At 62.9% G+C, this 56,246-nt stretch carries 43 protein-coding genes; 20 read left to right on the top strand and 23 right to left on the bottom strand.

Annotated features, from left to right (window positions below; translation table 11 throughout):
• Positions 1 to 94 precede the first annotated feature (94 nt).
• The gene (locus tag N5D53_RS20865; protein ID WP_104887291.1) at positions 95 to 1,711 is read right to left on the bottom strand and encodes a methyl-accepting chemotaxis protein; all 1,617 of its coding nucleotides are present in this window, start codon (positions 1,709 to 1,711) and stop codon (positions 95 to 97) included.
• Between the two features lie 171 nt (positions 1,712 to 1,882).
• Positions 1,883 to 3,646 (bottom strand): ABC transporter transmembrane domain-containing protein, encoded by a 1,764-nt coding sequence (locus tag N5D53_RS20860; protein WP_266025056.1) that lies wholly within the window; start codon positions 3,644 to 3,646, stop codon positions 1,883 to 1,885.
• 210 nt (positions 3,647 to 3,856) lie between these two features.
• On the opposite strand from N5D53_RS20860, the gene N5D53_RS20855 reads away from it, so the two are divergent.
• Positions 3,857 to 4,030 (top strand): PA1571 family protein, encoded by a 174-nt coding sequence (locus tag N5D53_RS20855; protein WP_003248731.1) that lies wholly within the window; start codon positions 3,857 to 3,859, stop codon positions 4,028 to 4,030.
• A 114-nt stretch (positions 4,031 to 4,144) separates the two neighbouring features.
• On the opposite strand, the gene pdxB is transcribed toward N5D53_RS20855, so the two are convergent.
• The 3 genes from pdxB to rlmM all read right to left on the bottom strand — a co-directional run bounded on the left by pdxB (position 4,145) and on the right by rlmM (position 7,469).
• Entirely contained in the window at positions 4,145 to 5,287 is a 1,143-nt protein-coding gene (gene pdxB / locus N5D53_RS20850) for a 4-phosphoerythronate dehydrogenase PdxB (protein ID WP_064492324.1), read from the bottom strand.
• 60 nt (positions 5,288 to 5,347) lie between these two features.
• Complete coding sequence (gene tusA, locus N5D53_RS20845; protein WP_003248727.1) at positions 5,348 to 5,590, bottom strand: sulfurtransferase TusA; 243 nt, start codon at positions 5,588 to 5,590, stop codon at positions 5,348 to 5,350.
• Between the two features lie 814 nt (positions 5,591 to 6,404).
• Entirely contained in the window at positions 6,405 to 7,469 is a 1,065-nt protein-coding gene (rlmM, locus tag N5D53_RS20840) for a 23S rRNA (cytidine(2498)-2'-O)-methyltransferase RlmM (protein WP_004577178.1), read from the bottom strand.
• A 224-nt stretch (positions 7,470 to 7,693) separates the two neighbouring features.
• Here rlmM and acnA point away from each other — a divergent pair, with 224 nt between their 5' ends.
• Positions 7,694 to 10,435: an aconitate hydratase AcnA gene (gene acnA, locus N5D53_RS20835; RefSeq protein ID WP_010953110.1), complete on the top strand. Its 2,742-nt coding sequence runs from the start codon at positions 7,694 to 7,696 to the stop codon at positions 10,433 to 10,435.
• 141 nt (positions 10,436 to 10,576) lie between these two features.
• Positions 10,577 to 12,142: a PAS domain-containing methyl-accepting chemotaxis protein gene (locus N5D53_RS20830; protein ID WP_064491416.1), complete on the top strand. Its 1,566-nt coding sequence runs from the start codon at positions 10,577 to 10,579 to the stop codon at positions 12,140 to 12,142.
• Positions 12,143 to 12,582: 440 nt separating this feature from the next.
• On the opposite strand, the gene N5D53_RS20825 is transcribed toward N5D53_RS20830, so the two are convergent.
• From N5D53_RS20825 to N5D53_RS20805, 5 genes are all read right to left on the bottom strand, one after another.
• The gene (locus N5D53_RS20825) at positions 12,583 to 13,467 is read right to left on the bottom strand and encodes a pseudouridine synthase (protein WP_014591800.1); all 885 of its coding nucleotides are present in this window, start codon (positions 13,465 to 13,467) and stop codon (positions 12,583 to 12,585) included.
• A gap of 51 nt (positions 13,468 to 13,518) precedes the next feature.
• On the bottom strand, positions 13,519 to 13,827 hold the full coding sequence (locus tag N5D53_RS20820) for a hypothetical protein (RefSeq protein ID WP_014591801.1): 309 nt from the start codon (positions 13,825 to 13,827) through the stop codon (positions 13,519 to 13,521).
• 65 nt (positions 13,828 to 13,892) lie between these two features.
• The gene (locus N5D53_RS20815; RefSeq protein ID WP_279840729.1) at positions 13,893 to 14,324 is read right to left on the bottom strand and encodes a D-Ala-D-Ala carboxypeptidase family metallohydrolase; all 432 of its coding nucleotides are present in this window, start codon (positions 14,322 to 14,324) and stop codon (positions 13,893 to 13,895) included.
• A 108-nt stretch (positions 14,325 to 14,432) separates the two neighbouring features.
• Positions 14,433 to 14,672, bottom strand: a complete 240-nt coding sequence (locus tag N5D53_RS20810) for a glutaredoxin family protein (RefSeq protein WP_010953106.1) — start codon at positions 14,670 to 14,672, stop codon at positions 14,433 to 14,435.
• 73 nt (positions 14,673 to 14,745) lie between these two features.
• Positions 14,746 to 15,954, bottom strand: coding sequence for an ammonium transporter (locus N5D53_RS20805; protein ID WP_010953105.1), 1,209 nt, complete (start codon positions 15,952 to 15,954; stop codon positions 14,746 to 14,748).
• A gap of 312 nt (positions 15,955 to 16,266) precedes the next feature.
• Here N5D53_RS20805 and N5D53_RS20800 point away from each other — a divergent pair, with 312 nt between their 5' ends.
• The 8 genes from N5D53_RS20800 to dacB all read left to right on the top strand — a co-directional run bounded on the left by N5D53_RS20800 (position 16,267) and on the right by dacB (position 25,352).
• Complete coding sequence (locus tag N5D53_RS20800; protein ID WP_010953104.1) at positions 16,267 to 16,581, top strand: YqjD family protein; 315 nt, start codon at positions 16,267 to 16,269, stop codon at positions 16,579 to 16,581.
• A 9-nt stretch (positions 16,582 to 16,590) separates the two neighbouring features.
• Positions 16,591 to 16,965, top strand: coding sequence for a phage holin family protein (locus N5D53_RS20795; protein WP_010953103.1), 375 nt, complete (start codon positions 16,591 to 16,593; stop codon positions 16,963 to 16,965).
• A complete protein-coding gene (locus tag N5D53_RS20790) occupies positions 16,962 to 17,291 on the top strand; it encodes a hypothetical protein (protein WP_020192627.1) in 330 nt (109 codons plus the stop codon). The genes N5D53_RS20795 and N5D53_RS20790 overlap by 4 nt, the downstream gene beginning before the upstream one ends.
• A gap of 148 nt (positions 17,292 to 17,439) precedes the next feature.
• Positions 17,440 to 18,771 carry a deoxyguanosinetriphosphate triphosphohydrolase gene (locus tag N5D53_RS20785; protein WP_014753953.1) on the top strand — a complete coding sequence of 444 codons (1,332 nt, stop codon included), beginning with the start codon at positions 17,440 to 17,442 and terminating at the stop codon, positions 18,769 to 18,771.
• Between the two features lie 281 nt (positions 18,772 to 19,052).
• Positions 19,053 to 19,670: a response regulator transcription factor gene (locus tag N5D53_RS20780; protein ID WP_003248700.1), complete on the top strand. Its 618-nt coding sequence runs from the start codon at positions 19,053 to 19,055 to the stop codon at positions 19,668 to 19,670.
• Positions 19,671 to 19,678: 8 nt separating this feature from the next.
• The gene (locus N5D53_RS20775; protein ID WP_129933385.1) at positions 19,679 to 23,311 is read left to right on the top strand and encodes a transporter substrate-binding domain-containing protein; all 3,633 of its coding nucleotides are present in this window, start codon (positions 19,679 to 19,681) and stop codon (positions 23,309 to 23,311) included.
• A 41-nt stretch (positions 23,312 to 23,352) separates the two neighbouring features.
• Positions 23,353 to 23,697, top strand: a complete 345-nt coding sequence (locus tag N5D53_RS20770; protein WP_003248695.1) for a YggL family protein — start codon at positions 23,353 to 23,355, stop codon at positions 23,695 to 23,697.
• A gap of 200 nt (positions 23,698 to 23,897) precedes the next feature.
• Positions 23,898 to 25,352 (top strand): D-alanyl-D-alanine carboxypeptidase/D-alanyl-D-alanine-endopeptidase, encoded by a 1,455-nt coding sequence (gene dacB, locus N5D53_RS20765; RefSeq protein WP_104962220.1) that lies wholly within the window; start codon positions 23,898 to 23,900, stop codon positions 25,350 to 25,352.
• A 130-nt stretch (positions 25,353 to 25,482) separates the two neighbouring features.
• On the opposite strand, the gene N5D53_RS20760 is transcribed toward dacB, so the two are convergent.
• Together N5D53_RS20760 and rlmKL are read right to left on the bottom strand one after the other, a co-directional pair.
• Positions 25,483 to 27,873, bottom strand: a complete 2,391-nt coding sequence (locus tag N5D53_RS20760; RefSeq protein WP_104962221.1) for a diguanylate cyclase — start codon at positions 27,871 to 27,873, stop codon at positions 25,483 to 25,485.
• A 94-nt stretch (positions 27,874 to 27,967) separates the two neighbouring features.
• Positions 27,968 to 30,160 carry a bifunctional 23S rRNA (guanine(2069)-N(7))-methyltransferase RlmK/23S rRNA (guanine(2445)-N(2))-methyltransferase RlmL gene (rlmKL, locus tag N5D53_RS20755; RefSeq protein ID WP_104962222.1) on the bottom strand — a complete coding sequence of 731 codons (2,193 nt, stop codon included), beginning with the start codon at positions 30,158 to 30,160 and terminating at the stop codon, positions 27,968 to 27,970.
• Positions 30,161 to 30,722: 562 nt separating this feature from the next.
• On the opposite strand from rlmKL, the gene N5D53_RS20750 reads away from it, so the two are divergent.
• Entirely contained in the window at positions 30,723 to 30,938 is a 216-nt protein-coding gene (locus N5D53_RS20750) for a ribosome modulation factor (RefSeq protein WP_003248687.1), read from the top strand.
• Between the two features lie 142 nt (positions 30,939 to 31,080).
• On the opposite strand, the gene N5D53_RS20745 is transcribed toward N5D53_RS20750, so the two are convergent.
• Positions 31,081 to 32,103, bottom strand: a complete 1,023-nt coding sequence (locus tag N5D53_RS20745; protein WP_014591812.1) for a quinone-dependent dihydroorotate dehydrogenase — start codon at positions 32,101 to 32,103, stop codon at positions 31,081 to 31,083.
• A 137-nt stretch (positions 32,104 to 32,240) separates the two neighbouring features.
• Between N5D53_RS20745 and N5D53_RS20740 the strand changes: the two genes are divergently transcribed.
• The 5 genes from N5D53_RS20740 (at position 32,241) to cobA (ending at position 37,886) form a co-directional block, all read left to right on the top strand.
• Complete coding sequence (locus tag N5D53_RS20740; RefSeq protein ID WP_104962223.1) at positions 32,241 to 33,455, top strand: CmpA/NrtA family ABC transporter substrate-binding protein; 1,215 nt, start codon at positions 32,241 to 32,243, stop codon at positions 33,453 to 33,455.
• A gap of 11 nt (positions 33,456 to 33,466) precedes the next feature.
• The gene (locus N5D53_RS20735) at positions 33,467 to 34,042 is read left to right on the top strand and encodes an ANTAR domain-containing protein (RefSeq protein ID WP_003248677.1); all 576 of its coding nucleotides are present in this window, start codon (positions 33,467 to 33,469) and stop codon (positions 34,040 to 34,042) included.
• Between the two features lie 184 nt (positions 34,043 to 34,226).
• On the top strand, positions 34,227 to 35,438 hold the full coding sequence (locus N5D53_RS20730) for a nitrate/nitrite transporter (RefSeq protein WP_190870124.1): 1,212 nt from the start codon (positions 34,227 to 34,229) through the stop codon (positions 35,436 to 35,438).
• A gap of 9 nt (positions 35,439 to 35,447) precedes the next feature.
• Positions 35,448 to 37,118, top strand: coding sequence for a bifunctional protein-serine/threonine kinase/phosphatase (locus N5D53_RS20725; RefSeq protein ID WP_190870123.1), 1,671 nt, complete (start codon positions 35,448 to 35,450; stop codon positions 37,116 to 37,118).
• 27 nt (positions 37,119 to 37,145) lie between these two features.
• On the top strand, positions 37,146 to 37,886 hold the full coding sequence (gene cobA / locus N5D53_RS20720) for a uroporphyrinogen-III C-methyltransferase (protein ID WP_279840722.1): 741 nt from the start codon (positions 37,146 to 37,148) through the stop codon (positions 37,884 to 37,886).
• An 86-nt stretch (positions 37,887 to 37,972) separates the two neighbouring features.
• Here cobA and N5D53_RS20715 read toward each other — a convergent pair whose 3' ends face one another.
• From N5D53_RS20715 to ppsA, 8 genes are all read right to left on the bottom strand, one after another.
• A complete protein-coding gene (locus N5D53_RS20715; protein WP_010953090.1) occupies positions 37,973 to 39,007 on the bottom strand; it encodes an OmpA family protein in 1,035 nt (344 codons plus the stop codon).
• A 111-nt stretch (positions 39,008 to 39,118) separates the two neighbouring features.
• On the bottom strand, positions 39,119 to 39,685 hold the full coding sequence (gene sigX / locus N5D53_RS20710; RefSeq protein ID WP_003248665.1) for an RNA polymerase sigma factor SigX: 567 nt from the start codon (positions 39,683 to 39,685) through the stop codon (positions 39,119 to 39,121).
• A 113-nt stretch (positions 39,686 to 39,798) separates the two neighbouring features.
• Positions 39,799 to 40,623, bottom strand: coding sequence for a mechanosensitive ion channel domain-containing protein (locus N5D53_RS20705; RefSeq protein WP_003248659.1), 825 nt, complete (start codon positions 40,621 to 40,623; stop codon positions 39,799 to 39,801).
• A 2-nt stretch (positions 40,624 to 40,625) separates the two neighbouring features.
• The gene (locus N5D53_RS20700; RefSeq protein ID WP_003248657.1) at positions 40,626 to 40,898 is read right to left on the bottom strand and encodes a hypothetical protein; all 273 of its coding nucleotides are present in this window, start codon (positions 40,896 to 40,898) and stop codon (positions 40,626 to 40,628) included.
• 87 nt (positions 40,899 to 40,985) lie between these two features.
• On the bottom strand, positions 40,986 to 41,981 hold the full coding sequence (locus N5D53_RS20695; RefSeq protein ID WP_003248655.1) for a zinc transporter ZntB: 996 nt from the start codon (positions 41,979 to 41,981) through the stop codon (positions 40,986 to 40,988).
• A gap of 27 nt (positions 41,982 to 42,008) precedes the next feature.
• Positions 42,009 to 42,500 carry a ribonuclease E activity regulator RraA gene (gene rraA, locus N5D53_RS20690; protein WP_010953085.1) on the bottom strand — a complete coding sequence of 164 codons (492 nt, stop codon included), beginning with the start codon at positions 42,498 to 42,500 and terminating at the stop codon, positions 42,009 to 42,011.
• Positions 42,501 to 43,159: 659 nt separating this feature from the next.
• A complete protein-coding gene (locus tag N5D53_RS20685; protein ID WP_223843611.1) occupies positions 43,160 to 44,152 on the bottom strand; it encodes an alpha/beta fold hydrolase in 993 nt (330 codons plus the stop codon).
• Positions 44,153 to 44,253: 101 nt separating this feature from the next.
• Positions 44,254 to 46,629: a phosphoenolpyruvate synthase gene (gene ppsA, locus N5D53_RS20680; RefSeq protein ID WP_019752139.1), complete on the bottom strand. Its 2,376-nt coding sequence runs from the start codon at positions 46,627 to 46,629 to the stop codon at positions 44,254 to 44,256.
• Positions 46,630 to 46,820: 191 nt separating this feature from the next.
• On the opposite strand from ppsA, the gene N5D53_RS20675 reads away from it, so the two are divergent.
• A complete protein-coding gene (locus N5D53_RS20675; protein WP_003248634.1) occupies positions 46,821 to 47,639 on the top strand; it encodes a pyruvate, water dikinase regulatory protein in 819 nt (272 codons plus the stop codon).
• Positions 47,640 to 47,893: 254 nt separating this feature from the next.
• Here N5D53_RS20675 and N5D53_RS20670 read toward each other — a convergent pair whose 3' ends face one another.
• On the bottom strand, positions 47,894 to 52,759 hold the full coding sequence (locus N5D53_RS20670; protein WP_104962228.1) for an NAD-glutamate dehydrogenase: 4,866 nt from the start codon (positions 52,757 to 52,759) through the stop codon (positions 47,894 to 47,896).
• Between the two features lie 274 nt (positions 52,760 to 53,033).
• Here N5D53_RS20670 and N5D53_RS20665 point away from each other — a divergent pair, with 274 nt between their 5' ends.
• Positions 53,034 to 53,387, top strand: a complete 354-nt coding sequence (locus tag N5D53_RS20665; protein ID WP_020192899.1) for a hypothetical protein — start codon at positions 53,034 to 53,036, stop codon at positions 53,385 to 53,387.
• A 199-nt stretch (positions 53,388 to 53,586) separates the two neighbouring features.
• Here the strand turns inward: N5D53_RS20665 and N5D53_RS20660 are convergent, their stop codons facing one another.
• On the bottom strand, positions 53,587 to 54,492 hold the full coding sequence (locus tag N5D53_RS20660; protein WP_014591822.1) for a LysR family transcriptional regulator: 906 nt from the start codon (positions 54,490 to 54,492) through the stop codon (positions 53,587 to 53,589).
• Positions 54,493 to 54,615: 123 nt separating this feature from the next.
• Here N5D53_RS20660 and lysA point away from each other — a divergent pair, with 123 nt between their 5' ends.
• Positions 54,616 to 55,848 (top strand): diaminopimelate decarboxylase, encoded by a 1,233-nt coding sequence (lysA, locus tag N5D53_RS20655; RefSeq protein ID WP_104962229.1) that lies wholly within the window; start codon positions 54,616 to 54,618, stop codon positions 55,846 to 55,848.
• Positions 55,849 to 56,246: the final 398 nt, after the last annotated feature.

Here is a 56,246-nt window from a genome sequence, read left to right as displayed (position 1 = left end):
AAGCCCGCCATGTGCGGGCTTTTTGTTGTGTGCGAAAAATACGTCAGTGCGCGGCTTCAGCCTCGATGGGCACCTGCAACTCCTGCAAACCGAGTCAGGCGCTCAGGCGGGAGGTGACTTCGCCCAACTGCCCTGACAAACCATGCAGGCGCTGCCCCGCCTGCTCGGTATGCTGCACCGCTTCCTGGTTGGCCGTGGCAATCCGGGTAATTTCGATCAGGTTGCGCGAGATATCTTCGGCCACGCTGGTCTGCTCCTCGGCCGCTGTGGCGATCTGCCGGTTCATGTCGCGGATCGCCTCCACCGCCTGGGTGATACGTTGCAGCATCTGCCCGGCCTGCTCGACCTGCTCAGCCCCTTCCTGGCTACGTTGCTGGCCACTTTCGATGGCCTTGACCGCCTCCACAGCCCCCGACTGTACCGCCTCGATGATCTGGTGAATTTCTGCAATCGACGCTGCCGTGCGCTGGGCCAGGCTGCGCACTTCATCGGCGACCACCGCAAAACCACGCCCGGCTTCGCCAGCACGGGCCGCTTCGATGGCCGCGTTAAGCGCCAGCAGGTTGGTCTGTTCAGCAATGCCGCGGATCACTTCCAGCACTTTGCCTATCCGTGTGCTGTCATGCTCCAGATCGCGAATTACCGTTGCCGTGCCGGCGATTTCGCGGTTGACCAGCCCGATGATGTCGATGGTCTGCTGCATCACCTGCTCGCCGGCCTGGGCGCTGTGGTCGGCGTCATCGGCCGCGCGGGCAGCCTCGGCGGCGTGGCGAGCGACCTCTTGGGCAGTGGCGGACATTTCGTGCATGGCCGTGGCTACCTGGTCGGTACGCTGGAACTGGTCATGAGTACCGCGGGCCATGTCACCGGCAATACTGCGCAACTGGCCGCTGGCACCTTCCAGCTCCTGAGCGTTGTCCTGCAGCCGGCCGACGGTATCGGCAAGGAAGTCACGCAGGGTGTTGGCCGCCCGCGCCAGACGCCCCAGCTCATCCTCCCGACGGCTGTCGACCCGGGCAGCAAAGCTGCCTTGGCTGAGCTGCGCGACGTACTCGATCAACTGGCGGATCGGCTCGATCAGGCTACGGTTGACCAGCCACAGGCTGAGCAGCCCCACCAGCACCGCAGAAGCCAGCATCACCAGCAGGCCCAACCATACCGTGCGCTCGGCACTGGCATTGATGCTGGCTGCACGCTGGCGAGCATCGGCGCGCAGTTGCTCGACCAGTTCGCTCATTTGCTCACTGGCGGCACGGTCCACGCCTTTGACCGCCCGGTCGCCCGCTACCGGGTCGCCGCCTGCCGCCAGGAACGCCTGGCGGCCTTGTGCATAGGCCTGGCCCAACTGGCGGTGGCTGTCGCGCAATTGCTGCAGCGACGCCTTGAGCCTGGCATCACTGTTGTCGATCAATTGCCCGAGCAGTTGTTGTACTTGCTCTTCGCGGGCCTGGAACTGCTGCCAGTACTTGTCCATTTCCGCAGGCTGGCGCCCTCGCAACAGCACGTTCTTCCATTCCTGCACCTGGATCTTGAACTGCAGGTTGGCTTCGTCAATCAATTGCGAGGCCCGCAGCGGCCCGTCGACCAGCTCGGCGTAGCCACGCACGCTGGACGACAGGAACTGGAAACACACCAGGGCGATCAGCAGCATCGCCAGCACACTGCCGCCGAGCAGCGAGAGAATTTGCACTCTGAGGGATTTACGCAACATCGAGGGTCTCGGAACCAGAGGGAGTAGGCAGAGGCCGCTGTACAGCCTCATTACTGGCAGGCCAAAAAAAAGCTGCCATCACGCAATGGCAGCCAGGTCGAGCACTTACGCAACAGTTGAGGCAAATCTTCTCAGGCAATTACTACAGAAATGTTACAAAGCCACGACACGCTAGCCCGTGGTGAACTGCAGCGCTGCCAGCCGCGCATACAACGGGCTGTCCTCGATCAACTGACGGTGGGTGCCCACCGCCACCAGTCGGCCCTGGTCGATGACCGCGATGCGCTCGGCATGCTGCACCGTGGCCAGGCGATGGGCGATCACCAGCGTGGTACGGCCGGCCATCAGGCTGGGCAGCGCTTGCTGGATCAAGTATTCACTTTGTGCATCAAGGGCACTGGTGGCTTCGTCCAGCAACAGGATCGGCGCATCGACCAGCAAGGCCCGGGCAATCGCCAGGCGCTGGCGTTGCCCGCCGGAAAGGCCGATGCCGCCCTCCCCCAGCTGGGTCTGGTAGCCTTGGGGCAGTTGCCGGATGAATTCGTCGGCATGGGCGCCACGGGCCGCTGCTTCGACTTCAGCCAAGGTCGCCTCGGGCCGGCCATAACGAATGTTGGCCTCCACCGTGCCACGGAACAGCGAGGGGTTTTGTGCCACCAAAGCGAACTGCCGGCGTAGCTGGTCGGGATCAAATCCGGTAACCGGCTGGCCATCGAGCAGGATGCGCCCTTGCTGTGGGTCGTAAAAGCGCAGCAACAAATCGAACAGGGTCGACTTGCCTGCCCCGGAAGGGCCAACCAGGGCGACGGTCTGCCCGGGCTCGATGGTCAGGCTCAGGCCGTCGACAGCTGCCACCGTGGGCCGTGAGGGGTAAGCGAACACCACCTGCTGCAGTTCGATACGCCCGCTGGCCCGCTGCTGTGGCAGCTGCTGCGCCTCGGCGGGCGGCAGGATGGCACTGCGCGCGGCCAACAGTTCGGCAATGCGCTCGGCGGCACCCGCGGCCCGTTGCAGCTCGCCGATCACCTCACTGAGGGTACCGAAGGCGCTGCCGACGATCAGGCTGTAGAACACGAATGCTGCCAGCTCGCCTGCGGATATACGCCCGGCGATCACATCCATGCCGCCGACCCACAGCATCACCCCCACCGCCCCCAACACCAGCACGATCACCAGGGTAATCAGCCAAGCACGCTGTGTAATCCGCTTGCGGGCAACAGTAAACGCTGCTTCGACCGTATCGGCGAACAGTTCGCGGTCGTGCGCCTGGTGGTTGTAGGCCTGCACGGTCTTGATCTGCCCCAGCGTCTCAGCCACGTAGCTGCCCACATCGGCGACCCTGTCCTGGCTCTGCCGCGACAGGCTGCGCACACGACGGCCGAACAACAGGATCGGTGCCAACACCAGCGGCAGCGTTACCACCACGATGCTGGTGAGCTTGGGGTTGGTGATGAACAGCAATACCACACCGCCAATGACCATCAGCGCGTTGCGCAGGAACATCGACAGCGATGAACCGATCACTGATTGCAGCAAGGTGGTGTCCGCAGTCAGCCGAGACTGGATCTCGGAGCTGCGGTTGTCCTCGAAAAAACCTGGGTGCAGGCCGATCAGGTGATCAAAGACGGCACGACGGATATCGGCCACACAACGCTCGCCAATCCACGACACCAGATAGAAACGGCTGAAGGTACCCACCGCCAGCGCCAGCACCAGCAGCAGGAACAGCCCGATGGTCTGATTGAGCTGGTGCGCGGAGCGGGTCATGAAGCCTTGATCCACCAGCAGGCGGATACCTTGGCCCATCGACAGGGTGATGGCAGCGGTGACCACCAGCGCCAGCAATGCCAGCAGCACTTGGCGGCGATAAGGGCGAACGAACTGCCAGGCCAGGCGCAAGGCGCGGCGTTGGCGCGGGGAAACCGATTCGGGCATGGCGACGACCACAAAGGGTGGGGAAGCGGCAGCCTACCACTCATCCCGGTCGGGAGACTGCATGAAGGTTGCTATAACGCATCGATCTAAACAGCTTATGGAGCTTTCACAGGGTTTCTGCTGGACTGTTGCTGCCGTGACCCGGAAGCTGTCACAGGCCAGTCACGGCGCAGGGCTACCCTGAGCTTGAACCTGAAGAGGAGACAGTGCATGAGCTTGCAGCATGGCAGTGATAACCAGAAGCCCCAGACCTCCCCGCAACCGCAAGTATGCGGTTCGATCATCGACGCCAAGGGGCGCGAAGTGCCGATCACCGAGCAGATGATCCAGCAGGCCTGCAAGGCCCTGGAAGAAAGCCGTGTCGAGCGCGTACGCAAAGGTTGATCGGCGAATTCTTTGCAACCCGGCGCTTGCGCCGGGTTTTTATCTGCCCAGGCAGTGGGCTTGGCCGCCCCAACAGGCAACCGCACCTACCTGCAAGATCAAGACAAGGCTTGCTTAGACCAACACCCCACCCAAGGCACTGACCAACTGCGCCAACTGCGGCGCCTCCCCGTGCAAGCGCACGGCCAGCCCCTCGATCTCGCGCCTTGGCGGGTATTGCTTGCGCAACTGGTCGAACGCCGCCCGCTGTTGCTGCGGATCATCGCTCAGGCTACGGCGGAAATCGGCATCATCACGGCGCGGGTCATACACGGCGCGACACAGGGTGGCCATGGCCCAGGACAGGTCGGTGCTGGCATCCAGCTCGATCTGCGCCAGCGGTGGCTTGGGCAGCAGCTCGGCCAGTCGCACCTGCTCGTTCACACTCAAGTAGCGGCAAAGCGCCTGGTAGATCTGCGCCGTGCCACGCTGGCGGCCATCGAGGCTATAGCCGGCAATGTGCGGCGTAGCGAGGGTGCACAGGTCGGCCAACGTCAGGTCGACCTGCGGCTCCCCTTCCCACACATCCAGCACCGCGTGCACGTCTTCACGGTCCAGCAGCAGCTCGCGCAGGGCCACGTTGTCCACCACCGGGCCACGGCTGGCGTTCAACAGCCAGGCGCCCGGGCGCAACTGTGCCAGCTGCGCCTGCCCCAGCAGGTGCCAGGTCGGGTGCTGGCCGCCGCGTTGCAACGGGGTATGCAAGCTGATCACATCGCACTGCTGCAGGATGGTTTCGAGGCTGACGTAGTCGCCGCCCTCGGCGGCCTGACGCAACGGGTCGCACACCAGCACCTTCCAGCCCAGGCCATGCAGCACCCGCACGAGGCGGCCACCCACTTCACCCGCGCCCACTACGCCATACACGCGCTCAGGCAATGCCACGCCATCCAGTTCGGCCAGGGTCAGCAGGCTGCCCAGCACGTAATCGACCACGCCGCGGGCATTGCAGCCAGGTGCGCTGCTCCAGTGGATGCCAGCTTCTGCAAAGTAGTCCAGGTCCAGGTGATCAGTGCCGATGGTGCAGGTGCCGACAAAGCGTACACGGCTGCCTTCGAGCAGCTGACGGTCGACCTTGGTCACCGAGCGCACCAGCAGGATATCGGCGTCCTTGACGCTGGCAGCATCGAGGCTTCGGCCGGGGTAGCGGCGAATTTCACCGAAACCCTGGAAGAAGGCATCGAGCAGCGGGATGTTCTCGTCGGCAACTATCAGCATGGCGCTCTCCTGTCTGGGGAGCGCAGTGTAGGCGCAACGCCGGGCGTGTTCCAGAGCGATTCAGTCGGCTTTCTTGCGGATCCAGTACAGGAAAGTGCCGGCGTCCTCTTGCTGTTGCAGCAGCTCGTGGCCGAGGAAGTTGCAGAACTTGGGGATGTCGCGGCGGGTCGACGGGTCGGTGGCGATGACCTTGAGCAGGCCGCCGGCGGCCAGGTTGCGTACGTGCTGGTGCAGCATCATCACGGGTTCCGGGCAGTTCAGGCCGGTGGCATCGAGGATGGCGTCGGGGGTGAAATCGGTCATGGGGGGCTCCGAAAATGATCGCTATTGTCGCGCATAGCGCGACGCGGTCCAAGCACGGCTTTCAAACCCAGAGCTCTTGATCTTGATCTTGATCTTGATCTTGATCTTCGCGACTTCAGGAGGCCGAACGCAGGCCTTGCGGAGGGAGGTGACGGGCATGGATGCCCGTCAAGCGCTGGGCCCCAGGATGGGGCCTGCAGCGCGGTCCTCCCGGGAGCGAGGCCGGAGAGAGGGAACCCCGGAGCGCAGCGCAGGGGCCGGATGATGGGAGCGCAGCGTTTTTTGGTTACTTTTTGTCGCGTTTGACAAAAAGTGACTCGCCGTAAGGGCGAAAAGGTGAGTCAGCGTCGCCATCGCAAACGGACGGTTCGCTGAGTCAAAACAGACGAATTTGCTTCTTGCTTCTTGCTTCTTGCTTCTTGCTTCTTGCTTCTTGGATGTGAGCATCCACATCAAGTAGGTATTCATTCGCGAAGGTGGCGCGTAGTCACCTTTCCGCCCTTACGGCGGGTCCCTTTTTGTCGTGGCAAAAAGGAACCAAAAACCGTCGGCTCCCATCATCCGGCCCCTGCGCTGCGCTCCGGGGTCCCCTCGCTCCGGGCTTGCTCCCGGGAGGACCGCGCTGCAGGCCCCATCCTGGGGCCCAGCGCTTGACGGGCATCCATGCCCGTCACCTCCCTTCGCAAGCCCTGCACTCGGCCTCCTGAAGTCGCAATCTGCGTCGCCTGAACTATCGCGCGCTTAGATGCAACAGCAAAAGCAGAAGCAGACACAGGCGCAGAAGCAGAAGCAGAAGCAGAACGACGCGCTGGCCTCAGCGTGGCTTCAAGTCGAGCCGCCGCAGGTGGCACGTCACTTCCTCGCGGTCGTGGTACAGCTGCTTGCAGGCAATCGACACCCTGATCTTGCGTGCCTTGAATGTTGCCTCCATACGGTCGAGCAGGCGCCGTACTTCGGCATAACGCTGCTTCATCGGCAACTTCAGGTTGACCACCGCCTCGCGGCACAGCCCCTCACCCAGCCAGGTTTCAATCAGCGAGGTGGTACGCGCCGGCTTCTCGACGATATCGCACACCATCCAGTCTACCGGCTGCTTCGGCTGCCAGGTAAACCCATCGGCCATCAAGTGCTGGACCAGGCCGGTGTCCATCAGGCTTTCGGCCATCGGCCCGTTGTCGATGGCTGTCACCAGCATGCCACGGCGCACCAACTGGTAGGTCCAGCCACCCGGCGAGGCTCCCAGGTCGACGCCGGTCATGTCATCACCCAGGCGCTGCTCCCACTGCTCACGCGGGATGAACTGGTGCCAGGCTTCTTCCAGTTTGAGCGTCGAACGGCTAGGTGCCTCACGAGGAAACTTCAGGCGCGGGATGCCCATGGGCCACAAGGCGCTGTTGCTGGCCGATGCAACGCCGACAAATACCCGCCGGCCGCTGATGAAGGTCAGCAGCAAGCGTGGACGGCCAGGGTCGTCGACCAGGCGGCCGGCCTTCTCCAGGGCCTTGCGCAACGGCACTTCGAACTTTCGGCAGAAGGTAGACAATTCCTTGCCTTCGTTGCTGTCCAGCACCTCCAGCCAAAGGCTACCGAACACCGGGAAGTCAGCCAACTGCGCCAGCAGTACGCTGATGCGGTCACTTTCCGGCAGTTCGACGTAACCGCCACGTGCCCACTGCCGCGGGAAAATCAGCTGGTTGAAACGCAGTTCCCCCATCAAGCGCTCGGCACCGCCCTCCTCGCTACAGACAAACTCGGCACTGGCACTTTGCGGCTTGCCTTTGGCATAGCCAGCAACACCCAGGCGGGCGGCATGTTCGCTGATTTCGGCGCAAACCTCGCCCTCGAAACCGGGCCGGCAATGCATGAACAGGGTATTCATCTCTCACTCCACTACGGCTGGCGCACCACAGGCGCCGGCAGGGCGGCGATGATAAAGGAAGTTCGGAACCTGCGACACGCCCCGCCGGTCCAGAAAAAGGTCAGGTAGCGTAAACCGGTCTAACCTGACCATTCAGCCAGGTCCGTGTCTTGCGGACCGATACAGAGCGGTGCTGCCGGCAAACCGTGAATATTTGCCGGGCACCGGTGCAGAAGGAGTTGGCAATGCCCTCGCTCGATAGCCTGAACACCCTCAAGCCCCTCAAGGTCGGCGACAAGACCTACCACTACTTCAGCCTCACCGAGGCCGCCCGCCAGCTGGGTGACCTGCAGCGCCTGCCCATGTCGCTGAAAGTGCTGCTGGAAAATCTGCTGCGCTGGGAGGATGGCGCGACCGTCACCGGCGACGACTTGCGCGCCATTGCCCAATGGCTTGGCGAACGGCGCTCCGACCGCGAGATCCAGTACCGCCCGGCGCGGGTGTTGATGCAGGACTTCACCGGCGTGCCCGCCGTGGTCGACCTGGCGGCCATGCGCGCCGCCATGGCCAAGGCTGGCGGCGACCCGCAACGGATCAACCCGCTGTCACCGGTCGACCTGGTGATCGACCACTCGGTAATGGTCGACCGCTACGGCACGCCACAGGCCTTCGCCGAAAACGTCGACATCGAAATGCAACGCAATGGTGAGCGCTATGCCTTTCTGCGATGGGGCCAGAGCGCCTTCGACAATTTCCGCGTGGTCCCCCCGGGCACCGGCATTTGCCACCAGGTCAACCTGGAATACCTGGGCCGCACGGTGTGGACCCGTGAGGCCGACGGCCGCACCTATGCCTTCCCCGATACCTTGGTGGGCACAGACTCGCACACCACCATGATCAACGGCCTGGGCGTACTCGGCTGGGGTGTCGGCGGCATCGAAGCGGAAGCGGCCATGCTAGGCCAGCCGGTATCGATGCTGATCCCCGAAGTGATCGGCTTCAAGCTGACCGGCAAGCTGCGGGAGGGCATCACTGCCACTGACCTGGTGCTGACCGTGACGCAGATGCTGCGCAAGAAAGGCGTGGTGGGCAAGTTCGTCGAGTTCTACGGGGACGGCCTGGCCGAGTTGCCCCTGGCCGACCGCGCAACCATCGCCAACATGGCACCGGAATACGGCGCCACCTGTGGTTTCTTCCCGGTCGACCAAGTCACCCTGGACTATCTGCGCCTCTCGGGCCGCCCCGAAGCGACCGTGCAACTGGTCGAGCAGTACTGCAAGGCACAGGGCATGTGGCGCCTGCCCGGCCAGGAGCCGTCATTCAGCGACACGCTGGCCCTGGACATGGACGACGTCGAAGCCAGCCTGGCCGGGCCCAAACGGCCGCAGGACCGCGTAGCGCTGGGCCAGGTCAGCCAAGCCTTCGACCACTTCATCGAGCTGCAGCCCAAACCGCTGGCCAAAGAAGTTGGCCGCCTGGAAAGCGAAGGTGGCGGCGGTGTGGCAGTGGGCAACGCCGACCAGACCGGCGCAGTCGACTACAGCCATCAGGGCCAGACCCACACCCTGCGCGATGGGGCCGTGGTGATTGCCGCGATCACCTCATGCACCAACACGTCCAACCCCAGTGTGATGATGGCTGCCGGGCTGGTGGCGAAAAAAGCACTGGAAAAGGGCCTGCAACGCAAACCTTGGGTCAAGAGTTCGCTGGCGCCGGGCTCCAAAGTCGTCACCGACTACTTCAAGGCAGCCGGGCTCACGCCTTACCTCGACCAACTGGGTTTTGATCTGGTCGGCTATGGCTGCACCACCTGCATCGGCAACTCCGGCCCGCTGGACGAGGCGATCGAAAAAGCCATTGGCAGCGCCGACCTCACCGTGGCCTCGGTGCTATCGGGCAACCGCAACTTCGAGGGCCGCGTGCACCCACTGGTCAAGACCAACTGGCTGGCCTCGCCCCCGCTGGTGGTGGCCTACGCCCTGGCCGGCAGCGTGCGCCTGGACCTGACGCGCGACCCGCTGGGGTCAGGCAAGGACGGCCAACCGGTCTACCTGCGGGATATCTGGCCGAGTCAGCAGGAAATTGCCGAGGCCGTGGCCAAGGTCGATACGGCGATGTTCCACAAGGAGTACGCCGAAGTGTTTGCCGGTGATGCGCAATGGCAGGCCATCGAGGTGCCACAGGCCGCCACTTACGTGTGGCAGGCTGACTCCACCTACATCCAGCACCCACCGTTCTTCGACGGCATCGGCGGGCCGCCGCCACAAATTGCCAATATTCACGGCGCACGGGTGCTGGCGCTGCTGGGCGATTCAGTGACCACCGACCACATTTCCCCCGCCGGCAACATCAAGACCGACAGCCCGGCCGGGCGCTACCTGCGGGAACAGGGTGTGGAGCCACGCGACTTCAACTCCTACGGTTCGCGGCGTGGCAACCATGAAGTGATGATGCGCGGCACCTTCGCCAACATCCGTATCCGCAACGAAATGCTGGCAGGCGAAGAAGGCGGCAACACGTTGCATGTGCCCACTGGCGAGAAGCTGTCGATCTACGACGCGGCCATGCGTTACCAGCAGGAAGGCACCCCGCTGCTGGTGATTGCCGGCCAGGAGTACGGCACCGGTTCGAGCCGCGACTGGGCAGCCAAGGGTACCAACCTGCTGGGGGTCAAGGCCGTGCTGGCAGAAAGCTTCGAGCGTATTCACCGCTCCAACCTGGTGGGCATGGGCGTATTGCCGCTGCAATTCAAGGCTGGGCACAACCGCAAACAGCTGGGGCTGACCGGCAAGGAGCAGATCGATGTACTGGGGCTGGACGGCGCGCATATTCACCCTGGCATGAGCCTGCCCTTGCGCATTACCCGCGAGGATGGCCAACAGGAACAGATCGAGGTGCTATGCCGGATTGATACCCTGAACGAGGTGGAATACTTCAAGGCGGGGGGGATTCTGCATTATGTGTTGCGCCAGATGATCGCCAGTTGAGTCTGGCCGAAGATTCGTTCCGTTCTTGAAACCGAGCGCCGCGGGGGCGGCGCTCGATCTCTGCAATCAATGAATCAAATATCCATTCAATAAAACCAGCCGCTTGCCGATACCTGTCGAAAGCCCTGCGGACTATCACCCATGCGTAACAACCAGCCGATTACCCAGAGAGAACGGACTTTCCCAGCCCAGCAGCGGTTGATCTCCACTACCAACGCCAAGGGTGTGATCACCTACTGCAACGATGCCTTTATCGAAATCAGTGGTTTCACCCGCGAGGAGCTGACGGGCGCACCGCACAACCTGGTGCGCCACCCCGACGTACCGCCTGCCGTGTTTGCCCATATGTGGCAAACCCTCAAGCAGGGCCAGCCGTGGATGGGTATCGTCAAGAACCGCTGCAAGTCCGGCGACCATTACTGGGTCAACGCCTATGTCACCCCCATTTTCGATAACAACCAGGTTGTCGGCTTCGAGTCGGTGCGGGTCAAGCCCACCGCCGAACAGATCCGCCGCGCCGAGGCCCTGTACCAGCGCATCAACCAGGGCAAGCCGCCGGTACCGCGTCGCGACAAGTGGCTGCCAGTGCTGCAGGACTGGCTACCGTTCATCCTGATCAGCCAGGTGGGCTTCCTGATCGGCAACTGGCTGGGTCATTCCTGGGGCTTTGCCTTGGCCGCAGGGCTTTCGGTACCGCTGGGCCTGCTTGGCCTGAGCTGGCAGCAGCGCGGCCTCAAGCGCCTGCTGCGCCTGGCCGAGCAAACCACTTCCGACCCACTGATCGCGCAGATGTTCACCGACAGCCGTGGCGTGCAGGCGCGCCTGGAAATGGCCATGCTCAGCCAGGACGCACGCATGAAAACCTGCCTGACGCGCCTACAAGACAGTGCCGAACACCTGAGCGAACAGGCACGACAGTCCGATGCCTTGGCGCACAAGAGCTCTTCGGGGCTGGAGCGCCAGCGGGTGGAGACCGAGCAAGTCGCCGCCGCGGTAAACCAGATGGCCGCCACCACTCAGGAAGTGGCCAACCATGTACAGCGCACCGCCGATGCCACCCAGGAAGCCAACCGCCTGACCAGCCAGGGCCGGCAGATTGCCGGAGAAACCCGCGAGGCCATCGAGCGCCTGTCGGCGGCAGTGGGCGAGACCGGCCAGACGGTTACGCAACTGGCCAAAGACAGCGACGAGATTGGGGGCGTGGTCGACGTGATCAAGGGCATCGCCGACCAGACCAACCTGCTGGCGCTGAACGCAGCCATTGAAGCGGCGCGCGCCGGTGAAATGGGCCGTGGCTTTGCCGTGGTGGCTGATGAGGTGCGACAGTTGGCCCAGCGCACCGCCGAATCCACCGGGCAGATCCACGGCCTGATCGCCAAGCTGCAACAGACCGCCAGCAACGCAGTGCTGACCATGGAAACCGGCCACCGCCAGGCACAGGAAGGCGTCGATCGGGTAATGCAGGCCGACGAAGCGCTGGTAGGCATCAGCGAAGCGGTGGCCAATATCACCGACATGGCCACCCAGATTGCTGCTGCAACCGAGGAGCAGACCGCAGTGGCTGACGAGATCAGCCGCAACATCAGCACCATTGCCGAACTGGCCGACCAGACCGCCGAACAGGCGCAGCACTCGGCACTGCTGAGCGAAGAACTGACCAGCACGGCGGGCAGCCAGTATTCGCTGGTGGAGCGCTTCAACCGCTGAAGCTCGAGACTTCCGCTGGGGATGGCACCGGCTCTGCCGGTGTTCGCGGGTAAACCCGCTCCTACAACGGCTGTGCCGAACCACCGATGCTGTGCCGGGCCGTCGATGCCTGTGTCGAACCACTGATGCGCGTCCACCCCGGTCCACGTAGGAGCGGGTTTACCCGCGAATACGGTAGCAGCAGCAACGGTGAACGGCGGGTGAAAATTGGCCCGCAGGCCCGGCCCATTCGCGGGTGAACCCGCTCCTACAACGGCTGTGCCGAACTACCGATGCTGTGCCGGGCCGTCGATGCCTGTGTCGAACCACTGATGCGCGTCCACCCCCGGTCCATGTAGGAGCGGGTTTACCCGCGAATACGGTAGCAGCAGCAACGGTGAACGGCGGGTGGAGATTGGCCAGCAGGCCCGCCCCTTTAGCAGGCAAGTCCGCTTGCTGTGTTACCAGTCCAACCGCAAGCGGCTCTCGAAGTAGCGCTCTTCGCCACTCAGCGGGTCCTCGAAACGCAGGCTCTGCGCCAGCAGTTTCAGCGGCCGCTGGTAGTCATCCTCTTCGTTGAGCAATTGCGGATAGAACGGGTCATTGCTGATCCCTGCCCCCAAAGCCGCCATGTGCACACGCAACTGATGGGTCTTGCCGGTCACGGGCGACAGCCCATAGCGCCATCGCTCACCGTTCTTCTCCAGCACCTCGGCCAGGGTTTCACTGTTGGCCTCACCCTCCACCTCATGCATGCGGAAAAATGGCTCGCCATGCACCAGGCGGCTTTTGTGCACCAGCGGAAAGGCATGCTGTGGCATGGCAGCGGCAATGGCCTGGTAACGCTTGTCGATACGCCGCTCGGGGAACAGCCGCTGGTAGGCGCTGCGGCTGTGCGGGTTGGCGGAAAACAGCACAAGCCCGGCGGTGTGCCGGTCAATGCGGTGCAACGGCACCAGGTGCGGGTTGTCCAGGCGCCGGATCAGGCGGCGCAACAAGGTCTGCTCGACGTATTCACCGGTCGGCGTCACCGGCAGGAAATGCGGTTTATCGGCCACCACCAGGTGCTCGTCCACATGCAGCACCACCTCCTGCACCGGGATCGGCCGTTCGTTCGGCACTTCGCGGAAATAATGCAAACGCATGCCACGCTTGTAAGGCAGGTCGGCGGCAACTGCCTGCCCCTCGGCATCCAGCACCCGGCCACGGGCAAAGCGGTCAAGCCACTGGGCGCGGTCGATAGCCTTGAAATGATCACACAAGCAATCGAGCACCGTGACCCAGTTACCAGGTGGCAGGCACACCGTACTGGCTTGCTGGCGGGCGGGGTCGAAAGGCGTGGTCATGGCTGGGCTCGAGACGTTCATGGCCGCGCATTATCGCCCAAGCCCGCCCCCTCAACCAGCCTGGGCCATCGCCTCGCAGCGATCCTTCAGCCAGCGCAGTACTTGCACCGGCTCCCAGCGGCCAGGGTCGTAGAGTGCATAGAGCAACCCCTCATAGCCCACCACATCCAGCCCTCGGTGATAACCGGCCCGCTGGAACAAGGCCTCGATCTCGGCGAAGCAGGTATTGAAGTGGACTTTGCCGAACGGCGTGCAGTCGCCCGTCACCAGGCCTTCGAGGCGCAGTTCCAGAACGGCGTCAGCCACCCGATCCACGGGCATGCGGTTGACGCTGTACTTGAGTTGCTCGACATTGAGCATGGCTTCACCTCGATACTGTATTTATATACAGCATACGAACATCCCCTTGCTGCCGTCAATGCGCTTCATTGCAACCCCGCCAGGTAGCCGCTGCCTTTGCGCAGGGTCAGCACCTGCCTGCGTGGCGTGCCGCGCGTCACCGACAGATGCACCCATCTGTCGAATTCCAGGATCAGCTGATCGAAGGGCACCACACTTTCGCTGATTCGCCGGACGGTCTCGCGCGGGCTGACCTCGATCACCGTGAAGTCCGCCGCCAGCCCTTGCACGTGCTGGCTATCGGAGGCGCCACCGATCAACCGATTGACCCTTTCACTGCGATACCCGCTGCTGATGATGATGGGCGCGTCGAACAACGCACGTACCTGTTCCAGCGCACCACACAGTAATTGCAGGTTGGCCCTGGCTTCGAGGGGCGGTGCATTATCGAACCCGTCGCGGGCGGCGAGCTGGGAAACGGTCATTTCATCGAGGGTGAAATGTGGAGTGATCAACATGGCGAGCTATTCCGATGATGGAGAAGGTTACCGGCGACGGTGCGCCTCCACCGGATCATCAGCTCGCTTCACAGATCATGGAGCAGGGTTGCAACTCCTCTGCAGCCATCATTGCCCAAGAAAGGCCACCACTTGTTCGGTATCGAACGGCCAGTGCAACTCGGCGCCGTTGTCACAGCGCCGCAGCACCGGAATGATCAGGCCATAACGCTCGAACAAAGGCTCGCTCTCGGCGATGTCGACCAGCTCTACCAGCAGGCCATGATCGACGAGAGGCATCAACACAGCCTCGGCCACTTCGCAGAGGTGGCAGCCGAGGGTGCCGAACAGTTGACATTCAGGCAGCATGTGGCAGGTCCCGGGTTGGCATACACAGAAGCCTATTCTAGGCGCGCCACGCCCACCCTGCACCTGACCTGGCTCAATCCTGGCTGGTAGCACCGATCCGGTGCAGCGACAGGTCCGCGCCCTGGAACTCCTGCTCATGGCTCAAGCGCAGGCCATGCAGCGCACGAATTGCTCCGTACACGGCAAAGCCACCGGCCAAGGCCACCAGCACGCCCATCAGGCTGCCCAGCAACTGGCTGACCAGGCTGACACCGCCCATGCCACCCAACGCCACCTGGCCGAACACGCCACAGGCGATGCCACCCCACACGCCACACAGACCATGCAACGGCCACACACCCAGAACGTCGTCGATTTTCCAGCGATTTTGCGCGGCGGTGAAGGTCCAGACAAACAGCGCCCCCGCCACCAGGCCGGTGGCGAGCGCACCCACCGGGTGCATCAGATCGGAACCTGCGCAAATCGCCACCAGCCCGGCCAGCGGGCCGTTATGCAGAAAGCCCGGGTCGTTGCGCCCGGCCAGCAACGCTGACAGGGTGCCACCCACCATGGCCATCAGCGAGTTGATCGCCACCAGGCCGCTGACGCCCTGCAAGGTCTGGGCACTCATGACGTTGAAGCCGAACCAGCCGATGATGAGGATCCACGAGCCCAGCGCCAGAAAGGGAATGCTCGATGGCGCAAAAGCCACCAAACGCCCATCGCGGTAACGCCCACGGCGCGCCCCCAGCAGCAGCACCGCCGCCAGCGCCAGCCAGCCCCCCATGGCGTGTACCACCACAGACCCGGCAAAGTCGTGGAACGGTGCGCCGAAGCGTGCCTGCAGCCAAGCCTGTAGGCCCAGATTACCGTTCCACACCACACCCTCGAAGAACGGATAGACGAACGCCACGATCAACGCCGTAGCGCACAACTGCGGCACGAACCGCGCCCGCTCGGCAATGCCTCCGGAGATGATCGCCGGAATCGCCGCCGCGAAGGTCAGCAGGAAGAAACACTTGACCAGCGCATAGCCATGGTCGACAGCCAGCGTTGTCGCCGGCTGGAAGAAGTTGACCCCATAGGCGATCCAGTAGCCTATAAAGAAGTAGACCAGCGCCGAGATGGCGAAGTCGCTGAGGATCTTCGACAAGGCGTTGACCTGGTTCTTGTGGCGCACCGTGCCCACTTCAAGGAACGCGAAGCCGGCATGCATGGCCAGCACCAGAATGGCGCCCATGAGAATGAACAGGGTGTTGGAACCGTGGACCAGAGAGTCCATAGCGCTGTGCATGTTTTCCATGAAATAGGCAGACCTGCTGAAAAAGGCACCAGGACAGTTCAAGAACCTGCATCCCTGCACCGAATCGGTGCCAGCCCCTACCCTGTTCAGGTGAGCGGGGTGAAGCCTGCGTGGTTTTTTCTTGGGTTTGTCGTGGATTGGGTTAAGGTTTATCGGTATCCGCTGCGCGGGCGCCCTGAATCGGCGCATAACCGGTCACAGGCGCTCCGCAACGTGGCAAAAACATAGCAAGGCCCATACCAGCAGCCGCACTTGAACCTTCCATGCGTGCTGTCACTCGAAGTACCAACACTCATCGACAGGGAGAGACCCATGGCCAGCAAATCGGCAAAGAATGCACAAGAGATATTGATGGCTGACTTCCAGGCCTTGGTGCGCGACACCGAGAAGCTGCTGGCCGACACCGCCAACCTGGCCGGCGACCAGGCCGACGAATTGCGCGAGCAGATTCACGAGCGCCTGGCCCAGGCCCGCGAAACCCTGCAACTGACCCAGGACTCGGTACGTGAACGCGGTCAGGCAGCGCTTGGCAGCGCCGAGCAGTACGTGCAGGAAAACCCGTGGCGGGCAATCGGCATCGCCGCCGGCGTCGGCCTGTTGATCGGTCTGCTGGCCAACCGGCGCTAAGGGGAACCCATGGAGAATGACGCCAACGGCGCCAGCGCTTCGGGCAAGCGCCTGGGCGCGGCCATGCTGGGGCTGCTGCACAGTCACATCGAGCTGTTCGGTATCGAGTTGCAGGAGCAGAAGGGCCGTACCTTGAGCCTGCTGCTGTTCGCCGGCCTGGCGCTGGTGTTCGCCCTGCTGCTGCTGACCGCGCTGTCCGGGCTGCTGCTGGTGCTGCTGTGGGACAGCTATCGACTGGCCGGTATCATTGGTCTGTGCGTGTTCTATGGCATTGCTGCACTGTACTGCGGCGTGCGCCTGAAGGCGGCGGTGTTCGACGAATCATCGCCCTTCGGCGCCACCCTCGACGAACTTGCCAAGGACAGGGAGCGCCTGTTGCCATGAGCCTGCCAGAACTGCCAAACACGCGTAACCCGCGCGAACTGCGCAAGGCGCTGCTGCGCCTGCGCATGGAAATGCACCGCCAGGAAATCCGTCATGAGTCCGGTCAGTTGCTTGAACCGCTGCGCCGCGTGCGCGGTATGGGCAGCTCGCTACATGAAGGCCTGGGTATCAAGCATGCGCCACTGTGGGGCATCGGTGCCGTGGTGGCGCTGGGCTTTCTCACCGGCAAGGGCGTACGCAGCGGCAACCTGACACGCCTGATACGGTTGGGCAGCACCCTGTTGCCACTGGTACGCCTCTACCTGCAAGGCAGCCGCCGCCCCTGACCAGGGTTCGCCCCGGCAGAAACAGCCTTGTGCTGCGAAGAGGCCCGTTCCATCGATACGAATGCATCAAAGGGCCGGCCTCTTCTTCGCAGCACAATGCGCTTCCTGCAGGGTATGCTGCTGCCTTCGAACGACAGGAGACCGCGCCTTGGACTGGCACACCTTGCTTACCCGCGAACGGCTGGGCAAAGCCCTGTACAGCGCCGATGAACTCGGGCGCAGCCCCTTCCACAAAGACCACGACCGCATCATTTTCTCCGGTGCCTTCCGCCGCCTCGGCCGCAAGACCCAGGTGCACCCGGTGTCGAGCAACGACCATATCCATACGCGCCTGACTCATTCGCTGGAAGTCAGCTGCGTCGGCCGCTCGCTGGGGATGCGCGTCGGCGAGACCCTGCGCGACAACCTGCCGGACTGGTGCGCCCCCAGTGACCTGGGGATGATCGTGCAGTCAGCCTGCCTGGCCCACGACATCGGCAACCCGCCATTCGGCCACTCCGGCGAAGACGCCATTCGCCACTGGTTCCAGCAGGCGGCCGGGCGCGGCTGGCTGGACGACATGAGCGATGACGAACGGGCCGACTTTCTCAACTTCGAAGGCAATGCCCAGGGCTTTCGCGTGCTCACCCAACTGGAATACCACCAGTTCGATGGGGGGACCCGGCTGACCTATGCCACCCTCGGCACCTACCTCAAGTACCCGTGGAGCGCCCGCCACGCCGACGCCCTGGGCTACAAGAAGCACAAGTTCGGCAGCTATCAGAGCGAACTGCCCCTGCTCGAACAGATTGCCCGCAAGCTCGGCCTGCCGCAGCTGGAACACCAGCGCTGGGCGCGCCACCCGCTGGTGTATCTGATGGAGGCTGCCGATGACATCTGCTACGCGCTGATCGACCTGGAAGACGGCCTGGAAATGGAGCTGCTGCAATACGCAGAAGTCGAGGCGCTGTTGCTCGACCTGGTCGGCGAAGACCTGCCAGAAACCTACCGCCAGCTCGGCCCACGCGATTCTCGTCGGCGCAAACTGGCCATCCTGCGCGGCAAGGCCATCGAGCACCTGACCAACGCCGCCGCCCACGCATTCGTCGAGCAGCAGCAGGCGTTGCTGGCCGGGCAACTGCCGGGCGACCTGGTGGAACACATGCATGGCCCAGCCAAACGCTGTGTACTGCAAGCCAAGGACATGGCGCGCAACAAGATCTTCCAGGACAAACGCAAGACCCTGCACGAAATCGGCGCCTACACCACCCTGGAGATTCTGCTGAACACGTTCTGCGGTGCGGCCCTCGAGCAGCACGGTGGACGTACGCCATCGTTCAAGAGTCGCAGGGTGCTGGACCTGATCGGCAACAATGCGCCAGACCCGCATGCCTCGTTGCACAGCGCCTTCCTGCGCATGATCGACTTCATCGCCGGCATGACCGACAGCTATGCCAGCGAAATGGCCCGGGAGATGACCGGGCGCTCCAGCCCGACCTGAAACGCGTCGGTGCAGCGCAGGCTCGGCCAGGCGCTGCACCACGCTTGCAGGAAACTTCCTACACCAACGGGGCCACACTAAACGGCACGAATAAAAACTAATGAAAAGTTACCAAAATCGCTTTGACAGCGAGTTAAGCACACCTATTCCGTAGCCCATTTTGTTTTATCTTGTAAGCCGTTTCCCATATAGGCCTAACAGCCATTCCTCGCACGCCTGAGGACTTCCAACTGCGATAAGGTGCCCACTGTCACCCTCAATCGACCGCAGGGAAGTTGAACATGCACTCCATATTTATCGTTGACGACCATCCGGTGATTCGCCTGGCCGTCCGTATGCTGCTGGAAAACCAGAATTACAAGATTGTCGGCGAGTCGGACAACGGCGTAGACGCCATGCAGATGATCCGCGAGAGCAACCCCGACCTGGTCATTCTCGACATCAGCATCCCCAAGCTAGACGGCCTGGAGGTGCTGGCCCGCTTTCAGAGCATGGCCCTGCCCTTGAAGGTTCTGGTATTGACCGCACAGTCCCCGGCATTGTTTGCCGTACGTTGCATGCACTCGGGCGCAGCAGGTTATGTCTGCAAGCAGGAAGACTTGAGTGAACTGCTCAGTGCAATCAAGGCCGTACTGGCCGGTTATAACTACTTCCCCAGCCAGGCAATAAAAAACAACCAGACCACCGACAGCGACCTGCAACTTTTCCGCCAGGTAAATGACCGCGAACTGATGGTGCTTCAACTTTTCGCCCAAGGCCGCAGCAACAAGGAAATTGCCAAGGGCATGTTCCTCAGCAGCAAGACTGTCAGTACCTACAAGAAGCGCCTCATGCACAAACTGCAAGTCAATACGCTGGTCGATCTTATTGAGATGGCCAAGCGCAACGCGCTGGTCTGAACGTGGTCATGGCCCGAGTTATCAATCGCCTGCTGCTCGTCTTGCTGCTGCTCAGCGGCGCGACACAGGCTGGCCATCGCGAAGCCGCGTCCTTTACGTTGCTGGCGCGCTCATCGGCCCGCCCCGTCCAGCCCGTGCTCACGCCCGAACAACGGCAATGGCGCGAAGGCCGGCAGGAACTGGTGCTGGGCACGTCGGCACCCGACTATCCACCGTTCGATATCACCGGTGGCGGCAACGACTACCAGGGCCTGACCGCCGAGTATGCAAACCTGATCGGCAAGGCCTTGCAGTTGCCAGTGAGGGTGCTGCGTTTCTCCAGCCGGCAGGCGGCGGTGGAGGCGCTCAGGCACGGTGATATCGACCTGCTGGGCAGCGCCAATGGCTACGAAGCGGCCAGTGACGGCCTGGCACTGTCGCGCCCCTATGCCGTCGACCAACCTGTACTGGTAACGCGTGAAGACGAAAACCGGGCACTGGACACGGACCTTGCCGGCATGCGCCTGGGCATGCTCTATCACTATTTGCCCAGACAGGAAGTACTCACCGCCTACCCCAAGGCCGAGCTGCTGGCCTTCGGTTCTTCCAGCCAGGCACTGAATGCTGTCGCGTTCGGGCAGGCCGACGTGTTCATCGGCGATACCATCTCCACGCACTACCAGCTCAACCGTGGTCATCTGCCCCGCCTGCGCATGGCCAACTTCGGCAAACACGAGGCCATCGGCTTCGGTTTTGCCTTGCGTCAGCAAGATACCGTGCTGCTGGACCTGGTGAACACCATCCTGGACAGGCAAAGCCCGGCCATTCGCTCCAGTATCTTCAAGCGCTGGAGCGCCGGCAGCGACCTGTTGCTGAGCGATCGCCAACTGCAATTGAGCGCGGCCGAGCAGCAGTGGCTGCAGGAGCACCCCGTGATGCGCGTGGCAGCCGATGACGCGGCTGCACCACTGTCCTACTTTGATGATTCGGGGCATTTCCGAGGCATCACCGCCGACCTGCTGGACCTCATTCGCCTGCGCACCGGGTTGCGTTTCGAAGTGCAGCGCGCCAGTGGCATTGCCGACATGGTCGCCCGCCTCAAGGATGGCCGGGCCGATGTCATCGCCGCACTGGCCAGCGCCGGCAAAGCAGGGGACGACCTGCAAATCAGCCGCCCCTATCTCGAAAGCGCCTATGTGCTGGTCAACCACAAGGACAACAATGCATTGAGTTCACTGGAGCAGTTGCAGGGGCATCGTATCGCCATTACCCGCTACAGCACCATGAACGCCATGCTGTCCCGGGACTACCCAAAGATAAGCTGGGTCGAGACCGAAAGCGCGTTCTACTCCATGGCGTTGCTCAACAGCGGGGCTGTCGATGCGGTGATCACCACCCTGATCGACGCCAATCACGCCTTGGCCAGCAACCCCGAACTGGTCATCCGCACCTCGGTCGGCAGCGAACCCGCCAATTTCGCCATGGCCACCATTGCCCCGTCACCGGCGCTGTTGTCGATCCTCGACAAGGCTTTGCTGAGCATCTCACCGGAGGAGCTGGGGGTAATCAACAACCGCTGGCGTGGCTTTGGCAGGCATGAGGATGACAACACCAAAGGCTACAGCCGCCTTGCCCTGCAGGTGGTGCTGGCCACGGCCGTGCTTTTGTTGCTTGCACTGCTCTGGAATGCCCGCCTGCGCCTGCAGATTCGCCAGCGCCAGCGCGCCGAACGCGCGCTGAACGACCAGTTAGCATTCATGCGCGCCCTGCTCAACGGTACGCCCCACCCCATGTATGTGCGCGACCGCGAGGGTTGCCTGAAAAGTTGCAACTACAGCTACCTTGAAGCCGTGCAGGCCCGCTCCGATCAGGTGATCGGAAAAAAACTCAAGGACAGCCTGTTTGCCGATTCCGAGCAGGCTCGGCAGATCCAGGCGGATTACCAGAAAGTCATGGCGGCGGGTTCACCACTGATCAAGGACCGTCCATTACGGATCAAGGGCCGGGACCTGACCATCTACCACTGGATCCTGCCGTACCGCGACTCCCTGGGTGAGGTGCAGGGGATCATCGGCGGCTGGATCGACATCAGCGAACGCCGCCAACTGGTCCTGGAGCTGCGCCAGGCCAAGCAGCAGGCCGACGATGCCAACCGCGCCAAGAGCACGTTCCTGGCGACCATCAGCCACGAAATCCGCACCCCGATGAATGCCGTGATCGGCATGCTGGAACTGGCGGTCAAGCGCGCCGACCAGGGCCGGGTGGACCGCAGCGCGCTGGAACTGGCACACCATTCGGCCAAAGACCTGCTAGGCCTGATCGGTGACATTCTCGACATCGTGCGCATCGAGTCCGGGCACTTGTCCCTGGCCCCGGAGGTGGTCGACCTGGCGGCGCTGGTCGAATCGGTGGCGCGCATTTTCGATGGCCAGGCGCGGCAGAAAGGCCTGGCCCTGGAGGTGCAGATCGCCCCGGCCGCACGCTGCCATGTCCTGCTTGACCCGCTGCGCTTCAAGCAGGTGCTGTCCAACCTGGTGAGCAATGCCATCAAGTTCACCGAGCACGGTCAGGTGCGTATCTGCGTCAGGCTGCTGGATGACGGAACCAGCACACCAGCCGTACTGGAGCTGGAGGTGCGCGACAGTGGCATCGGCATCCACCCCGACGACCTGCAGCGCCTGTTCAACCCGTTCATCCAGGCCAACCCGCACAGCCAGGGCGCCCGCGCAGGTACCGGGCTGGGCCTGGCCATCTGCCGCAACCTGTGCGAAATGATGGGCGGCAGCCTGTCCATGAAGAGCCTGGAGGATGTCGGTACCCAGGTGCGCCTGAAGATGCCGCTGCAACGGGTGGATGGCGCAGAGCAGCCCAAACCGCTGCCCGAGCAGCTCGACGTGCCCGACCCACGGCTGAACGTGCTGGTCATCGATGATCACCCGGCCAACCTGCAGCTGATGGCGCAACAACTTGGCTACCTGGGCCTGGAGCACGCCAGCGCCCGCGATGGGCAGGAAGGCCTGGCGACCTGGCGGGAAGGCGACTTCGATGTGCTGGTACTCGACTGCAACATGCCGCACATGAACGGTTACCAGCTGGCGACTGCCGTGCGCGCCGAAGAACGCCATGGCAAGCGACCACCCTGCACCATCCTCGGCTATACCGCCAACGCACAGCCGGAAGTACGCCGCAAGTGCCTGACCGCCGGCATGGACGACTGTCTGCTCAAGCCCATCAGCCTGAGCACCCTCAGCCAGCGCCTGGCTGGCATTCGCCCGCGCCGCCAGCAACGCCCCCGACGCAAGCTGTACCAGCTGGACGGCCTGGCCGCCGTGGTCGGGCCTGACCCGGTTGACCGTCAGCGCTTCCTGGAAACCTTGCATCAGAGCCTTCAGGCCGACCTGGCCAGCCTGATGGCGCTTCACCCGCAACACGACAGCGGCGCCATTGCCGAGCAGGCCCACAAGGTGCTCAGCGCCGCACGCATGCTGGAAGCCCCTGACCTGATGGCGGCGTGTGAAGCCCTCGAGGCCAGCGACTTGCCCACTGCCCAGGTGCGCCTGCGGCGCCAGGCACTGGCACGGCATATGTGCCGAGTGGAACGTGCCCTGGCCAAGGAATTGGCCACAAGCACGGATACTCAGGCAGGCAACCACACGTGTTAACTGGTAGACTGCGCGGCGTTATTACCTAAGAGGATTGTTTCATGGCCACAAACCGCTCCCGTCGTCTGCGCAAGAAGCTGTGTGTCGACGAGTTTCAGGAATTGGGCTTCGAGCTGAACCTGGAATTCAAGGAAGATCTGGATGACCAGGCAATCGATGCTTTCCTCGACGCGTTCCTGGAAGAAGCCATGGACGCCAACGGCCTGGATTATGTAGGCGGTGACGATTTCGGCCTGGTGTGCTCGGTCAAACGCGGCTCGGTCAGCGAAGAACAGCGCGCTGCCGTTGAAGCCTGGCTCAAAGGCCGCAGCGAACTGACCAAGATCGAAGTCAGCCCGCTGCTGGATGCCTGGTACCCGGAAAAGCCTATCAACAAGGCTGAGTGATACTTGTCAGCTTCGGGCTGAAAGGTTGATTGCTGAAAAGGCCACCCCATTCGGGTGGCCTTTTTATTGGCGATGCTTTTCCGTCGAACGTGACGCATCGCGGCTGCGCTTGGGGCATAATGCGTACTGTTTACGTCGTGGGGCCATCATCTCTTACAGCCCCAAAGCCCTTTTCCCTCGCCGCAGGGTATTCACTCGCTATGATCAAAACGCTTCGTCCCCTCATACTTGCCGGCCTGCTGTTGCCACTTGCCTTGCCCAGCCACGCCGCCGTCAATACCACCCTGCCTGCCAAAGTGCAGCAGGCGCTCAAGGCCAACAAGCTGCAGGACACCGCACTGTCGCTGGTGATGCTGCCGCTGGACGGCCCCGGCACCCCGACCGTGTTCAATGCCGATGTGTCGGTGAACCCGGCGTCGACCATGAAACTGGTCACCACCTACGCCGCCCTCGAACTGCTTGGCCCGACCTTCCAGTGGAAAACCGAGTTCTACACCGACGGCACCCTGAGCAACGGCGTGCTTAACGGTAACCTCTACCTTAAAGGTGGCGGTGACCCCAAACTGAACATGGAAAAGCTGTGGCTGCTCATGCGTGACCTGCGCGCCAATGGCGTGCGCACCGTCACCGGTGACCTGGTGCTGGACCGCAGCCACTTCGTGCAACCCAACCTGCCGCAGTTCAACGACGACGGCGGTGATGAAAACAAGCCGTTCCTGGTCAAGCCCGACTCGCTGCTGGTCAACCTCAAGGCCCTGCGCTTCGTGGCGCGCAATGATGGTGGCAAGGTCACCGTTGCAGTCGAGCCGCCGATTGCCCGCATCCGCATCGACAACCAGGTCAAGCCGGTAGCCTCGAAGAAATGCACGGGTGATGTGCGCTACAACCCAGTGCCCCAGGCCGACGGCATCAGTGTAACGGTCAGCGGCCAACTGGGTGACGGCTGCAACTCGCAAACCTACCTGTCACTGCTCGACCATCCCACCTACGCCGCCGGTGCCGTGCGCGCAATCTGGAACGAACTGGGTGGCAACATCCAGGGTGGCGACCGCATCGAGAATGTGCCCAAGAGTGCTCGCCTGCTGGCCCGCGCCTTCTCGCCAGACCTGGTGGAAGTGATCCGCGACATCAACAAGTACAGCAACAACACCATGGCCCAGCAGCTGTTCCTGAGCCTTGGCGCGCAGTTCCGCACCGATGCCGATGGCGACGACGCCCGTGCTGCCCAGCGCGTGGTACGCCAATGGCTGGCGAAAAAGGGCATCACCGCGCCGCATCTGGTGATGGAAAACGGCTCTGGCCTGTCGCGTGCCGAACGGGTCAGTACCCGGGAAATGGCCGAGATGCTGAAAGCCGCCTGGAAGAGCCCTTACGCTGCCGAGTTCATGAGCTCGATGCCGCTGGTGGGCATGGACGGCACAATGCGCAAGCGTCTCAAGCGCACTGCGATGACCGGCGAAGGGCACATCAAGACCGGCACACTGAACACTGTGCGGGCGATTGCCGGCTTCAGCCGCGACAGCAACGGCCATACCTGGGCGGTAGCGGCGATTCTCAACGACCCGAAACCGTGGGGTGCCTCGCAGGTGCTGGATCAGGTGTTGCTTGACCTGTATCGCCAGCCGAAGCTGGCTGGCAGTACAGCAGCTAATTGATTGGTTAGCCTGTATTGGCCTTTTCGCGGGTGAACCCGCTCCTACAGGGGTGAGCACGGCTTACCAAACCTGTGCAACCTGTAGGAGCGGTTTTCGCCGCGAAAGGCTCGGTACCGGCAACCGACAGCGCTTAGGCCGACTCCCCCTCCACCCGGTCCCGCCCGGCCTGTTTGGCCGCATACACGCCGGCGTCGGCGCGCAACAGCAAGGCATCGGCGCCTTCGCCCGACCGCCAGCCCGCCACACCGAAGCTTGCAGTCACCTGGCCCACGCCTTCCACCGGCACATTGCGCACCCCTTGCCATAACTCCAGTGCCAGCAGCCTGGCCTGATCGGCATCGCTGCCCGGGCAAAGCACCATGAACTCTTCCCCGCCCAAGCGGCAGAACACATCGGTACGCCGCAAACGCTGAGCGATGCGCTGGCACAGGCTACGTAGCACCCGGTCGCCCACGGCATGGCCGAAGCGGTCGTTGATGCGCTTGAAGTGATCGATGTCGAGCATGATCACCGCCAGCGGCAAGCCATCGCGCTGGGCCCTTTCCAGTTCGATCTTGAGCCGCTCCTGGAAATAGCGACGGTTATGGATACCGGTCAGCGAGTCGGTGACCGACAGCGCCCGCAACTCCTCCTCCACGCCCTTCAGGTCGGAGATGTCAGTCAGGTAGCCATGCCACAGGGTGCAGCCCTGCTCGCCCACTTCCGGGGTCGCCTCGCCACGCACCCAGCGCAGTCCGGCCCGTGGCAGGCAGACTCGATACTCCTCGCGCCAGGGTGACAAGTGTTCGGCCGAATAGCGCACCGAGCGGCGCACGCGTTCCAGGTCATCGGGGTGGATACGTTCGAACACCGCCGAGGCATCCTCACGCAACTGCATCAGGTCGATCTCATAAATGTCATACAGGCCCATGCTGGCGTATGGAAAACACGAATGGCCGTTGGCATCCAGGCGATATTGGTAAATGCCGCCCGGCACCTCGGCACTGAGCTTTTCCAGCAACCGGTCACGCGCTGCCAACGCCTCATGCACCCGGCGCCGCTCGGTCACGTCAATGCAGATGGCCAGGTAGCCAACCCACAACCCCTGTTCGTCGAGCATGGCAGTCACCAGCATGTTGGCGACCAGCTGGCTGCCATCGGCCCGTAGCAAGGTCCACTCGCCAGGCTCGGCCCCGTGCTCCTGCACCGTTTCAGCGAACATCGCCTGGCCGCCAGCAATGGCGCGTCCAAAACGCAAGCTCAAGGCCTGGGCACGCAGGTTCAGCTCCTCCGGCAGTACCAGGTCTTCAAGGCGCAAGCGGCCGATCGCTTCGCTGGCCGCGTAACCGAGCATGCGTTCGGCACCGGCGTTGAACGTGCTGACCACCCCTTTGAGGTTGGTGGCGATGATCGCCACCTGGGTCGCGGCATCCAGCACACTGCGCAGTTGGTTGTGGGTGCCACGCAACGACTGCTCGCTGACCTGCAACTCGGCAGTACGCTGAGCGACCAGGGCCAGGGCGCGCTGACGCTGGCTGAACAGGCTGTAGAACAGCACGCTGAGCAACAGGCTCAACAGTCCGCCCAACAAACCGACCGCCATCACCGCCGAGGAGCGGTTCGCCTGCGCGAACGCCTGGCTTGGCTGAATGCTCAGCTGGAAATGGTGATCGGCCAGGCGCAACAACTGATTGCTGGCCAGGGCCAAGGGCGCGACCGGATTTTGCGAGTCGAACATCACGACGGGGCCTTGTAACCCGGACGGGTCCGTGATGCGCACGACCAGGTTGTCATCAACCGCTACCGGTCGACCGTCGCTGACCAGCTCGCGCATGCTCAGCAACGCCATCACATAGCCCACTGCCGCACCGCGGGGGTCGGCATCGGAAAATACCGGCGCCACCATCAGCAGGCCGCGCTCTGCCGACTGGGTATCGAACAGGGCCAATGGCTCGGACACCGCCATGCTGCCCGGCGCCAGCGCCCGCGCCAGGGCCGCCTGGGGCTCGCTTTGACCAGCGAGGTCCAGGCCGTAAGGCAACCCGGGCCGCTCGCTCGATTGGGTATAGAGCACCGGGAAGTAATGGTCGCGCTGCGAAGCCGGGCGCCATTGGCCTTGCGCGTCCTGGTCACGGATCACATAACCTGGGCCGGTATGGGCACTGGCCAGGCGCTCGAATTCGGCGCGTTGCGCAGCCTCGACGCGCGGCGCCCAGGCATAGGCCAAGGTGCGTTGCAGCAGTGGTTGGGCATAGCCGTCGAATTCGCGCGGGGTGATCTCGCTGGAAAAACTGAAGAACCGCCGCAGCCCGTCCAGGCGCTGCTGCTGTTCGTCAAAGCGCTCGGCAATACGGCTGGCACGCTCGCTCGCCAGCAGCTCGAAGCGCTGGCGCAGCTGCTGTTTGTAGAAGGTGTGCGCGGCAAATGCCAAGGCAGCGGTCAACAAGCCGCCCGCCACCAGTGCAATCAGCGCCATCGTCCACGCGGACGCCCTCTCTGTGCACAAGCCAAGCAACCACGCACGCACGCCACACTTTGACATACACCCATCTCGTCACGTCAGCGTCCTGCGGATTATCTTGCCCTGCCCTCAGTTATAGCTATTGGCCATTAGCCGTGCAATGTACCTCGTCGCCTCAACGAAGCTGCAAACGCCAGGCGCGATGGATACGGTTGTTACGGGCGAAGTCCGGGTCCAGGGTCTGAGCGGTGATTTCTTCTACCATGTACCGCGCCATCAGGTGCTCGTCCAACTGGAACTTGCGGAAGTTGTTGGAGAAATACAGCACGCCACCCGGTGCCAGACGGGCCATGGCCAGGTCCAGCAGTTGCACATGATCACGCTGCACGTCGAATACGCCTTCCATGCGCTTGGAGTTGGAGAAGGTTGGCGGGTCGATGAAGATCAGGTCGTAGCTGTCACGGTTGCCTTCCAGCCAGGCCATTACATCGCCCTGTTCCAGGCGGTTGCGCTCGGAATAGCCATTGAGCGCCAGGTTACGCCGTGCCCAGTCCAGGTAGGTTTTCGACAGGTCGACGCTGGTGGTGCTGCGCGCGCCACCCTTGGCCGCATGCACAGTGGCCGTGGCGGTGTAGCAGAACAGGTTGAGGAAGCGCTTGCCGGCAGCCTCGCGCTGGATGCGCATACGCATCGGGCGGTGGTCGAGGAACAGCCCGGTATCCAGGTAGTCGGTGAGGTTGACCAGCAGCTTGACGCCACCTTCGTTCACCTCCTGGAAGCGGCCCTCGGTAGCCTGGCGTTCATACTGGCGCGTGCCGCTCTGCCGCTCGCGACGCTTGAGCACTACACGCTGCGGCGAAATGCCCAGCGCCTGCGGGATGGCAGCCAGTGCGTCGAGCAGACGGGCCTGAGCCTTGTCCGGATCGACCGAACGTGGCGCGGCGTATTCCTGCACGTGTACCCAGTCCTGATACAGGTCGACCGCGAGGGCATATTCGGGCATGTCGGCATCGTACAGCCGGTAGCAGTCGATCTGCTCGCGACGGGCCCACTTGCCCAGTTGCTTGAGGTTCTTCTGCAGGCGGTTGGCAAACATCTGCGCCCCTTCCGACAGCCGCGCGGGTTCGCTGGCCTGCGGCACCTGCTGTCGGGCTTCGGTGCCTTCAGGCTGCGCTTCGCGGCGTTCACCGGTGACGAACTGGTCCGGCTGCACCTTGAACAGCAGCAGCTTGCACGGCAATGCGCCGTTCCAGAACGCGTACTGCTTGTGGCTCCGAATGCCCATGCGCTTGCCCAGTTGCGGCGCACCGGTGAATACCGCTGCTTCCCAGCCCATGCAGGCCTGGCGCAGGCGCTCACCCAGATTCTGATAGAGGTACAGCAGGCTGGCTTCGTCACCCAGACGCTCACCGTAGGGCGGGTTGCTGATGACCAGGCCTTTCTGGTTCTGGTCCGGGCGTGGCTCGAAGGTGCTCACTTCGCCCTGGTAGATCTTCACCCAGTCGCCCAGGCCGGCACGCTCGACGTTGTTGCGGCCCGGCTGGATCAGCCGCGGGTCAGCCTCATAGCCACGGATCCACAGCGGTGGCTTGGCCAGGCCGGCCTGCGCGCGCGCCTGCGCTTCGTCATGCACCTTGCGCCACAGCGCCGGCACATGGCCGAGCCAGGCACTGAAGCCCCAGCGTTCGCGCTTGAGGTTGGGGGCGATATCGGCGGCGATCATCGCGGCCTCGACCAGGAAGGTACCCACACCGCACATCGGGTCGGCCAGCGCACCACCTTCGGCAGCAATACGCGGCCAGCCAGCACGGATCAGCACCGCTGCCGCCAGGTTTTCCTTCAGCGGCGCGGCGCCTTGCTGCAGGCGGTAGCCACGCTGGTGCAGGCTGTGCCCGGACAGGTCGAGGGACAGAATGGCCTCGCCGCGGTCCAGGCGCAGATGCACACGCACGTCAGGGTCGATCTTTTCCACGGACGGGCGCAGGCCTTCGCGGTTACGCAGCTTGTCGACGATCGCATCCTTGACCTTCAGCGCACCGAAGTGGGTATTGTCGATGCCAGAGCCATGGCCGCTGAACTCCACAGCCAGGGTACCGTCGGCTGCCAGGTGGTCGGCCCAGTCGACCGCGTGCACACCGTCGTAAAGGTCGTCGGCGTTCTTCATCGAGAAGCGCTTGAGCACCAGCAATACGCGGTTGGCCAGACGTGACCAGACACACAGGCGGTAAGCAGTTTCCATGTCGGCGGCGCCGCGAATGGCCGAGGTGTGCTCGCGCACCTCGTCAAGGCCGAGGCCCTTGGCCTCTTCGGCGAGCAGGCTTTCAAGGCCTTTGGGACAGGTGAGGTAAAGTTCGAAACGGTCCGACATGAGTATTCCAGCGCCTTGGGCTATTTGACTGACGGGGCGACGCATCGCCCCGCGATGTTTGCCCGTACACCTTTCCAGCAGGCGTGCGGGTGGCCTTCTGCGACACACAACGTGCTGCAGAAAAGCCGGGCCGCCTGACCGATCCGTGCCTGGCCCAGTGGCAAGGACAGCTTAGATCATCAGGCAGTACGCGTAATTCTGGCGATCTCCGGGCCAATGTGACCCTTCGTCGCATTTCAAATTATTTCTGTCATCCGCAAACAACGCTGGCGAAATGACGTCAAAGATCGGCAAACCCCGATCATTGCAGGGCTAAACACCAAACAAGGTTGAGTCGCATTTATTTACTTATCCCCTCACCCTTGGAAAGGTTACGTGCTTATGACAAATCGGTCATTCACACCGTGACTCGCATTCGATAGAACTGGTCTTAGGCCGCTTCGCAACGAGGCGGCACTTTCAGCTCGCCACGCCGGCAGCGAGCGCAAACCGGCAGAACGACTCTGCCCGGCCTCGGAGAGGCCGACGGGACATTACAGTCAACAAGTGAGGGCAACACCCTATGAGAAGACTTAAGCGTGATCCGTTGGAAAGAGCATATTCACGTGGCTACCAATACGGGGTCACCGGCAAATCCCGCGAACTTTGCCCCTTCAATCTTCCTTCTGTTCGCCAAGCCTGGATCAACGGCTGGCGTGAAGGTCGCGGTGATAACTGGGACGGAATGACTGGCACCGCTGGCATCCATAGACTCAACGAAAATCACGCCGTTGGCTGAACGAGGACACTGAATTCGATTTACCATGCACGCCCCATCCGGGCGGCGGGCGAAGGCCCAGGGGCCCCTTGAAGGGGCCCTTTTTTATGCCTTGGCAAACCTCATCAGCTGCACCCACCCGCCCCCGGCAGGGGCGGGCTGGTCACCGCGGCATTGCCGCGATAGCATCCACCGCTTCGCGAATCAGCGCTGGCCCTTTGTAGATGAAGCCCGAGTAGATCTGCACCAGGCTCGCCCCGGCCGCGATCTTCTCGGCAGCATGGCGGCCTTCGGTAATGCCCCCGGCGGCAATGATCGGCAACTTGCCGCCCAGCTCACCTGCCAGCACCTTGACGATATGGGTGCTCTTCTCCAGCACCGGTGCGCCCGACAGGCCGCCCGCCTCGCCACCGTACGGCAATGCTTCGACACCTTCACGGCCCAGCGTGGTGTTGGTGGCGATCACCGCATCCATGCCCGACTCCATCAGCGCAGCGGCCACCAGCGCCGTTTCTTCGTCGCTCATGTCCGGCGCGATCTTGATTGCCAGGGGCACGCGCTTGCCATGTGCACCGGCCAGTTGTTCGCGGCGCTCGGCCAGGGCGTCGAGCAACTGCTTGAGCGAGTCCCCGAACTGCAGGCTGCGCAGGCCCGGGGTATTGGGCGAGCTGACGTTGACCGTGATGTAGCTGGCGGCGGTGTAGACCTTGTCCAGGCAGATCAGGTAGTCATCGACGGCACGTTCGACCGGGGTATCGAAGTTCTTGCCGATGTTGATGCCCAGCACCCCCTTGTAGCGCGAGGCGCGTACGCGCTCGAGCAGGTGATCAACGCCCAGGTTGTTGAAGCCCATGCGGTTGATGATGGCCGTGGCTTCCGGCAGGCGGAACAACCGTGGCTTGGGGTTGCCAGGCTGCGGACGCGGGGTGACAGTGCCGATTTCGACAAAACCGAAGCCCAGCTGGGCGAAGCCGTCGATGGCCGCGCCGTTCTTGTCCAGGCCAGCTGCCAGCCCCACCGGGTTGGCGAAGTTCAAGCCCATGACCGAAACCGGCAATGACGCCGGTTGCTTGCACAGCATGCCGTTGAGGCCCAAACGGCCACCGGCGCCGATCAGGTCCAGGGACAGGTCGTGGGAAGTTTCCGGGGAAAGCTTGAACAGCAGCTGGCGGGCCAGGGTATACATGGGCGGGCAAGGCTCAGGGTGAGTGAGGGGGCGATTATAGCCAGCGCGGGGCTGACAGGACAGCAAATCGTGGAGCGCTTGGCACATCGGTTGCACCCGTTCAGCCCACAGCCTTATCAGTAAGGGCGAGGACTCTTGTGAACACTGTACCCCGAGCAACGCCCCTGGCCTGGGTCAACGGCAGCGACGCGCCGGAAAAAACCAGCCTGAACATCGGCTACATGGCCCTGACCGACTGCGCCTCGGTCGTGGTCGCCGCCACCCAGGGCTTCGCCCAGCAGCACGGCCTTACCCTCAACCTCCAGCGCCAGGGCTCGTGGGCCGGGCTGCGCGACAAGCTGGTCAGCGGCGAACTGGACGCCGCGCATTGCCTGTATGGCCTGGTCTACGCCGTGCACCTGGGCATTGGCGGTGTACCTGCCAGCGACATGGCCGTGCTCATGGGGCTGAACCAGAACGCCCAGGCTATCAACCTGTCCCCTGCCTTGCAGCGCAAGGGCGTGACCAACCCTGAGGCACTGGCGCGTCTGGTGCACCAGCATGGCGCACGCCTGACGTTCGCCCAGACCTTCCCCACCGGCACCCACGCCATGTGGCTGTATTACTGGCTGGCCAGCCAGGGCATTCACCCGCTGCGCGACGTCGACAGCGTAGTGGTGCCACCGGCGCAGATGGCTGCACACCTCCAGGCCGGGCGCATTGACGGCTTCTGCGTCGGCGAGCCCTGGGCCGCCGACGCCGTGAACAAAGGCCAAGGCTTCACCCTGGCCACCAGCCAGTCGATCTGGCCGGATCACCCGGAAAAGGTCCTGGCCTGCGCTCGCGTCTTTGCCGAGCAATACCCCAACAGCGCCCGTGCGCTGATCAAGGCGATCCTCACCGCCAGCCGGTTCATCGAGCAAAGCCCGGAAAACCGCCGCAGCACCGCGCAACTGCTCAGCGCAAGCGCCTACCTGGACACCCCACTGGACAGCATAGCCCCCCGCCTGCTCGGCCATTATGAGGATGGCCTGGGCAACCAGTGGCAAGACCCACACGCCCTGCGCCTGTTCGACCAAGGCCGGGCCAACCTGCCCTATCTGTCCGACGGCATGTGGTTCATGACCCAGTTCCGCCGCTGGGGCCTGCTGCGCGAAGATCCCGACTACCTCGGCGTGGCCCGGCAGGTCCAGCAACTGCAGTTGTACAGCGAGGCCGCACACAGCCTGGGCATCGCTTGCCCAGGCCAACCGATGCGCAGCAGCCTGCTGATCGATGGCTCCCGCTGGGACGGCAGCGACCCCTTCGGCTATGCCCGCAGTTTCAGCTTGCATGCCTTGGGCGAGTTGCCCGATGCCCGTGTCGGCGCGTGAGGGGGACGAACATGTTGCGCATCCTGCTGATCGACGACACCCAGAGCAAGCTCGGTCGCCTGAGGGCTGCGTTGAGTGAGGCCGGCTTCGAGATCATCGAAGCCCCAGACCTGACCATCGACCTGCCCGCCTGCGTCGAAACGGTGCGCCCGGACGTGGTGCTGATCGATACCGACTCGCCAGACCGCGATGTGATGGAACAGGTAGTACTGGTCAGCCGTGACCAGCCGCGGCCCATCGTGTTGTTCACCGACGAGCACGACCCCGGGATGATGCGTCAGGCGATCCAGGCAGGGGTCAGTGCCTATATCGTCGAAGGTATCCATGCTGCGCGGCTGCAGCCGATCCTGGACGTGGCCATGGCCCGCTTCGAAAGCGACCAGGCACTAAAGGCGCAGCTGCTGGCGCGCGACCAGCAATTGGCCGAACGCAAGCGCATCGAGCAGGCCAAAGGCTTGCTGATGAAAATGAAGGACTGCAACGAGGAGCAGGCCTACACCCTGATGCGTCGCCAGGCCATGAGCCGGCAGCAGAAGCTGATCCAGGTGGCCGAACAGATCATTGCCATGCATGAGATGCTCGGCTGATGTGCTGAAAAATCCGAGCAAGCCGCCCCGGAAGTTGGCCCATCTCTTGCTGAACAAATCTCACCGGTAGCCAACGGCGGTTACCCCACTTGAATCCCGACAAAGACGTCGCTCTCCCCTCCACACCCATGGAGCGGGTAGCGGCGTCTTTTTCGTTCCGTTGTACTACCGAGTGAGGTGTTCGATGAGTGCCAGCTTCTGGAAATCCGGGCATGTGCCCACGCTGTTCGCCGCGTTTCTGTACTTCGACCTCAGCTTCATGGTCTGGTACCTGCTGGGCCCGTTGGCGGTGCAGATTGCTGCCGACCTGCAACTGAGCGCACAACAACGGGGCCTGATGGTGGCCACGCCGATCCTGGCCGGGGCGATCCTGCGCTTCGCCATGGGCGTTCTGGTCGACCGCCTGTCGCCCAAGACGGCTGGCCTGATCGGCCAGGTGGTGGTCATCGTCGCCCTGGCCGCAGCCTGGTACCTTGGCGTACACAGCTATGAACAGGCCCTGCTGCTAGGCGTGTTCCTGGGCTTTGCCGGTGCGTCCTTCGCCGTCTCGCTGCCGCTGGCCTCGCAGTGGTACCCGCCACAGCACCAGGGCAAGGCCATGGGCATCGCCGGCGCAGGCAACTCCGGCACGGTGTTCGCGGCCTTGCTGGCACCGGCATTGGCAGCCGGCTTTGGCTGGAACAATGTGTTCGGCTTTGCGCTGATCCCGCTGTCACTGGCGCTGGTGGTGTTCGCCTTGTTGGCGCGCAATGCCCCGCAACGGCCCAAGCCGAAAGCCATGGCCGACTACCTCAAGGCACTGGGCGACCGTGACAGCTGGTGGTTCATGTTTTTCTACAGCGTGACCTTCGGCGGCTTCATCGGCCTGGCCAGCGCCCTGCCCGGCTACTTCAGCGACCAATACGGCCTGAGCCCGGTCACCGCCGGCTACTACACCGCCGCTTGCGTGTTCGCCGGCAGCCTGATGCGCCCGCTCGGCGGCGCCCTGGCTGACCGTTTTGGCGGCATCCGCACCCTGCTGGGCATGTACGGCGTGGCCGCCATCTGCATTGCCGCAGTCGGTTTCAACCTGCCCTCTGCCGCGGCCGCACTGGCGCTGTTCGTCAGCGCCATGCTCGGCCTGGGGGCGGGCAATGGCGCGGTATTCCAACTGGTACCGCAACGCTTCCGCCAAGAGATCGGGGTAATGACCGGCCTGATCGGCATGGCCGGCGGCATCGGCGGCTTCCTGTTGGCGGCCGGGCTGGGCACCATCAAACAGCACACCGGTGACTACCAGATGGGGTTGTGGCTGTTCGCCAGCCTGGGCCTGCTGGCCTGGTTCGGCCTGCACGGGGTGAAACAGCGCTGGCGCACCACCTGGGGCTCGGCTGCAGTCACTGCAGCACGGGTCTGAGGCACGCCGATGAGCCTGCAACTGAGCTTTGCCCAGGCCAGCGCCACCGGGCCGCGCGCGGAAAACCAGGACGCCCTGCGCCTGGTCACGCCGGCACCAGAACTGGCCGCCAGCAAAGGCTACCTGTTCGCCCTGGCCGACGGCGTCAGCCAATGTGCCGACGGCGGCCTGGCGGCGCGCGCCAGCCTGCAGGCACTGGCCCTGGATTACTACGCCACGCCAGCCACCTGGAGCGTGGCCCAGGCCCTCGACCGCCTGCTGCTGGCGCAAAACCGCTGGTTGCGCGCCCAGGGCAGCGGCCAGCCGTTGCTGACCACGCTTAGCGCGCTGGTGTTGCGCGGCCGGCGCTTTACCTTGGCCCATGTAGGCGACTGCCGGGTGTACCGCTGGCACGAGGGGAACCTGCAATGCCTGAGCGAAGACCATGTATGGGACCAACCGGGCATGCAGCATGTACTGAAACGGGCGCTGGGCCTGGACCAGCACCTGCTGGTGGATTACCTGGAAGGCGAGCTGCAACTGGGCGAATGTTTTCTGCTGCTCAGCGACGGGGTCTGGGCCAGCCTGGGCGAACAGCACATCCAGGCCGTGCTGCGCGAGCAAACTGACCTGCAACTGGCCGCCGACACTCTGGTGGCCAGTGCCCACCTCAACGGCAGCAAGGACAACGCCAGCGCCTTGCTGGTGCAAGTCGAACAACTGGGCACGGCTAACCTGGGCGATACCCTGGCGCAACTGCAACAATGGCCAGTGCCCGGCCCGCTGCGCGAAGGCCAGGTGATCGACGGCTGGCAGGTCGAAACACTGCATGCGCACAGCCGCCAGTCCTTGCTGTACAAAGTGCGCGATAGCCAGAACCAGCCTTGGCTGCTCAAGACCCTGCCCACGGCACGCGAACAGGAACCGGGGGCGGCACAAGGGCTGTTGCTGGAAGAGTGGTTTCTGCGCCGCATCGCCGGCCGGCATTTCCCCGAGCTACACGCCGCCAATCAGCGCCAGCACCTGTACTACGTGATGCGCGAATATCCCGGCCAGAACCTGGCGGCGTTGCTGGCCGAACAAGGCCCGCTGCCCCTGCCGCAATGGCTGGAAGTCGCCCGGCAACTGCTGCAGGCAGTCGGTGTGCTGCATCGGCGCAACTTGCTGCACCGCGATATCAAGCCAGACAACCTGCACCTGGGCCGCGATGGCCAGCTGCGCCTGCTGGACTTCGGCCTGGCTTATTGCCCGGGCCTGTCCGAAGACCCGCTGCACGAGCTGCCCGGCACGCCCTCGTATATCGCCCCGGAAGCATTCGATGGCCACCCGCCCAGCCCGCGTCAGGACTTGTATGCAGTGGGCGTGACCCTGTACCACCTGCTGACCGGACACTACCCGTACGGCGAGGTAGAGGCCTTCCAGCGCCCGCGCTTCGGCCAGCCGGTCAACGCCGCGCGCTACCGACCCGACCTGCCGGAATGGCTGCAGCACAACCTGCTGCAGGCCGTGGCGAGCGACCCGGCGCAGCGCTTCGAAACCGCCGAACACTGGTTGCTGCTACTCGAGCGCGGCGACCGCCAGGAACTGCCCAGCCGACCCCGGCCGCTGCTCGAGCGCGAGCCGCTGAAGGTGTGGCGCACCCTGGCCCTGTTGTCGTTGCTGATCAATCTGATACTGCTGTTTACCCTGCTCAAGGGCTGAACGCGCCTTGCCGATGAGGAAACGCTGATGAATGCAAAAGTATGGCTGGTCGGTGCCGGCCCTGGTGACCCTGAACTGCTCACCCTCAAGGCAGTGCGTGCGTTGCAGCAAGCCGCCGTGGTCCTGGTCGACGACCTCGTCAACCCGGCAGTGCTCGAGCATTGCCCGCAGGCCCGGGTAATGACCGTGGGCAAGCGCGGTGGCTGCCGCTCTACACCGCAAGCGTTCATTCAGCGCCTGATGCTGCGCCACGCGCGACAGGGCCGTTGCGTGGTACGGCTCAAGGGCGGCGACCCTTGCATCTTCGGCCGTGGCGGTGAGGAGGCACTGTGGCTGCAGGGCCATGGCATCGAAGTGGAGGTGATCAATGGCATCACCGCCGGCCTGGCCGGGGCCACCCAATGCGGGATTCCCCTGACTTCACGGGGCGTGAGCCGAGGGGTGACGCTGGTGACGGCGCACACCCAGGACGATAGCGAGCTGAACTGGGCGGCCTTGGCTCAGGGCGGGACAACGCTGGTGGTCTACATGGGGGTGGCGCGGCTGGAACAGGTGCGCCAGGGATTGCTGGCGGGGGGTATGGCGCCGGGAATGCCGGTGGCGATGATCGAAAACGCCTCGCTGCCGCAGCAGCGGGAGTGCAGAAGCGATGTGCAGGGAATGGTGGAAGCTGCGCGGGCGTTTGGCTTGCGTAGCCCGGCAATCCTGGTGATTGGAGAGGTGGTGGGAGAGCAACAGGCTGTGGGGCGGATCGCAATCGCAGGCTAACAGCAGGAACAGCCTTCGAGGCCGGTTAAACCCCAGGCAAAGAAAAACCCGGCCGAGGCCGGGTTTTTCATGAAGCTTCAAACCAATTACTTGGCCTGGGCTTCTACCTGAGCTTCAACGCGACGGTTGACAGCACGGCCTTCTTCGGTGGCGTTGTCAGCAACCGGACGGGTTTCGCCGTAGCCAACCGAGTCAACACGGCTGGATTCTACGCCGTACTGCTGGGTCAGCACTTGCTTGACAGCGTTGGCACGACGCTCGGACAGCTTCTGGTTGTAAGCGTCTGGACCCACGGAGTCAGTGTGACCTTCAACCACGGTGGTGGTTTGTGGGTACTGCTTCATGAAGTCAGCCAGGTTTTTGATGTCGCCGTAGCTGTTAGGCTTGACGACCGACTTGTCGAAGTCGAACTTGACGTCCAGCTCAACGCGAACGACTTCGGCAACAGCCGGGCAGCCGTCGGCGTCAACGGTAACGTTGGCCGGGGTGTCTGGGCACTTGTCGACGTTGTCGCACACGCCGTCGTTGTCGGAGTCGGAGCAGACTTCAGCAACTGGAGCAGGAGCAGCTTCAGCTTGCTTCGGGCTACCGCCGAAGTTCAGGCCAACACCAACGCTCGGGGCCCACTCGGTGTCGCCCTGGTCGATGTTGTACTGAGCTTCTACGCCGGCACGGGCGTAAAACATGTCGGTGATGTACCACTTGGCGCCAGCGCCAACGTTGGCGAAGGTGGAGTGGTCACGACCGCCACGGCCGGTCTGGCCCAGCGACTGGTGCGAGAAACCAGCGGAAACGTACGGACGGATGGCGTCGTACGGGTTGTTGAAGTGGTAAACGGCGTCCAGGGCGGTGTTCGAGCCCTTGATGTTCTTGCCGTCTTCGCCACGAGCGTTGTGCACTTCGTCGTAGCCCAGACGCAGCTCAACGTCGTCGGTCAGGAAGTAACCGATCGAGCCGCCGAACAGGTTGCCGTCGTTCTTGAAGTCGCGCTGGCTGTCGAAGAATTCTTTCTTGTAGAAGATTTCAGTCTCGACGGCGCCTTGACCTTGTGCCATAGCGCCAATCGAAGTGGCGGCTACAAGCGAACCAATGGCCAAGCCCAAGGTGTTTTTCAATTTCATCCGTTAAATCCCCATCTGGTGATAGTTAAGCAGTCCCACCACAAACAAGAGGGACAACTCGACGGCGAGTCTAGCAGAACTCGCCGGTTCGTTAGAGATATTTGCACGCCACTAAGTTTCATCAAGGCCGGCAAATTTCTCCCGAAGCTTGTCTAGCGCGCGCTTGTAACGCATTTTCGTCGCGCTCAAGCCCATGTGCATGATGTCGGCAATTTCCTGGAACTCCAGCTCTGCGACAAAACGCAGCACCAGAATTTCCCGGTCAATCGGGTTCACATGCACCAGCCACTTGTCCAGCCCGCCTTTTTCTTCCGGCTTTGGAGCCTTGTCTTCGGACGCCTCTTCAACAGGGTCCAGACTCAAGGCATCCATCAACCGACGTTTGCGGCGCTCCTTGCGGTACTGGGTAATGCACTCGTTGTAGGTGATGCTGTAGAGCCAGGTCTTGAACTTCGACTTACCCTCGAAGTTTTTCAGCCCGTACAGCACTTTCAGCATCACTTCCTGACAGACATCGTCCGCGTCACGGTCGTTCCCCAGATAACGCGCACAGACGTTAAACAGGGTCCGTTGGTAGCGCCGCATGAGCTCTTCATAGGCGCGGGTAACGTGGTACAGCTCCTCATGCGAACGCGCCACCAACTCTTCGTCTGTGAGCTCGCGGGGGTCATAGCGCATGGGCGGCGAATGAACTTTATTCAAAACGGATCTGGCCGACAGTCAGGTCAATGTCGCCGCGCGACCCCGTGGGTCGAATTTCGCGGCGGCATACATTAACAGCTTTTGTGCGGTTAGCGGCTATTGACGCGCTGTTCAAGCAGCTCGCGGTTAGACAGCGACACCAGTTCGCCATCATCGGTCAGCAGCGTCGTCTTCACCGTACCGATCTCCTCGATATGCCCTTCGACCTCTCCAATCCGCACCTGCTGGCCGACTTGGTACAGCTCGCGCACGTAGATGCCGGCCAGGATCTGCCCGGCAATTTCGCGACTGCCAAGGCCCATGGCCAAGGCAACGGCCAGACCAACGGTAATCAGCCCGATAACGATGACGTGGTTCAGCAGGTCGGTTTTCACTTCAAGCTGGCTGATGGCCACCGAGATGCTGATGATGATCACAAGGCCTTGGGTGATACGCCCCAGACCCGCCGAGTATTCCAGGCCGATACCTTCGGCAGCGCCACGCACCAGGCCGTTGGCCACCTGCGCCAGCAGTACGCCGGCCAGCAGCACCAGGGCCGCGCCGAACACCTTGGGCAAGTACAGGGCGAGCATGTCGAGGGTTGCCGAAACCCGCTCAAGGCCCAGCGATTCGGCAGCCGAGACCAGGAAGATGAGCAGCACGAACCAATAGACGATCTTGCCGATCAGGGTCGAGATCGGCACCTGGATACCGCCGCGACCGAGCATTTTGGTGAGGCCGGTGCCGGCCATCAGGCGGTCCAGGCCAAATTTGGCCAACAGTTTGGACAGCAGCGTGTCGAGCAGCTTGGCCACCACGAAACCGAGCAGCACCACGACCAGCGCGCCGAACAGGTTGGGGATGAAGTTCGCTACCTTGGTCCAAAGGGCTGTCATCGCGGTGACCAGGCTCTGGGTCCAGAGATCGAGTTCCATATTCAATCGGCCTTATCTGCTTTGCTGCCGGGGGCAGCGTTGCGGGAAGAGTGTCGACGCACCGGCGCAACATGCGCCGAGCCATTGTTCACGGCAATCAGCAGCGCCTGGCTCCAGCGGCCAAGCAGGCTGAACAGATCACCCGCGCCAACCTGGCGGTTGGCGGTTTTCAGCACGCGACCCAGGCAAGCGGCGTCGTCCCGGTCGTCCCGGTCATTGCCGGAGGGTGACGCCTTGAGCAGGTCGCGCAGGGATTCTTCAAACGGATCGTGCATGGGCACCTCGCGCAGTGTCAGCAAGAGACGAGATGGCCGGGCGACGGGTCACACATCCTGTTGGCACGAAGGTTTCAAATTGCACAGCTATACCCACCGCAACCGCCGGAACAGCCACCACTGCCCCACGGCCAACCCCAGCACGACGATGCAGGCGAACAGGAAGCCCAAAGGGTTTTCCGCCCCGGGGATGCCGCCGACATTGATGCCCAGTAGCCCGGTGACAAAGCTCATGGGCAGGAAGATGCAGGTGATGATGCCAAAGCGGTACATGGTGCGGTTCATCCGCTCGCTACGCCGCCGGTCCTCGCTTTCCAGCACCAGCGCAGCGCGTTCGCGGGCCAGTTCCAGCTCTTCGAGGTAGCGGATCAGGCTGTTGTTGAGTTCATTCCAGTAATCGGCGTCGGCATTGGCGAACCAGCTCCATTTGCTGCGCGACAACTGCGCATAGATTTCCCGTTGCGGGGCGAGAAAGCGGCGCAAGCCAGCGGCACGGCGGCGGATCTGCTGCAAGCTGCCCTGCTCCGGGGCATACCGCTCGTCGGATTCGACCTTTTCTTCCTCCAGGTCGACGAGCTCGGCCAGGTCGCTGACCAGGCCCTGGACCTTTTCGGTCAGCAACTCGCCCATCAACAGCAACAGTTCCGAGGCCGATTTCGGCCCCCTGCCCTGTTCCAGCAGCTGGAGAATTTCATCGCTGGCGCGCAACGGCCGCAGGCGCAGCGAAATAACCCGCTGCGCCTCGGCGAAGATGCGTACCGAAACCATGTCTTCGGGCTCGGCACCCGGGTTGAGGTTGACCCCCCGCAGGAACAGCAACAGCTGTTCGTCCGCCATGGGCAGCAGGCGCGGCCGGGTGTTTTCTTCCAGCAGCAGCTCGCAGGCGAACTCGCTCAGGCCGCTGTCGTGCAGCAGCCAGGAACGGGTTTGCGGATGGCTGCGGTCCCAGTGCAGCCACAGGCTCTGCTCCGGTTGCAACTGCAGGTCGTCCAGTTCGGTACGGGCAATCGAGCGCGCGCCACCTTTGCCATCGAGCACCAGGGCATGCACCAGCCCCCACTGCGCGTTGTCTTCCTCGAACATCAAAGCTCCATCAGCGCGTGCGGCGCATTACTCCGGCATTTTCAGCGGTTTCGGCGAGACCAGCACGCCATTGTTGTCGGCATACACATACTCACCCGGGCGGAAGGTTACCCCGGCGAAGGTCACCACCACGTTGAGATCGCCAATACCCCGCTTGTCGGTCTTCATCGGGTGGCTGGCCAGGGCCTGCACACCAACGTCGGTCTGGATCAGCACGTCGACATCACGCACGCAGCCGTAGATCACCAAGCCTTCCCAACCGTTTTTTGCGGCTTTTTCGGCGAGCATGTCGCCGAGCAGCGCACGGCGCAGCGACCCACCGCCATCGACCACCAGCACTTTGCCCTTGCCGTCGAGTTCGACCTGCTCCTTGACCAGCGAATTGTCCTCGAAACACTTGATGGTAACGATCTGGCCACCGAACGAATCGCGGCCACCGAAATTGCTGAACATCGGTTCCAGCACTTGTACCAGGTCCGGGTAGGCGTCACACAGGTCGGGCGTTACGTAATGCTGCATGGGAAGCTCCTGTCAGTCACAACGAAAGCGGGTATCGGCCAAGGCTACACCTTGGAGGCTGTCGCAGTCATCCGGGACCGGGCAGTCATTTGTATTCATCCTGTCTCGGCCCTTCCACGCGTGACCCGTTCCTGCACAGGAACGCGCCGTTATCCAGGTGTAGGAGCGGGTTTACCCGCGAATACGGTGGCGGCGTCAACGGTGAACGGCGGGTGGAGATTGGCCAGCAGGGCCGGCCCTTTCGCGGGTAAACCCGCTCCTACACGCGGCCTGCGCCCAACGACCGACCTGTTTCCACCACCGATCCGGTGTAGGAGCGGGTTCACCCGCGAATACGGTGGCGGCGTCAACGGTGAACGGCCGGTGGAGATTGGCCAGCAGGCCCGGCCCTTTCGCGGGTAAACCCGCTCCTACACGACGGCCTGTGTCCACCCCCCGATGTGCGTCCACCACCAATCCGGTGTAGGAGCGGGTTTACCCGCGAATACGGTGGTGGCGGCAACGGTGAACGGCCGGTGGAAATTGGCCAGCAGGCCCGGCCCTTTCGCGGGTAAACCCGCCCCTACGACGGCCTGTGTCCAACCCCCGATGTGCGTCCACCACCAATCCGGTGTAGGAGCGGGTTTACCCGCGAAGCGGCCATGACAGGTACAGCAAACTCAGCTGGCAGGCACAGGTTCCGCAACGACAGTGGACGCATGCACCGGCAGCAGCGGGTTGCGCAGCCAGCGCTCCACCAGCGGCCACACCTGCACCTGCGCGGCCTTGCTCACCAGCATGTCGACATGCCCAAAGGCCTCGAAACCTTCTTCACGACCCAGCCGCAGGAACTGCTTGCGCTCGCCGCCCAACTGCTCGAACAGCTTGCGACAGGCCCACACCGGGTCCTGGAAGTCCCCTGCACCGGCCACTGCCAGCAGCGGTACATCCACTTCAGCCAGCCCTGCCCACCAATCGTGCTTCTTGTCGCCAAAACGCCCGAACAGGCCGTGCCAGCGCATGCTCTCCAGGGCGAGGCCTATCGGCTCGTCTTCAGGCCCACGCTTGAAACGTGGCCCGGATATCTGCCCCCAACGCTTGAGCACCAGCTTCGCGCCCCAAGCCAGCGGCGGCACTTTCAACGGCCAATAGACACGGCTGATCTGGGTACCGAACAGCGCCACGCTGGCCAACTGCTCGGCAGCCAGAAAACCACCGCCCAGCGCAGCTACCAGGGTGGTGCCACCCAGGGAATGGCCAACCCAGTGCGGCGCCTGGCCCGACTGCTCGCGCACGAACGCGTTGATCAACGGCAGGTCATCACGGGCGTAGGCGGCAACGCTGTTGTGCTTCCAGTCCTGGTTACGCGGCGACAGGCCGTGGCCTCGCATTTCCGGGATCCAGACATCGAAACCGGCGCGCGCAAGGTAGGCACCCAGGCCAACCCCTTTGGGCGAATACCAGAAGCGCCGATTGGAAAAACTGCCGTGCAGGAGAATGACCGGCACGCCTTGGGCCTGAACCTGGTCGGCCAGCCCTAGACGGGTGATGGCGAGCTCGACGCTGGGGTCCGGGCCATTACCGGCCTTGATCCGATACACGTCTTCGCTAAGATCGCCGCGGCGCTCGGCACTGAGCAGGGCCACGGGGAATAAAGTGCTGCTGCTTTGCATAAGGTTGCTTGGTGCACAAAAAAGGGCGGGGTCCATTGCTGGAGCTCGCCCTGGAAAAAACCAGGCAGGAGGGCGCCAGACGCCCCCCCGCGTTTACTGCATCAGGCCGCGCCTTGGCCTTCGGCCAGGAAGAACCAGGTCTCGAGTACCGAGTCCGGGTTCAGCGACACGCTTTCGATGCCCTGCTCCATCAGCCACTTGGCCAGGTCCGGGTGGTCCGATGGGCCTTGGCCGCAGATGCCGATGTACTTGCCAGCCTTGTTGCAGGCGGCAATGGCGTTGGCCAGCAGCTTCTTCACCGCAGGGTTACGCTCGTCGAACAGGTGGGCGATGATGCCCGAGTCACGGTCCAGGCCCAGGGTCAGCTGGGTCAGGTCGTTGGAGCCGATCGAGAAGCCGTCGAAGTATTCCAGGAACTCTTCGGCGAGGATGGCGTTGGACGGCAGTTCGCACATCATGATCACGCGCAGGCCGTTGTCGCCGCGGGCCAGGCCGTTTTCGGCGAGCAGGTCGACGACCTGGCTGGCTTCGCCCAAGGTACGCACGAACGGCACCATGATCTCGACGTTGGTCAGGCCCATCTCGTTGCGCACACGCTTCAGTGCACGGCACTCGAGCTCGAAGCAGTCACGGAACGATTCACTGATGTAACGCGAAGCACCGCGGAAGCCCAGCATCGGGTTTTCTTCTTCCGGCTCGTACAGCTTGCCACCGATCAGGTTGGCGTACTCGTTGGACTTGAAGTCCGACAGGCGCACGATGACCTTTTTCGGGTAGAAGGCCGCCGCCAGGGTGCTGATACCCTCGACCAGCTTCTCGACATAGAAGCCGACCGGGTCGTTGTAGCCGGCAATGCGCTTGTCGACGCTGTCTTTCAGGTCGGCAGGCAGGCCCGCATAGTTCAGCAGCGCCTTGGGGTGCACGCCGATCATGCGGTTGATGATGAACTCCAGGCGTGCCAGACCGACACCGGCGTTGGGCAGCTGGGCGAAGTCGAAGGCGCGGTCCGGGTTGCCGACGTTCATCATGATCTTGAACGGCAGTTCCGGCATGGCATCGACCGAGTTCTGCTTGATGTCGAAGCCCAGCTCGCCTTCGAAGATGAAGCCAGTATCGCCTTCGGCACAGGAAACGGTCACGCCCTGGCCATCTTTCAGTACCTGAGTAGCGTTGCCGCAACCGACTACCGCCGGGATACCCAGCTCACGCGCGATGATCGCCGCGTGGCAGGTACGGCCACCGCGGTTGGTGACGATGGCGCTGGCGCGCTTCATCACCGGTTCCCAGTCAGGGTCGGTCATGTCGGAGACCAGCACGTCGCCCGGCTGGACCTTGTCCATTTCCGATACGTCGTTGATGACGCGAACCTTGCCGGCGCCGATACGCTGGCCAATGGCACGGCCTTCGACCAGCACGGTGCCTTTCTCTTTGAGCAGGTAGCGTTCCATGACGTTGGCGCTGGAACGGCTCTTCACCGTTTCCGGGCGGGCCTGGACGATGTACAGCTTGCCGTCGTCACCGTCCTTGGCCCACTCGATGTCCATCGGGCGCTGGTAGTGCTGCTCGATGATCATGGCCTGCTTGGCCAGCTCGCTGACCTCGGCATCGGTCAGGCAGAAGCGTGCGCGCTCGGCGCGGTCGACTTCGACGGTCTTGACCGAACGGCCGGCCTTGGCTTCGTCGCCATAGACCATCTTGATCGCCTTGCTGCCCAGGTTGCGGCGCAGGATGGCCGGGCGGCCGGCCTGCAGGGTGTTCTTGTGCACGTAGAATTCGTCAGGGTTGACCGCACCCTGCACCACGGTTTCGCCCAGGCCATAGGCGCCAGTGATGAATACCACGTCGCGGAAGCCCGACTCGGTGTCGAGGGTGAACATGACGCCGGCGGTGCCGGTTTCGGAGCGGACCATGCGCTGCACACCGGCAGACAAGGCAACCAGCTTGTGATCGAAGCCCTGGTGCACGCGGTAGGCGATGGCGCGGTCGTTGAACAGCGAAGCGAACACTTCCTTGGCCGCGCGGATCACGTTATCGACGCCGCGGATGTTGAGGAAGGTTTCCTGCTGGCCGGCGAACGAGGCGTCCGGCAGGTCTTCAGCGGTAGCCGAAGAACGCACGGCAACGGCCATGTTGTCGTTGCCGGCGGCCATTTCGGCGAAGGCCGTACGGATTTCCGAATCCAGGCGTGGCGGGAATTCGGCTTCCATGACCCACTGGCGGATCTGCGCGCCGGTCTTGGTCAGGGCATTGATGTCGTCAACGTCCAGCGCGTCGAGCGCGGCGTGAATGCGGTCGTTCAGCCCACTCTGCTCGAGAAAGTCACGGTACGCCTGAGCCGTAGTGGCAAAGCCGCCCGGCACCGACACGCCGGCACCGGCGAGGTTACTGATCATCTCGCCCAGGGATGCGTTCTTGCCCCCCACATGCTCCACATCATGGACGCCGAGCTTATCGAGGGAAACTACGTACTCTACCAAGGTGATCTCTCCACTAACTGTGTTGGAAAAGCTCAAAAGGCGCCCGCCTGTCTTCTATGACTTGGCCGGGCGTTTGTGGCCTGTACCTGGAAAATAGGCGCTGCAAATGTGGCAGAATGTCGACAGCCGCATTCGGCAAACCGAACTTATCATATCCAAGAATCGCCATCAGCTTAAGGCCCAGATCGCAAATGAAACGAACCGCGTTCTTCATCTCCGACGGCACCGGTATCACTGCCGAAACCCTGGGCCAGAGTTTGCTCGCGCAATTCGAGAGCATTCCGTTCAACAAATTCACCCGTCCTTACATCGATTCGCCGGACAAAGCGCGGGCCATGGTCCAGCAAATCAACGCTGCGGCCGAGCGGGATGGGGTCCGCCCGATCATCTTCGACACCATTGTCAACCAGGACATCCGCGAGATCCTGGCGACGTCGAATGGCTTCATGATCGACATCTTTTCTTCGTTTTTATCCCCACTTGAGCAGGAATTGATCGCCCATTCGTCGTATTCCGTGGGCAAATCCCACTCGATTGGTGGCAATTCCAACTACATGGAACGCATCGAGGCGGTGAATTTCGCCCTGGATAACGACGATGGTGCACGCACCCACTACTACGACAAAGCCGACCTGATTCTGGTTGGCGTGTCGCGTTGCGGCAAAACCCCAACCTGCCTGTACATGGCCATGCAGTTCGGCATCCGTGCCGCCAATTACCCGCTGACCGAGGACGACATGGAGCGCCTGCAGCTGCCGGCGGTGCTGAAAAAGCACCACAGCAAGCTGTTCGGCCTGACCATCGACCCCGACCGCCTCACCGCCATCCGCCACGAACGCAAGCCCAACAGCCGCTATTCCAGCTTTGCCCAGTGCGAATTCGAAGTGCGTGAAGTGGAAAGCCTGTTCCGCAGGGAGAACATTCCCAATATCAATTCCACGCATTTTTCGGTGGAAGAGATTTCCGCCAAGATCCTGGTTGAAAAAGGCGTGGAGAGGCGGTTCAAGTAACGCCCCCCCTGTAGGAGCGGGTTTACCCGCGAATACGGTGGCGGCAGCGACAGTGAACGGCGGGTGGAAATTGGCCAGCAGGGCCGGCCTCTTCGCGGGTGAACCCGCTCCTACACGACGGGCTGTGTCCAACCCCCGATGTGTGTCCACCACCAATCTGTGTAGGAGCGGGTTCACCCGCGAAAGGGCCAGCCCAGGCATACAAAAAAGCCCCGGCATCACTACCGGGGCTTTGTTTTACCTCACCACAAGGCTCAGGACGGCACCACCGCCGCCTGCCCGCTCATGGCCAGGTCGACCAGCTCGCGGTTGGCCACCGCGTACATCGCATAGTCAGTGCCCGTGGCATTGCGCAGGTCGTCGAGCATGGCGCGCCAGCGCTCCACCATTCCCCGATGCTGCTCTGACCACAACGCCACGCGGGCATCCATGTCTTCCGGTGCATCGACCATCTGCAGGACCGAAATGGTGATCGCCCGCTGCTGCAAGTCGATATCGTCGCGGAATGCCTCGCGGGCCAGCGCCTGCCAGTTGTTTTCCACCGGCAGGTTGCTGATTTCCTGCAAGTACCAGGTCAGGTCCAGCGCGCTGCCCACGGCGAAGAATGCCTTGGCCACCTGCGCGGGCTCATGGCCGGTCACGTCGGCCGCTTCAATGATCGGCAGCAGGGTGTACAGGTGGCTGGTACCCGCCACCATACGCGCCAGCAACTCCGGCACACCGGCGTCGACAAAGCCCTGGTAGCGGACCATCCAGCGTTCGCGGGTAGGGCCTTCGAGCAGCTCATCCAGCTTCAGACCCAGCTGCGCGATCTTCGGCCCGAAGTGCGCGGTATCGCGCCCGGCGTCCTGTTCGTTACGGCGGCTTCGCAGGAACCAGCGGGTGGCACGGCGGCCCAGGCGCATCAGCTCGTCCATCAGGGTGAGCTGGATTTCCGCCGGCACCTGATAGTCCAGCGCCTCGATCTGGCGGAACCAGTGCGGCAGGTGGAAGATGTCGCGCACGATCACATAGGCCCCGGCCACGTTGGCCGGGCTCATGCCGGTCGACTCCTTCAGGCGCTGGACGAAGGTGATACCCATGTTGTTGACCAGGTCGTTGGCGATCTGGGTGCTGACGATTTCGCGCTTCAGGCGGTGGCGGCGCATGGCCTCGGCGAACTTGCTGACCAGGGACGGCGGGAAAGCGGTGTCCATGTCACGGGTCAGGTAGTCGTCGTCCGGTACCAGCGACTTGAGCAGTTGCTCCTTGAGGTCGATCTTGCTGTACGAGATCAGCACGGACAGCTCGGCGCGGGTCAGGCCCTGGCCGGCAGCCAGGCGTTCGGCCAACTGCTCTTCGGACGGCAGGAACTCGATGGCACGGTCCAGCTTGCCCCGCGCCTCGAGGTCGGCCATCAGGCGCTTGTATTCGGCAATCCGCTCGCGGGCGCGGCGGGCGGCCAGCGACAGCGCCTGGGTCTGCTTGTAGTTGTTGCCCAGCACCAGCCCGGCCACTTCGTCGGTCATGCTGCCCAGCAGCTGGTTGCGCTGCTTCTCGGTCATGTCGCCACCCTGCACCACTTCGTTGAGCAGGATCTTGATGTTGACCTCGTGGTCGGAGCAGTCCACGCCGCCGGCGTTGTCGATGAAGTCGGTGTTGGTGGCGCCGCCGTTCAGGCCGAACTCGACGCGGCCGAGCTGGGTCATGCCCAGGTTGCCGCCCTCGCCCACTACCTTGCAGCGCAGTTCGTTACCGTTGACCCGCAGCGCATCGTTGGCCTTGTCGCCGACATCGGCGTGGCTTTCAGTGCTGGCCTTCACGTAGGTACCGATACCGCCGTTCCACAGCAAGTCCACCGGGGCCTTGAGCAGCGCGTTAAGCAGCTCGGTCGGGGTCAGGCGGTCGGCTTCTATGGCGAAGCGCTCTTTCATCTGCGGGCTGATGGCGATGCTCTTGGCACTGCGCGGGAAGATCCCGCCGCCTTCGGACATGATGCTGGTGTCGTAGTCGCTCCAGGCCGAACGCGGCAGGTCGAACAGGCGCTTGCGCTCGGCAAAGCTGGTGGCAGGGTCGGGATTGGGGTCGATGAAGATATGCAGGTGGTTGAACGCGGCCACCAGTTGCAGCTTGTCGGACATCAGCAGGCCATTGCCGAACACGTCACCGGCCATATCGCCCACACCAATGACGGTGATCGGGTCTTCCTGCACGTTGATGCCACGCTCGCGGAAGTGACGCTGCACGCCCACCCAGGCGCCGCGCGCGGTAATGCCCATCTTCTTGTGGTCGTAACCGGCCGAGCCGCCCGAGGCAAAGGCATCGCCAAGCCAGAAGCCGTAGTCGATGGCAATGCCGTTGGCAATGTCGGAGAAGGTCGCGGTGCCTTTGTCGGCCGCTACCACCAGGTACGGGTCGTCATCGTCATGACGCACCACGTTGGCCGGCGGCACCACGCCACCGTCCTTGAGGTTGTCGGTGATGTCGAGCAGGCCGGAAATGAAGATGCGGTAGCACGCCACGCCTTCGGCGGCGATCTCGTCACGGCTGCCGCCCAGCGGCAGGCGACGCGGCAGGAAACCACCCTTGGCGCCGACCGGCACGATGACCGAGTTCTTCACCTGCTGGGCTTTCACCAGCCCCAGCACTTCGGTACGGAAGTCCTCTTCGCGGTCGGACCAGCGCAGGCCACCACGGGCAACGTTGCCAAAGCGCAGGTGCACGCCCTCGACCCGAGGCGAATAGACGAATATCTCGAACTTTGGCACCGGCTTGGGCAATTCGGGGATCAGCTTGGGGTTGAACTTGAAGCTGAAGTACGACTTGTTCTGGCCGTTTGCGTCAGGCTGGTAGAAGTTGGTACGCAGGGTGGCCTTGATCAGGTCCAGGTAGCGCCGCAGGATGCGGTCTTCGTTGAGCACTTGCACGTCGTCCAGCGCAGTCAGAATGGCCTGTTCCAGGCGCTGCTGCTTGTCGTCAAGGTCGTCCTGGGTGAGCTTGCGCGCCAGGTAGAAGCGGGTCTTGAACAACCGGGTCAGCTCACGAGCGATGTCGGTGTGGTTGTTCAGGGTGCTGGCGATGTAGCCCAGATCGAAGCCCAGACGGATCTGTTTCAGGTAACGGGCGTAGGCACGCAGCAAGGCCACGTCGCGCCACGGCAGGCCGGCGGTGAGCACCAGGCGGTTGAAGGCGTCGTTCTCGGCGTCACCCCGGACGATGTGGATGAAAGCGTCCTGCAAGGTATCGTTGAGCTGCTGGATATCCAGGCTCAGGCCTTCGCTGTAGGTGAAGGCGAAGTCGTGGATCCAGTATTCGCGGCCATTGGCATGGCGCAGGCGATACGGGAACTCGCCGAGCACGCGCAGGCCGAGGTTTTCCAGAATCGGCAGCACGTCGGACAGCGCCAGCGGGGTGTCGGCGTGGTACAGCTTGCAGTGCAGGATGCGCTCACCCACCTGGGTCAACGGCTGGTAGAAGCTCATGGCCAGCGGCTTGCTTTCCGACAGGTTCAGCACATGCTGCAGGTCGACCACCGCCGAGTGCGCGGCGAAGCGTTCGCGGTAACCGGCCGGGAAGCCTTTGGGGAAATCGGCGAGGATGTTGGTGCCCTGGGCTTCGCCGAAGTTCTCCACCACCAGTGCCGAGTAGTCGTCATGCCACGAGCGGCAGGCCTGGATGACTTCGCGTTCCAGCTGCTGCGGGTCGATGTCGATACGGTTCTTGGGGTCGACCCGCAGGATCAGTTGCACACGGGCCAGTACCGATTCGGAGAAGAAGGTCCAGAACTCGCAGTCGCTGGCCTTCAGGCGCTCCATCAGCACCTGCTGGATCTTCTGCCGCACTTCGGTGGAATAGATTTCCCGCGGGACGTAGGCCAGGCAGTAGCAGAAGCGGCCGTACGGGTCTTTACGCAGGAACACGCGGATCTTGTTGCGCTCCTGGATCTGCACGATTGCCATGACCGTGCTGAACAGCTCGTCGATCGGCGTCTGGAACAGGTCGTCGCGCGGCAGCACTTCCAGCACCTGGGCCAGTTCCTTGCCCAGGTGGGCCTTGGGATCAAAGCCCGAACGGCGCTCGACTTCGGCCACCTTCACGCGGATGTACGGAATGGCATGCACGCTTTCGCCATACACCGACGAGGTGTACAGCCCCATGAAGCGGTGCTCCTTGATGACCTTGCCGTCGGCGTCCAGCTGGCGGATCGACACGTAGTCCGGGTAGGCCGGGCGGTGCACGCGGCTGGGCAGCGCGGCCTTGGCGAACGACAGCAGCAGCGGCTCGTTGAGGTAGGCCACAGCGTAGTCTTCGATGCGCAGCTCTTCTGCCGTCAAGCCCACACGCAGGCGGCGCGGCAGGCCGAGGAACGACTGCTCGTCGTAGACCATCTGGCCGCCATCGGCGCCGCCCTTGACGGTGAATTCTTCATAGCCCAGGAAGGTGAAGTGGTTATCCAGCAGCCATTCGAGGAAGGCCTTGACTTCGTCCTTCTCGTTTTGGGCGGGGCCAAAGGCGGTTTGCTCCACCTGCGCTACCACTTCACGCAGCTTGGCCTTCATCGGGTCGAAGTCGGCCACCACCACCCGTACCTCGGCCAGCACCTGCTCGATCTCGCGGGTCAGCACCGTCAGCTCGGCGGCATTGGCGCAGCGGTCGATCTCCAGGTACATCAATGACTCGTAGCGCACGCCCTCGCCCTGGGTTCCCTTGGGCAGCAGCTCCAAGAGCTCGCCCTTGGCGCCACGGCGCACACTGAGCACGGTGGTTTGCAGGGTGTGGATGCTGTAGCCACGGCGGTTGAGCTCGGTGCGCACCGAGTCGACCAGGAACGGCAAGTCATGGTGCAACACTTCGACCACGGTATGGGTCGACTGCCAGCCATTGCGTTCGTAATCAGGGTTGTACACCCGCACTTGCGGGTATTCGGGGTCGAAACGCTCGATGATGCGCCAGGCTGACAGGGTGCAGCCGGCCAGGTCGGAAAGCCTGCGCTGGGTGAGTTCGTCCAGAGAGATGATGCCGAAGAACTGCTCGGCGAACAGCGCCACTTGTGGCAGGGACTGCTCGCTGATGTGCTGCGCCAGGGCCGCTTGCAGTTGGTGCTGGAAGTCGGCTTTGCTGGCTGCGGTGAAGAACGCCATCTGTGGTACTCCGCTTGGGCTTTGTAATAATTGAAGCGTCGCTGCGTGCGCCGTGTACGGATCAACGATAGCCAACCCGTGGCATGACGGACGGTAAAAACCAGACGTTGAACGTGCGCAGGCACGCCCAGGGCTCGCCGAAGCTTAACGACTGATCGGTCATCTACGCTTGCAGCGCTGCGACAATTTCGGTCAAGGGGCGGTAACTTTACGTTTATGCCTGTACGCAAGACTGTCAGAATTCCCTTCCGTTTCCTTTGACCCGAGCCTGCTCATGCAAATCAACACCGCCCTGCTGTTCGCCACCCCTTGCGATGACGAGGAAGACAACATGGCGACCCTGTGCTGCCACAGCGACAAGGGTCAGATGTTCCTGCTTACCCGTTACCCGGACGAGGACACCGTCGACCTGACGCTGGATGACGAGCCGTCGACGCTGGATGGCCTTAAAGTGACCCTGAGCGCCAAGCGCCTGCTGATCGAAGTGGCGGCCGGCGACCGGGACGCGCTGAAGGGGGATGAAGTACTGGAAATCAACCTGACCAGCGATTTGAGTGACATGGATGAAGTGAAGGAAACCCTGGAGAACATCCTGGCCGGTACTGGAACCTTGGTCTGCGAGCTTTGAACCCTGCCCCTGCCTAGTGGGAGCGCGGTCCCTGTGGGAGCAACTGTCTTGCTCAATTTCTAAAAGCTGGCGCGATCCCTGTGGGAGCGGCCTTGCGTCGCGAAAGGGCCGCGCAGCGGCCCCAGGATCTCGACATCATGCATAGATTGCTGGGGCCGCTTTGCGGCCCTATCGCGACACAAGGCCGCCCCTACACTGATCAGTCCAGCGCCTGCTGCATCTCTTTGGCCTGCACCCGCAACGCCTCGCAAAACGGCTCCACCGCTGCCGATGCTGGCCGATGGTCCGGGCGTATCAGCATTACCTGATAGGGCACCGAAACCCGTAACCTGCGGATCGGCAACCCGCCTTGCGCCGCCTCCAGCCCGCTCAGCGGGTTGATGATCGCCACCCCCAGGCCTTGCCTGACCATGGCGCACACCGAAGCGGCACTGGTGGTCTCGATGACCGTGCGGCGGTTAACCCCGGCCGCACGAAAGTGCTGATCCAGACGCTGGCGGTAGGTATCCAGGCTGGCCAGGTTGATGAAATCGACCTCATGGAAATCACTCAGCTCCAGTTCAGCCTTCACCTGCAGCGGGTGATGCTCGGGCAACACGCACACCATGTTGGCACTGAACAGCAATTCACCATACGCGCCGCGCGGTATCTGTTCGACTTCAGTCAGGCCAAGGTCATGCTGCTGGGCAACCAGTGACTCCTCCAGCAACGGCGACTCCTGCGCCAGAATGCTCACGCTCACGCCACTGTGCTGCTGGTGAAAGCGCTGGCAAGCCTTGGGCAACAAGGTTTGCGAGAACAGCGGCAGGCAGGTGATGGCCAGCCGGCCCTGCTCGAAGTTGCGGATGGCCTGCGCAAAGCGATCGATCCGCTCCAGCCCGACGTAGGCCCGCTCGACCTCTTCGATCAACAGCAGCGCCTGGGCCGTCGCCACCAGGCGCCCGCCCTCGCGCTCGAACAGGTTCAGGCCAGTCACCTGCTCCAGCCGCGCCAGTTCGCGGCTGACGGTCGGCTGCGAGGTGAACAGCAGGCGCGCCGCACCCGTGACACTGCCAGCGGCCATGATGGCGCGGAACACTTCGATGTGGCGGACGGACAGTTTCACGGCAGCACCCAGTGAGTCGACAATGGGTATATCAGATATGAATGACTGGCAGAAAAATAGCTATTTTTCTGAATTCCCGCTTTGATTCATCCTCGTGGCCTTCCTTATACGAGTAACGCCACCATGACCGCACCCTTCACCCTTCTGGCCGAGGCGGTTCGCCAGCACGGCTCGCCGCTTTGGGCGTACGACGCCAGCACCATCGCCGAGCGTGTCGAGCAGTTGAACGTATTCGACACCGTGCGCTTCGCCCAGAAAGCCAACCCCAACCTGCATGTGCTACGCCTGATGCGCGCCCATGGCCTGGTGCTGGACGCCGTGTCGCTGGGTGAAATGGAGCGGGCCTTCGCTGCGGGTGCGAGCGTTGACGGTGACCCTGCCGGCGTGGTGCTGACCTGCGACGCGCTGGACCGGCCAACCCTGGAGCGAGTGGTGGCAGAGAAGATCGAAGTCAACGCCGGCTCCATCGACATGCTGCGCCAACTGGGTGAACGCTCGCCCGGCCACCGCGTGTGGATCCGCATCAACCCGGGCTTCGGCCATGGCCACAGCCGCAAGACCAATACCGGCGGCGAAAACAGCAAGCATGGCATCTGGCACGAAGAGCTGGACGAGGCGCTGGCGTGCATCAAGGCCCATGGCCTGCACTTGGTGGGCGTGCACATGCACATTGGTTCCGGGGTGGACTACCAGCACCTGGAACAGGTGGCCCGCTCGATGATCGAGCTGATCGGCCGTCTGGGCGTGGACATCGAGGCGTTCTCCATCGGCGGCGGGCTTTCCACCCCTTACCGCAGCACCGACAAACCGGTCGACCTGCAGCGTTATGCGCAGACCTGGGCGGTGGCGCGCAAGGAGATCGAAACGATGCTCGGCCACCCGGTGCGCATGGAGATCGAACCCGGACGCTTCCTGGTGGCGGAGTCGGGCTACCTGGTGGCCGAAGTCCGTGCCGTGAAACAGGTGGGGCGCAATACCTTCGTCATGATCGACGCCGGCTTCAACGACCTGATGCGCCCGGCGATGTACGGCGCTTACCACGGCATGACCCTGCTCGATGCCGATGGCCAGGCAGTAGATCGCCCGCGCCAGCCGACCGTGGTGGCCGGGCCGTTGTGTGAATCGGGTGACGTGTTCACCCAGGATGACCAGGCACTGACCCCGCAGGACCTGCCTCAGGCACAGGTGGGCGACCTGCTGGTGATCCACGATGCCGGGGCCTATGGCGCGTCGATGTCGTCGAACTACAACAGCCGGCCGCTGCTGCCGGAGTTCCTGATCGAGAACGGTGCCCTGCGGATGATCCGCCGGCGGCAGACGGTGCAGGACCTGCTGAGCCTGGAGGCGGATTTCTAAAGATCGCCCCTGGGCGTGCACACCCTTTTGCGGGCACGCCCGCTTCCAACTGACCTTCACCTCCAGGTTCATCCCCCGGCACGCTCAAGCCGGGTGCGATCGGGCCGCTTTGCGGCCCTGTCTCGATGCGGCACCGTATTAAAAAAAGCGACCAGGGTGGCTCTGCACCCGATAGCCATGGCGCAACGAGAGGCAGGTGGGTTGACGTGAAAGGCGACGAAAAGCCTGCCAACGTCAACGATACCGCTTAATCAGAAATTTCCTACGCACCTATCGGAAGCGCAACGCTCCTTTGAGAAGTGATTCCTCGCTAGTGTCCAGCCTCGGGTCGAATGCAACGCTTGCATGCATTTGATGATCATCCCTGCTCGCTGGAGCTATACATGGATTCGTTGAAA

Source organism: Pseudomonas sp. GD03862 (assembly GCF_029840855.1).
Taxonomy (GTDB): domain Bacteria; phylum Pseudomonadota; class Gammaproteobacteria; order Pseudomonadales; family Pseudomonadaceae; genus Aquipseudomonas; species Aquipseudomonas alloputida.
Note: the sequence above shows the minus strand (reverse complement) of the source record. Positions and strands in the feature narration are given on the sequence as shown.

Bases quoted from the DNA above. Each gene is read 5' to 3' on its own strand.
- N5D53_RS20795 (WP_010953103.1), top strand. From the start codon at position 16,591: ATGGAGAATGACGCCAACGGCGCCAGCGCTTCGGGCAAGCGCCTGGGC.
- N5D53_RS20775 (WP_129933385.1), top strand. From the start codon at position 19,679: ATGGCCCGAGTTATCAATCGCCTGCTGCTCGTCTTGCTGCTGCTCAGC.
- pdxB (WP_064492324.1), bottom strand. From the start codon at position 5,287: ATGCTGATAGTTGCCGACGAGAACATCCCGCTGCTCGATGCCTTCTTC.
- N5D53_RS20715 (WP_010953090.1), bottom strand. From the start codon at position 39,007: ATGAAATTGAAAAACACCTTGGGCTTGGCCATTGGTTCGCTTGTAGCC.
- N5D53_RS20825 (WP_014591800.1), bottom strand. From the start codon at position 13,467: ATGACCACGCCTTTCGACCCCGCCCGCCAGCAAGCCAGTACGGTGTGC.
- N5D53_RS20750 (WP_003248687.1), top strand. From the start codon at position 30,723: ATGAGAAGACTTAAGCGTGATCCGTTGGAAAGAGCATATTCACGTGGC.
- N5D53_RS20790 (WP_020192627.1), top strand. From the start codon at position 16,962: ATGAGCCTGCCAGAACTGCCAAACACGCGTAACCCGCGCGAACTGCGC.
- rlmKL (WP_104962222.1), bottom strand. From the start codon at position 30,160: ATGTCGGACCGTTTCGAACTTTACCTCACCTGTCCCAAAGGCCTTGAA.
- N5D53_RS20760 (WP_104962221.1), bottom strand. From the start codon at position 27,873: ATGTCAAAGTGTGGCGTGCGTGCGTGGTTGCTTGGCTTGTGCACAGAG.
- rlmM (WP_004577178.1), bottom strand. From the start codon at position 7,469: ATGAATACCCTGTTCATGCATTGCCGGCCCGGTTTCGAGGGCGAGGTT.
- N5D53_RS20695 (WP_003248655.1), bottom strand. From the start codon at position 41,981: ATGTTCGAGGAAGACAACGCGCAGTGGGGGCTGGTGCATGCCCTGGTG.
- N5D53_RS20730 (WP_190870124.1), top strand. From the start codon at position 34,227: ATGAGTGCCAGCTTCTGGAAATCCGGGCATGTGCCCACGCTGTTCGCC.
- N5D53_RS20855 (WP_003248731.1), top strand. From the start codon at position 3,857: ATGAGCTTGCAGCATGGCAGTGATAACCAGAAGCCCCAGACCTCCCCG.
- N5D53_RS20705 (WP_003248659.1), bottom strand. From the start codon at position 40,623: ATGGAACTCGATCTCTGGACCCAGAGCCTGGTCACCGCGATGACAGCC.
- N5D53_RS20670 (WP_104962228.1), bottom strand. From the start codon at position 52,759: ATGGCGTTCTTCACCGCAGCCAGCAAAGCCGACTTCCAGCACCAACTG.
- N5D53_RS20735 (WP_003248677.1), top strand. From the start codon at position 33,467: ATGTTGCGCATCCTGCTGATCGACGACACCCAGAGCAAGCTCGGTCGC.
- N5D53_RS20780 (WP_003248700.1), top strand. From the start codon at position 19,053: ATGCACTCCATATTTATCGTTGACGACCATCCGGTGATTCGCCTGGCC.
- N5D53_RS20685 (WP_223843611.1), bottom strand. From the start codon at position 44,152: ATGCAAAGCAGCAGCACTTTATTCCCCGTGGCCCTGCTCAGTGCCGAG.
- N5D53_RS20700 (WP_003248657.1), bottom strand. From the start codon at position 40,898: ATGCACGATCCGTTTGAAGAATCCCTGCGCGACCTGCTCAAGGCGTCA.
- acnA (WP_010953110.1), top strand. From the start codon at position 7,694: ATGCCCTCGCTCGATAGCCTGAACACCCTCAAGCCCCTCAAGGTCGGC.
- lysA (WP_104962229.1), top strand. From the start codon at position 54,616: ATGACCGCACCCTTCACCCTTCTGGCCGAGGCGGTTCGCCAGCACGGC.
- N5D53_RS20665 (WP_020192899.1), top strand. From the start codon at position 53,034: ATGCAAATCAACACCGCCCTGCTGTTCGCCACCCCTTGCGATGACGAG.
- cobA (WP_279840722.1), top strand. From the start codon at position 37,146: ATGAATGCAAAAGTATGGCTGGTCGGTGCCGGCCCTGGTGACCCTGAA.
- N5D53_RS20805 (WP_010953105.1), bottom strand. From the start codon at position 15,954: ATGGAAAACATGCACAGCGCTATGGACTCTCTGGTCCACGGTTCCAAC.
- N5D53_RS20865 (WP_104887291.1), bottom strand. From the start codon at position 1,711: ATGTTGCGTAAATCCCTCAGAGTGCAAATTCTCTCGCTGCTCGGCGGC.
- N5D53_RS20860 (WP_266025056.1), bottom strand. From the start codon at position 3,646: ATGCCCGAATCGGTTTCCCCGCGCCAACGCCGCGCCTTGCGCCTGGCC.
- N5D53_RS20800 (WP_010953104.1), top strand. From the start codon at position 16,267: ATGGCCAGCAAATCGGCAAAGAATGCACAAGAGATATTGATGGCTGAC.
- rraA (WP_010953085.1), bottom strand. From the start codon at position 42,500: ATGCAGCATTACGTAACGCCCGACCTGTGTGACGCCTACCCGGACCTG.
- N5D53_RS20725 (WP_190870123.1), top strand. From the start codon at position 35,448: ATGAGCCTGCAACTGAGCTTTGCCCAGGCCAGCGCCACCGGGCCGCGC.
- N5D53_RS20675 (WP_003248634.1), top strand. From the start codon at position 46,821: ATGAAACGAACCGCGTTCTTCATCTCCGACGGCACCGGTATCACTGCC.
- sigX (WP_003248665.1), bottom strand. From the start codon at position 39,685: ATGCGCTATGACCCCCGCGAGCTCACAGACGAAGAGTTGGTGGCGCGT.
- N5D53_RS20810 (WP_010953106.1), bottom strand. From the start codon at position 14,672: ATGCTGCCTGAATGTCAACTGTTCGGCACCCTCGGCTGCCACCTCTGC.
- N5D53_RS20820 (WP_014591801.1), bottom strand. From the start codon at position 13,827: ATGCTCAATGTCGAGCAACTCAAGTACAGCGTCAACCGCATGCCCGTG.
- tusA (WP_003248727.1), bottom strand. From the start codon at position 5,590: ATGACCGATTTCACCCCCGACGCCATCCTCGATGCCACCGGCCTGAAC.
- N5D53_RS20815 (WP_279840729.1), bottom strand. From the start codon at position 14,324: ATGTTGATCACTCCACATTTCACCCTCGATGAAATGACCGTTTCCCAG.
- N5D53_RS20745 (WP_014591812.1), bottom strand. From the start codon at position 32,103: ATGTATACCCTGGCCCGCCAGCTGCTGTTCAAGCTTTCCCCGGAAACT.
- N5D53_RS20770 (WP_003248695.1), top strand. From the start codon at position 23,353: ATGGCCACAAACCGCTCCCGTCGTCTGCGCAAGAAGCTGTGTGTCGAC.
- dacB (WP_104962220.1), top strand. From the start codon at position 23,898: ATGATCAAAACGCTTCGTCCCCTCATACTTGCCGGCCTGCTGTTGCCA.
- N5D53_RS20830 (WP_064491416.1), top strand. From the start codon at position 10,577: ATGCGTAACAACCAGCCGATTACCCAGAGAGAACGGACTTTCCCAGCC.